The sequence below is a fragment of the Burkholderia sp. Leaf177 genome (assembly GCF_001424345.1).
In the GTDB taxonomy this organism is placed as follows: domain Bacteria; phylum Pseudomonadota; class Gammaproteobacteria; order Burkholderiales; family Burkholderiaceae; genus Caballeronia.
In genome coordinates, this window is record NZ_LMPF01000012.1 from 229866 (window position 1) to 287536 (window position 57671).

General features: G+C 58.1%; 54 protein-coding genes (2 of these 54 cut by a window edge). 23 read left to right on the forward strand and 31 right to left on the reverse strand.

Going from position 1 to position 57671, the window contains the following annotated elements; translation table 11 throughout:
- From ASG35_RS11895 to ASG35_RS11910, 4 genes are all read right to left on the reverse strand, one after another.
- Positions 1–626, reverse strand: partial view of an SDR family NAD(P)-dependent oxidoreductase gene (locus ASG35_RS11895; protein WP_056356812.1) — the 5' portion only. It extends 124 nt beyond the left edge of the window; the window shows 626 of its 750 coding nt (coding positions 1–626); the start codon lies at positions 624–626; the stop codon falls past the left edge of the window.
- 174 nt (positions 627–800) lie between these two features.
- Positions 801–1697, reverse strand: a complete 897-nt coding sequence (locus tag ASG35_RS11900) for a LysR substrate-binding domain-containing protein (protein WP_056356814.1) — start codon at positions 1695–1697, stop codon at positions 801–803.
- 219 nt (positions 1698–1916) lie between these two features.
- On the reverse strand, positions 1917–2912 hold the full coding sequence (locus ASG35_RS11905; protein WP_082508332.1) for a transporter: 996 nt from the start codon (positions 2910–2912) through the stop codon (positions 1917–1919).
- A gap of 269 nt (positions 2913–3181) precedes the next feature.
- On the reverse strand, positions 3182–4063 hold the full coding sequence (locus ASG35_RS11910; RefSeq protein ID WP_056356817.1) for a LysR family transcriptional regulator: 882 nt from the start codon (positions 4061–4063) through the stop codon (positions 3182–3184).
- 148 nt (positions 4064–4211) lie between these two features.
- Here ASG35_RS11910 and ASG35_RS11915 point away from each other — a divergent pair, with 148 nt between their 5' ends.
- Together ASG35_RS11915 and ASG35_RS11920 are read left to right on the forward strand one after the other, a co-directional pair.
- Positions 4212–4856, forward strand: a complete 645-nt coding sequence (locus ASG35_RS11915; protein ID WP_056356820.1) for a hydrolase — start codon at positions 4212–4214, stop codon at positions 4854–4856.
- A gap of 309 nt (positions 4857–5165) precedes the next feature.
- Positions 5166–5912: an SDR family NAD(P)-dependent oxidoreductase gene (locus ASG35_RS11920; protein WP_056356823.1), complete on the forward strand. Its 747-nt coding sequence runs from the start codon at positions 5166–5168 to the stop codon at positions 5910–5912.
- Positions 5913–6032: 120 nt separating this feature from the next.
- On the opposite strand, the gene ASG35_RS11925 is transcribed toward ASG35_RS11920, so the two are convergent.
- From ASG35_RS11925 to ASG35_RS11960, 8 genes are all read right to left on the reverse strand, one after another.
- Entirely contained in the window at positions 6033–6872 is an 840-nt protein-coding gene (locus ASG35_RS11925; RefSeq protein WP_056357464.1) for an IclR family transcriptional regulator, read from the reverse strand.
- 109 nt (positions 6873–6981) lie between these two features.
- Positions 6982–8514 (reverse strand): AMP-binding protein, encoded by a 1533-nt coding sequence (locus tag ASG35_RS11930; RefSeq protein ID WP_056356826.1) that lies wholly within the window; start codon positions 8512–8514, stop codon positions 6982–6984.
- 28 nt (positions 8515–8542) lie between these two features.
- Positions 8543–10324 (reverse strand): ABC transporter permease subunit, encoded by a 1782-nt coding sequence (locus tag ASG35_RS11935; RefSeq protein ID WP_056356829.1) that lies wholly within the window; start codon positions 10322–10324, stop codon positions 8543–8545.
- A 24-nt stretch (positions 10325–10348) separates the two neighbouring features.
- Positions 10349–11410, reverse strand: coding sequence for an ABC transporter ATP-binding protein (locus ASG35_RS11940; RefSeq protein ID WP_056356831.1), 1062 nt, complete (start codon positions 11408–11410; stop codon positions 10349–10351).
- Between the two features lie 10 nt (positions 11411–11420).
- Positions 11421–12482 carry an ABC transporter substrate-binding protein gene (locus ASG35_RS11945; protein ID WP_056356833.1) on the reverse strand — a complete coding sequence of 354 codons (1062 nt, stop codon included), beginning with the start codon at positions 12480–12482 and terminating at the stop codon, positions 11421–11423.
- A 47-nt stretch (positions 12483–12529) separates the two neighbouring features.
- A complete protein-coding gene (locus ASG35_RS11950) occupies positions 12530–13291 on the reverse strand; it encodes an enoyl-CoA hydratase/isomerase family protein (RefSeq protein WP_056356834.1) in 762 nt (253 codons plus the stop codon).
- Between the two features lie 349 nt (positions 13292–13640).
- The gene (locus ASG35_RS11955; RefSeq protein WP_056357467.1) at positions 13641–13982 is read right to left on the reverse strand and encodes a DoxX family protein; all 342 of its coding nucleotides are present in this window, start codon (positions 13980–13982) and stop codon (positions 13641–13643) included.
- Between the two features lie 5 nt (positions 13983–13987).
- On the reverse strand, positions 13988–14911 hold the full coding sequence (locus ASG35_RS11960; RefSeq protein ID WP_056356835.1) for an NAD-dependent epimerase/dehydratase family protein: 924 nt from the start codon (positions 14909–14911) through the stop codon (positions 13988–13990).
- Between the two features lie 129 nt (positions 14912–15040).
- Between ASG35_RS11960 and ASG35_RS11965 the strand changes: the two genes are divergently transcribed.
- Positions 15041–15646, forward strand: coding sequence for a TetR/AcrR family transcriptional regulator (locus ASG35_RS11965; RefSeq protein ID WP_056356836.1), 606 nt, complete (start codon positions 15041–15043; stop codon positions 15644–15646).
- Positions 15647–15695: 49 nt separating this feature from the next.
- Here the strand turns inward: ASG35_RS11965 and ASG35_RS11970 are convergent, their stop codons facing one another.
- On the reverse strand, positions 15696–16451 hold the full coding sequence (locus ASG35_RS11970; RefSeq protein ID WP_056356839.1) for an SDR family NAD(P)-dependent oxidoreductase: 756 nt from the start codon (positions 16449–16451) through the stop codon (positions 15696–15698).
- A 180-nt stretch (positions 16452–16631) separates the two neighbouring features.
- Here ASG35_RS11970 and ASG35_RS11975 point away from each other — a divergent pair, with 180 nt between their 5' ends.
- Positions 16632–17558 (forward strand): helix-turn-helix domain-containing protein, encoded by a 927-nt coding sequence (locus tag ASG35_RS11975; protein WP_056357469.1) that lies wholly within the window; start codon positions 16632–16634, stop codon positions 17556–17558.
- A gap of 108 nt (positions 17559–17666) precedes the next feature.
- On the opposite strand, the gene ASG35_RS11980 is transcribed toward ASG35_RS11975, so the two are convergent.
- On the reverse strand, positions 17667–19511 hold the full coding sequence (locus ASG35_RS11980) for an aspartyl protease family protein (RefSeq protein WP_056356840.1): 1845 nt from the start codon (positions 19509–19511) through the stop codon (positions 17667–17669).
- A 285-nt stretch (positions 19512–19796) separates the two neighbouring features.
- Between ASG35_RS11980 and ASG35_RS11985 the strand changes: the two genes are divergently transcribed.
- Together ASG35_RS11985 and ASG35_RS11990 are read left to right on the forward strand one after the other, a co-directional pair.
- Positions 19797–20231 (forward strand): pyridoxamine 5'-phosphate oxidase family protein, encoded by a 435-nt coding sequence (locus ASG35_RS11985; protein WP_056356841.1) that lies wholly within the window; start codon positions 19797–19799, stop codon positions 20229–20231.
- An 842-nt stretch (positions 20232–21073) separates the two neighbouring features.
- Positions 21074–22006 carry an MBL fold metallo-hydrolase gene (locus ASG35_RS11990; RefSeq protein WP_056356842.1) on the forward strand — a complete coding sequence of 311 codons (933 nt, stop codon included), beginning with the start codon at positions 21074–21076 and terminating at the stop codon, positions 22004–22006.
- A gap of 108 nt (positions 22007–22114) precedes the next feature.
- Here the strand turns inward: ASG35_RS11990 and ASG35_RS11995 are convergent, their stop codons facing one another.
- Positions 22115–22552, reverse strand: a complete 438-nt coding sequence (locus tag ASG35_RS11995; protein ID WP_056357472.1) for a response regulator — start codon at positions 22550–22552, stop codon at positions 22115–22117.
- Positions 22553–22862: 310 nt separating this feature from the next.
- Here ASG35_RS11995 and ASG35_RS12000 point away from each other — a divergent pair, with 310 nt between their 5' ends.
- Positions 22863–26651: a chemotaxis protein CheB gene (locus tag ASG35_RS12000; RefSeq protein ID WP_082508335.1), complete on the forward strand. Its 3789-nt coding sequence runs from the start codon at positions 22863–22865 to the stop codon at positions 26649–26651.
- A 77-nt stretch (positions 26652–26728) separates the two neighbouring features.
- Here the strand turns inward: ASG35_RS12000 and ASG35_RS12005 are convergent, their stop codons facing one another.
- The 6 genes from ASG35_RS12005 to ASG35_RS12030 all read right to left on the reverse strand — a co-directional run bounded on the left by ASG35_RS12005 (position 26729) and on the right by ASG35_RS12030 (position 32271).
- Positions 26729–28420: an ATP-binding response regulator gene (locus ASG35_RS12005; protein WP_056356847.1), complete on the reverse strand. Its 1692-nt coding sequence runs from the start codon at positions 28418–28420 to the stop codon at positions 26729–26731.
- A gap of 1 nt (position 28421) precedes the next feature.
- Complete coding sequence (locus ASG35_RS12010; RefSeq protein WP_056356850.1) at positions 28422–29420, reverse strand: ATP-binding SpoIIE family protein phosphatase; 999 nt, start codon at positions 29418–29420, stop codon at positions 28422–28424.
- A complete protein-coding gene (locus tag ASG35_RS12015) occupies positions 29405–29821 on the reverse strand; it encodes an anti-sigma regulatory factor (protein ID WP_082508336.1) in 417 nt (138 codons plus the stop codon). Before ASG35_RS12015 ends, ASG35_RS12010 begins: the two co-directional genes overlap by 16 nt.
- Complete coding sequence (locus tag ASG35_RS12020; protein ID WP_056356854.1) at positions 29812–30198, reverse strand: STAS domain-containing protein; 387 nt, start codon at positions 30196–30198, stop codon at positions 29812–29814. Before ASG35_RS12020 ends, ASG35_RS12015 begins: the two co-directional genes overlap by 10 nt.
- Positions 30199–30200: 2 nt before the next feature.
- A complete protein-coding gene (locus tag ASG35_RS12025; protein ID WP_056357474.1) occupies positions 30201–31067 on the reverse strand; it encodes an STAS domain-containing protein in 867 nt (288 codons plus the stop codon).
- A gap of 283 nt (positions 31068–31350) precedes the next feature.
- A complete protein-coding gene (locus ASG35_RS12030) occupies positions 31351–32271 on the reverse strand; it encodes a LysR family transcriptional regulator (protein ID WP_056356856.1) in 921 nt (306 codons plus the stop codon).
- Positions 32272–32373: 102 nt separating this feature from the next.
- Between ASG35_RS12030 and ASG35_RS12035 the strand changes: the two genes are divergently transcribed.
- Positions 32374–33186, forward strand: coding sequence for a phytanoyl-CoA dioxygenase family protein (locus tag ASG35_RS12035; protein ID WP_056356859.1), 813 nt, complete (start codon positions 32374–32376; stop codon positions 33184–33186).
- Here ASG35_RS12035 and ASG35_RS12040 read toward each other — a convergent pair.
- A complete protein-coding gene (locus ASG35_RS12040; protein WP_056356862.1) occupies positions 33175–33456 on the reverse strand; it encodes a hypothetical protein in 282 nt (93 codons plus the stop codon). The two genes, ASG35_RS12035 and ASG35_RS12040, sit on opposite strands and share 12 nt — an antisense overlap.
- A 743-nt stretch (positions 33457–34199) precedes the next feature.
- Between ASG35_RS12040 and ASG35_RS12045 the strand changes: the two genes are divergently transcribed.
- Positions 34200–36110, forward strand: a complete 1911-nt coding sequence (locus tag ASG35_RS12045) for a sensor domain-containing protein (protein ID WP_162244400.1) — start codon at positions 34200–34202, stop codon at positions 36108–36110.
- Entirely contained in the window at positions 36082–36636 is a 555-nt protein-coding gene (locus ASG35_RS32440) for an EAL domain-containing protein (protein WP_056356865.1), read from the forward strand. Before ASG35_RS12045 ends, ASG35_RS32440 begins: the two co-directional genes overlap by 29 nt.
- 57 nt (positions 36637–36693) lie before the next feature.
- On the opposite strand, the gene ASG35_RS12055 is transcribed toward ASG35_RS32440, so the two are convergent.
- Together ASG35_RS12055 and ASG35_RS12060 are read right to left on the reverse strand one after the other, a co-directional pair.
- Positions 36694–37359, reverse strand: a complete 666-nt coding sequence (locus ASG35_RS12055) for an O-methyltransferase (protein WP_056356868.1) — start codon at positions 37357–37359, stop codon at positions 36694–36696.
- 176 nt (positions 37360–37535) lie between these two features.
- Positions 37536–38183, reverse strand: a complete 648-nt coding sequence (locus ASG35_RS12060; protein WP_162244401.1) for a helix-turn-helix transcriptional regulator — start codon at positions 38181–38183, stop codon at positions 37536–37538.
- Between the two features lie 285 nt (positions 38184–38468).
- Between ASG35_RS12060 and ASG35_RS12065 the strand changes: the two genes are divergently transcribed.
- The 6 genes from ASG35_RS12065 (at position 38469) to ASG35_RS12090 (ending at position 44844) form a co-directional block, all read left to right on the forward strand.
- The gene (locus ASG35_RS12065) at positions 38469–39161 is read left to right on the forward strand and encodes a CsgE family curli-type amyloid fiber assembly protein (RefSeq protein WP_056356872.1); all 693 of its coding nucleotides are present in this window, start codon (positions 38469–38471) and stop codon (positions 39159–39161) included.
- 59 nt (positions 39162–39220) lie between these two features.
- Positions 39221–39655 carry a curli assembly protein CsgF gene (locus tag ASG35_RS12070; RefSeq protein WP_056356878.1) on the forward strand — a complete coding sequence of 145 codons (435 nt, stop codon included), beginning with the start codon at positions 39221–39223 and terminating at the stop codon, positions 39653–39655.
- Between the two features lie 92 nt (positions 39656–39747).
- The gene (locus tag ASG35_RS12075; RefSeq protein ID WP_056356880.1) at positions 39748–40665 is read left to right on the forward strand and encodes a CsgG/HfaB family protein; all 918 of its coding nucleotides are present in this window, start codon (positions 39748–39750) and stop codon (positions 40663–40665) included.
- 20 nt (positions 40666–40685) lie between these two features.
- Positions 40686–41234: a hypothetical protein gene (locus ASG35_RS12080; protein ID WP_056356884.1), complete on the forward strand. Its 549-nt coding sequence runs from the start codon at positions 40686–40688 to the stop codon at positions 41232–41234.
- Positions 41235–41399: 165 nt separating this feature from the next.
- Complete coding sequence (locus ASG35_RS12085) at positions 41400–42737, forward strand: beta strand repeat-containing protein (protein WP_056356886.1); 1338 nt, start codon at positions 41400–41402, stop codon at positions 42735–42737.
- A gap of 502 nt (positions 42738–43239) precedes the next feature.
- Positions 43240–44844, forward strand: coding sequence for an arylsulfatase (locus ASG35_RS12090; protein WP_056356889.1), 1605 nt, complete (start codon positions 43240–43242; stop codon positions 44842–44844).
- Between the two features lie 355 nt (positions 44845–45199).
- Here ASG35_RS12090 and ASG35_RS12100 read toward each other — a convergent pair whose 3' ends face one another.
- Positions 45200–46252: an alpha/beta hydrolase family protein gene (locus ASG35_RS12100; protein ID WP_056356893.1), complete on the reverse strand. Its 1053-nt coding sequence runs from the start codon at positions 46250–46252 to the stop codon at positions 45200–45202.
- A gap of 153 nt (positions 46253–46405) precedes the next feature.
- On the opposite strand from ASG35_RS12100, the gene ASG35_RS12105 reads away from it, so the two are divergent.
- From ASG35_RS12105 to ASG35_RS12120, 3 genes are all read left to right on the forward strand, one after another.
- A complete protein-coding gene (locus tag ASG35_RS12105) occupies positions 46406–47353 on the forward strand; it encodes a LysR substrate-binding domain-containing protein (protein ID WP_056356894.1) in 948 nt (315 codons plus the stop codon).
- Between the two features lie 158 nt (positions 47354–47511).
- Positions 47512–48741, forward strand: coding sequence for an MFS transporter (locus tag ASG35_RS12110; protein ID WP_056357477.1), 1230 nt, complete (start codon positions 47512–47514; stop codon positions 48739–48741).
- Between the two features lie 209 nt (positions 48742–48950).
- Positions 48951–49835: an NAD(P)-dependent oxidoreductase gene (locus ASG35_RS12120; RefSeq protein ID WP_056356896.1), complete on the forward strand. Its 885-nt coding sequence runs from the start codon at positions 48951–48953 to the stop codon at positions 49833–49835.
- A 56-nt stretch (positions 49836–49891) separates the two neighbouring features.
- Here ASG35_RS12120 and ASG35_RS12125 read toward each other — a convergent pair whose 3' ends face one another.
- The gene (locus ASG35_RS12125) at positions 49892–50713 is read right to left on the reverse strand and encodes a helix-turn-helix transcriptional regulator (RefSeq protein ID WP_056356897.1); all 822 of its coding nucleotides are present in this window, start codon (positions 50711–50713) and stop codon (positions 49892–49894) included.
- A 99-nt stretch (positions 50714–50812) separates the two neighbouring features.
- On the opposite strand from ASG35_RS12125, the gene ASG35_RS12130 reads away from it, so the two are divergent.
- On the forward strand, positions 50813–51700 hold the full coding sequence (locus ASG35_RS12130; protein WP_056356898.1) for an SDR family oxidoreductase: 888 nt from the start codon (positions 50813–50815) through the stop codon (positions 51698–51700).
- A 46-nt stretch (positions 51701–51746) separates the two neighbouring features.
- Here ASG35_RS12130 and hutG read toward each other — a convergent pair whose 3' ends face one another.
- From hutG to ASG35_RS12155, 5 genes are read right to left on the reverse strand one after another with little or no spacing between them, the layout of a single operon-like run.
- Positions 51747–52685, reverse strand: a complete 939-nt coding sequence (gene hutG / locus ASG35_RS12135) for a formimidoylglutamase (protein WP_056356899.1) — start codon at positions 52683–52685, stop codon at positions 51747–51749.
- Positions 52682–53449: an amino acid ABC transporter ATP-binding protein gene (locus ASG35_RS12140; RefSeq protein ID WP_056356900.1), complete on the reverse strand. Its 768-nt coding sequence runs from the start codon at positions 53447–53449 to the stop codon at positions 52682–52684. Before ASG35_RS12140 ends, hutG begins: the two co-directional genes overlap by 4 nt.
- Entirely contained in the window at positions 53446–54114 is a 669-nt protein-coding gene (locus tag ASG35_RS12145; RefSeq protein ID WP_056356914.1) for an amino acid ABC transporter permease, read from the reverse strand. Before ASG35_RS12145 ends, ASG35_RS12140 begins: the two co-directional genes overlap by 4 nt.
- Positions 54115–54129: 15 nt before the next feature.
- Positions 54130–54885 (reverse strand): transporter substrate-binding domain-containing protein, encoded by a 756-nt coding sequence (locus ASG35_RS12150; protein ID WP_056356917.1) that lies wholly within the window; start codon positions 54883–54885, stop codon positions 54130–54132.
- A gap of 44 nt (positions 54886–54929) precedes the next feature.
- Entirely contained in the window at positions 54930–55679 is a 750-nt protein-coding gene (locus tag ASG35_RS12155; RefSeq protein WP_056356919.1) for an IclR family transcriptional regulator, read from the reverse strand.
- A gap of 23 nt (positions 55680–55702) precedes the next feature.
- Here ASG35_RS12155 and ASG35_RS12160 point away from each other — a divergent pair, with 23 nt between their 5' ends.
- The 3 genes from ASG35_RS12160 to ASG35_RS12170 all read left to right on the forward strand — a co-directional run.
- A complete protein-coding gene (locus ASG35_RS12160; protein WP_156393127.1) occupies positions 55703–55876 on the forward strand; it encodes a hypothetical protein in 174 nt (57 codons plus the stop codon).
- Between the two features lie 109 nt (positions 55877–55985).
- A complete protein-coding gene (locus ASG35_RS12165; RefSeq protein ID WP_056356924.1) occupies positions 55986–56681 on the forward strand; it encodes a gluconate 2-dehydrogenase subunit 3 family protein in 696 nt (231 codons plus the stop codon).
- A 76-nt stretch (positions 56682–56757) separates the two neighbouring features.
- Positions 56758–57671, forward strand: partial view of a GMC family oxidoreductase gene (locus tag ASG35_RS12170; RefSeq protein WP_056356926.1) — the 5' portion only. The gene runs 871 nt beyond the window's last position; 914 of the gene's 1785 nt are visible here — the first part of the coding sequence; it begins with the start codon at positions 56758–56760; its stop codon lies beyond the right edge, outside the window.

A 57671-nucleotide genomic window follows, 5' to 3' on the forward strand; every position in this document is an offset into this window, starting at 1 on the left:
ATGCCCTTGATGACGTCGGCACGCATCTCTGTCGTGAGCTTGTCTCCCGTGATGTCGGTCTGGATGAGGCCCGGGGTGATCGAGTTGACACGAATGTTGTCCGGGCCCAGTTCGCGCGCCATCGCGCGGGCGAGACCGAGAACACCGGCTTTCGCGGCGCTGTAGTGCGGACCGCCGAATATGCCGCCGCCGCGTTGCGCGGAAACGGACGACATGCACACGATACTGCCGCTTCGCTGCTCCCTCATTTGCGGAATGACCGCTTGCGACATGTAGAGCGTCCCGCGCAGGTTCACGTCGATAACGGCATCGAAATTGTCCGGCCCGATGTCCATGGTCTTAAGGGGCTGGGTGATTCCGGCGTTGTTGATCAATCCGTCGATACGACCGTACATTTCGACGGCCGATTTGGCAGCGGCAACGCATGCAGCTTTGTTGGTTACATCGCAAGCAAGGCCGAGGTGCCCTGCGCCGAGTTCACCCGCAGCGCTCTCTGCGTCTTCCTTGCGAAGGTCCAGAATGACCACTCGCGCGCCTTGCGCAACCAGCGCTTTTGCAGTCGCCTTGCCGATCCCACGTGCCGATGCCGCACCCGTTACGATTACGACCTTGCTGTCGAGCAACATGTTTGTCTCCATTGATCATGTTTGGTTGGTAGGCGCAGTTTCAGCCGTTGAACCATCTCGATCAATGCAGTTCGGCTCAGCTATTGCTGAGAAATTTTCAGGTATTTACACGATTCGATTTGCTCGACGAACGCGAAAAGCAGGCTCATAGCGCTGGCGCTCCACGGGCCGGGGTCAGCGCGCCATTGCGTCGCGGCTGACTTCTTGTTCCGCCCATGCAAGGAACCGGGCAACGCGTGGCAAATCCGCGTTCTGGGGAGGGTAAACGAGGTGGTGAGCGCTGACCTCGATTGCATGGGTTGGATCGAAGACCGGTACTAACGAACCTCGTCTCAGATGAACCGATGCGAGCATCGTGCTTTCGAGCGCAATGCCGTGTCCCAGCGCCGCCGCTTCGAGCGACATATAGGAACGGTCGAACGCGAAATCATATGCCTTGCGGGACACCGCGACGCCGAACCTTCCGAACCATTGCTTCCACTGGACGAGCGGAGTTTCGGAGAAAATCAGGCGGCGCTCGAGCAGGTCCTCTGGCGTGCGCACTGGAAATTTACTCAGGTATTCATTCGATGCAAGCGGCGCAATGAATTCGTTGCGAAGCGTTTTGATTTCGCCATCGGTCCAGTGCGCATAGCCGTGCCGGATGTCGACATCGTAATGGCCGGAAGTGAATGAAACATCCTCATACGAGCACGCCAGATTCAACTGAATGTCCCCGTTCGCTTCCTGAAATGAAGCGAGGCGCGGCAGTAACCACATCAGTCCGAAACTGGGACTTGAATGAATGCGAAGGATCTCGACGCCCGTCTCGCTCGACGCGCGTTCCGTGGCGCGGCTCAGATCGGCAAGCGATCCCGTGACATCAGCCAGATACTGCTGCCCAGTCGGGGTGAGCACGAGTCCCCGTCCCAGCCTCGTGAACAGGGATCGTCCGATCGTGGATTCAAGGTTGGCAATCTGATGGCTGACTGCCGATGGCGTCAAACCAAGTTCATCGGCTGCCCGATTGACGCTCTTCGTGCGGGCAACACTTTCGAACGCGATGATGGATTTCAGTGGCGGGATGCGCATGGTTCTTTGACGCCGAGGTTGCGGATCTTTTCGGCCCGAGTCGAATGGCTCGAGGCTGGAATGCCTGGAAATGTGGCGTACCTGAAAGATACACGCAAGCCGCGGTTCCGCCGATAGGCGACCGGTTCAAAGAGGCGGGAGTTGTTTTGCGGCATTCTTGTTGGCGCCGACCAGCAGGTAAAACCCGGGCGCGCTCCATACGACGCTAGCTACCAAGGCTTAAAACGCCACAGTCGCCGTTGCCATCACACTTGTCGTGCTCTTCAGCCGATTCACGCTGACAATCGACGGAACCCATCGCAAACTCGCCGACAAGGGTTTGCCGTCTATTTTCGTGCTGTAGGTGATGATCGGGCCCATTGAAAAATCGTGTCCGACAAAGCCGTTCAGCTTGTCCGCAACCGGCCCGGAATCGTTCCCGAGTTGCTGAACCGTACCCAACACCACCCCCACGCCAACTCCGTTCGCAAACTTCTTCAGAGCCAATGCGTCGAGCGTGAAAAGCGGAGCGTTCTGATAGTTTGTCGACGTGTTTTTTGTATAGAACTCAAGGCTGCCGACGACATCGAATTCCAGTCCGTATTTCGGAACGAACTTGGTGAAGGCGACTTGCGGGACGAAGGTCCAGTTGTTGAGACTGGCGTTGGCCAGCGCGTTTGGATCGTAGTGACCAGTGGGCGCCCAGAAGTTGAAGCTCAGTGAAATATGAGCAGTTTGAGAGAAGTGGTAGCCCGCGACGATCGGCGTGAAATACAGGTCGAACAGGTTTGACGCCCTGTCACTGCCCGATGTCCCTAAACGGCCGGCAGCAAACGATGCCGTAACTTCGGTCCAGACGTAGGGAACGGTAATGCCGGATGCAAAATCCCAGCCGCCGGCACCTCCCCACACCCTTAGAACACTGGCAAGCGTGAACGCAACTTGCGCATCGACGCCAAGAGACGCTTTGCCGGCAATCGGCACGGATCTGTTTGCTCCAATCGAACCATCGATATAAATCTGCTCGATGCTCACCAGCGTAACCGGCTCGGGCGGCACGATTCCAATTCCGGACAGTACGCTCATGCCGGCGACCGGGCGGCCCAAAGCGGATTCAGTCGCGTTTGCAGCGGTTATCCACGCGGTTGCTGTGACGGTAGCAATCGCAAGGCGCAGTAGTCGATGGACTCTGCGTGATCGAAGAGCACCCGCGTCTGTTTCGGATTCGATGCTCATCGTCGTTGTCTCAACAAAGGATGATTAAAGACACCTTGGAAATATGGGGCTTACGGTTACGGAGTCGCTATTCAGTCAATACAAGTCCTCGCCCGGCTGCGGGCCCGTCTCATTTGCAAGACGATGTCAGGCTTAGCGGACGGTTGAGCGTTATCGAGACCGATATACGGAATCAAACGTGCGGTCAATTGCGTTTTTGAGTTGTTGCATCCGGCTTCGAAACCAAACGGTGCCGACCTGAGATGCCATGAAGCACCCTTCACCACCGGTCAAGTCGGCTGAGTGTGCTCGTCGAAACACGCGATCAACATGTCGGTCAGGATCCGGACTTTTGCGGAGGGATGTTGACCGGCTGGCCGCACAACGTATATGCCCGCCGTGGGTGGCGGAAAACGGCACATGACCGGCACCAGCGCTCCCGACGCAACGTATTGGTCCGTCACGCCATCCGGGAGCCATGCGAGCCCCAGCCCCGCTACTGCAGCGGCAACCATGGCGACGGCGTTGTCGGCCTTGAAGCGTCCTCGCGGATGGACGGTTATGACCTTGTCGCCATCCATGAACCGCCAGCTTTCCGTGCCCTGCATCAAGGCCTGATGCCCGGAGAGTTCGTCCGGTGATTCAGGCTCGCCGTGCGATTTGACGTAGCCGGGGCTTGCGACGAGTTTTCCGCGGATGGGTCCAACGCACTTCGCGATGAGATTTGAATCCGGAAGGTAGCCGATCCGAATCGCGCAGTCATATCCTTCGCCAACCAGGTCGACCATGCGATCACTGTAGCTGGCGTGAATGTGCAGCAAGGGGTGACGCCGCGCCATGTCGGCCAGAACAGGTGCCAGGTGGGTCGGGCCGAACGTGAGCGGCGCGGCGATTCGCAAGCGGCCGCGCAAGTCGCCATCGGTTGAAATCGTCTCTTTGGCCGCGTCGATTTCGGCTACGACACGCGCGGCGTAGTGGCGAAAAGCGGTGCCCGCTTCCGTCAGCGCCGCGCCGCGTGTTGTTCTGGCGAGCAGCTGGACGCCAAGTTCTGTTTCAAGCCGCAGCAGTCTCCGGCTGACGATGGATTTTGCCACTCCCAACCGGCGTGCGGCGGGAGAAACGCCGCCTGAGTCGGCGACCTCCACAAACGTCTCGAGTTCTTCGATATCCACTTGGTGTTCCTCTTTTCGCGACACAGCGTGGCAGTAATGCAGTCTACCGTCCCGAAAACAGGAATGACAACATGTGTTTCGCCGCCCGCGTGGCGGCACATCTGCCGACGATCCATCCACTATTTTCCATAACCGCAAAGGATTTTTCATGACGTTTCGCAATGGACTCAAATCACTTCTACGCGCCGAAGATTCCGTCCTTGTACTGATCGACCATCAGCCATATCAACTTGCCAACCTGAACAGCCACGATCCTCAGGCCGTGGTCAACGCGTCGACCGCCCTGGCAAAGTCGGCGAAACTCTTTGGCGTTCCGACCATCCTTACGAGCGTGGTTGCCGCACGCGGTGGTTTGCTCTTCCCGCAGATCACCGACGTCTTCCCGGGCCAGGAAGTGATCGACCGCACCTTCATCAACACGTGGGAAGACAAGAAAGTCGTGGACGCCGTCAAGGCGACCGGCCGCAAGCAATTGATCATCGCGGGTCTGTGGACCGAAATCTGTGTGGCGATGCCCGTGATTCAGGCGCTCGGCGAAGGCTGGGATACGACGGTGATCACGGACGCATCGGGCGGTACATCCGTTGAGGCGCACCAGGTCGCCATACAGCGCATGATCGCGGCGGGAGCGAACATGATGACCTGGCTGGCGCTGGCGGCCGAATGGCAACGCGACTGGGCTCGTACCGAAACTGCTGGCGCGATGACCGATGTATTGAGCCAGCACGCTGCCGGCAGCGGCATTGCGTATTTCTGGGAGCAGCAGCTTCTCAACACGCCGGTCACCGCTTAAGTCAAGGCTTCGAGGGAATGACGCAGCACACGCGCTCGGTGATCCACGCAGTCGGTCCGCGTCGGCGAGGTCATTCCCTTCATATGGGTTCGCCGTTCAGCCAGGGAAGCACGCTAACGCCAGGCTAACGCTGCGCTCGATTTGACTGAACATACAGCCCGCCGCTGAATTGGCAGTGTTCGTCATAACCGAATGGTCAATTCGGCCGCAGGGCCTTTTTCGCTCAGATCAATACTTGTACCTTGCACGTTATCGCATGAATGTTTCGGTATCCGGCAATAAAGCCGACCAACAAACACAGGAAAAATCATGAGCAAGCTACAAGGAAAGGTCGCACTGGTCACGGGCGCATCGAAGGGAATCGGTGCCGCAATCGCCAAGGCATTGGCAGCCGAAGGCGCTGCGGTCGTGGTGGCTTATTCGAGCAGCCAGGCGGGCGCACAAGCGGTGGTATCGGACATCGAGGGAAGCGGCGGGCGCGCGGTGGTCGCGGGCGGCGACGTTACCCAGGCAACCGATGCCGCCAGGCTGGTGCAAACGGCAATCGATAAATTCGGGCGCCTCGATATTGTCGTGAACAACTCAGGCGTCTATGCGTTCGCGCCGATCGAGGAAATCACGGCAGAAGAGTTTCATCGCCAGTTCAACACTAACGTGCTCGGCACGCTGCTGGTGACGCAAGCCGCCGTGAAACATCTGGGCGAAGGCGCAAGCGTCATCAACATTGGCTCGGCGATCACTTCGCTGACGCCGGCAGCGACGGCGGTGTACACGGGCACGAAAAGCGCCATCGACGGAATCACCAGCGTGCTTGCCAAAGAACTCGGGCCGAAAGGGATTCGCGTCAACGCAATTCGCCCCGGCTACACGGAAACCGAAGGCACGCATAGCAGCGGCATCACCGGCTCGGATATGGAGAAGGGAATGGTCTCGATGACGCCGCTCGGCCGCGCCGGACAACCAGTAGACATTGCGCGCGTCGCGGTATTTCTGGCATCGGATGAAGCAGCCTGGATCACCGGCGATCATTTGAACGTTGCAGGCGGTCTGCAGTAAAGCAACGTTTTTTATCGCTTGGCAAATGCCCTTCACGTCGCCTTGAAAGCTCGGCCTTCCAAGGCGACGTGACATATATGAGCAACCTTGTATTCCGCAACGCCGGAAAACTTGGGCTTTTTATCGCCGGACAGAAATAGCCGATGCCGTCGACACCACCAGATCCGCGAAACGCTGTTCGTCGCGATCGGCGTGCCAGCGCGAGCGTGCAACCGCGATATTCACAGCGCCGATTCCGCGCCCATGCGCGTTGGTAATGGCCGCGGCAGTCGAGATATCGGCGACGAAATATTCGTCCTCCGTATGCGCGTAGCCCTGCTTGCGAATCTGCACGAGCCGCTCCTTGATCTTGCGCGGCTGATGCACCGTGGACGATGTGTGCTGGACAAGATTGGTGCGCGACAGGATATCGTCGACTTCTCCGTCCGAAAGCGTCGCAAGAATGGCAAGACCCGGCGCCGTGCAATAGGCCGGCAAACGCGAGCCCGTGATGACGTGCGCATTGAACACGTTGCGGCTCACAATACGGAGCACGAAGACGATGTCGGCGTCGTCGAGCACCGTCAGGTTGGTGGCCTCTTCCGTTTCAGACCCGAGTTGCTGAAGATACGGAGTCGCCCGGCTCACCAGTTCGTTCGACGTCAGATAGTGGTAAGTGAAGTCGAGCAGCTTGGGCGACAGTTCGTACTTGCGGCTGTCCGGGTCTTTGAACAGGTAGCCAAGAGCCGACAGCGTGAACGTAAAGCGCTGCGTGGCGCTCATGTCGAAGCCGGTCAGCGCGGATATTTCCGAAAGCGATAATTGCCGCTTGCTGCCGTCGAAAGCGGTCAGCACCCGCATTGCCTTCTCGACCGATTGCACAAAGAGCGACGAATCCGTTGGATCGGTCGCCTTTTCCTCGCCGGAAGTTGCGAGCGATGCGTTGGGCTTGCGGCGGGCTGTAGGCGGTGCGGATCTCACGTTTTTGTTCTCAGCTTCAGTCAGGCGCGGACCGTTATTATCGCATGCCGGTGAATGGCTATCAGATAGAGATAACCCGCCGACGCACTTCTTCCCTTTGAATCCAAGCTTAATGACGCAGCCGATCCCAGGCATTGCCCACATCGCGCGAAAGCAGATGCTTGCGAACACGTTCGCTGGCGGTAAGTTCGAACTGCTCGACCGCCCGGTAATAGCGCGGCAGCTGAAAACTCGCTAAACGCTCGGAGGCCCAGGCATTCAGCGCGTGCCAGTCTATGGCCTCGTCCTTGAATTGCACATCGAGCAAAATATCCTGCTCTCCCACCGAAGTGGCCACGCCAATTGCAGCGCTCGCCTTGACCGCCGGATGCCCGGCAAACACACGCTCGATCTCCCATGCCGATACGTTCTCGCCACGCACCCGCATGCTGTCGGTTCGCCGTCCGACAAAAAACAGGTCGCCATCGGCATCGCGTCGCGCGTGATCGCCGGTGTGCAGCTTGCCGTTGCGCAGCGCCGCCCGGGTCGCCTCCTCGTTCTTGAGATAGGCAGGCAGCAGCGCGCCTTGCACTTTGCTCGTCAACACGATTTCCCCAGGCTCGCCGTCCGCGACAGGCTGTCCATTTTCATCCAGCAATTCGAGATCGAACCAGGGCAGCGCCTTTCCGATCGAACCCGGTTTGCCCGTCGCGTTCAGCGTGGCGAAGCTGGAGCATTCCGTCATGCCGTAGCATTCCCGCAGCTTTACGCCCAGGCGTTCTTGCGTGGCGTGCCACGCGGCAGCGCCGACACCCGCGCCCCACGCCACGCGCAGAGCATGCTCACGCGGCTGTGCATCGATCGGCAATTGCATCAGGATGTCGAGCACGCCGCCCAGATAATGCAATTGCGTAGCGTTCGCGCGTGTCACCTGCGACCAGAACTGCGACGCCGAAAAACGCGGCACCACATGCAGCGCAACGGGCGCAAGAAATGGCAGCAACAGCATTTGCGCGCCGCCGATATGGCACAGCGGCTCCCACATGAATAGGCGATCGCCGGGACGCACATCGGCAACCATCAGGGCCGCTTCGCTGGCAATGCGCATCATCCGGTGCGTGAAGAGCACGCCCTTCGGCGCGCCCGTCGTGCCGGACGTATAAATGACACAAAGCGGATCGTGCACATCGATGGCGGGAGTGCGCAGCGCAGTCGCCTCGACGTGTGCATCGGAATCCGGAATGCGCACGCGTCGTGCGTTGCCGCAATCGATCTGCGCGGCGATTGCATCGAACTCCTGATCAGTTACAAACAAACTCGGCTCGGCATGCTGCAGCAGGTATTCGAGACCTGCTCCGCGAAGCCGGGTATTGACCGGCACCCATACGATTCCGCTCAGCACCAGCGCGTAAATCAGATAGATGTGCTCCGGACTGTTTCCAAGCATCACTGCAACACGATCGCCCTTTTCAAGTCCAGCGTTCGCCAGCCAGATCTGTAGCCGCGCGATTTCCCGCGCGGCTTCGTCGCAGCGGATGGCGCGGTTTTCGTAATGCAGGAAGACGCGCGCGGGATCGGCGGTGACACCCTGCGCCAGCAGCGCAACGCAATCGAGTTCATCTTGCGAATGACGATGTGGAAAATAATCTGGATAGCAATGCATGTGTATTTGAGTCGTCGAATGTGCAGAGTCAGCGCGCGCGGCGCTTGAGCCATGAGGAAACGGAAATCACGATGGCGATCAGAACCACGAGCGTGGTCGATACAGCCGCAAGCGTTGGTGTGATCGCCAGCTGAATGTCGTCCCACATCTGCTTGGGCAGCGTCGTGTTGATTCCGCCGCTCACGAAGATGGCGATGGTCAGGTCGTCGAACGACACGAGGAAAGCAAACAGGAAAGCCGCGCTTACGCTCGCCAGCAGAAGTGGCAGCACCACGGTGCGGATTCGCTGTAAAGAAGAAGCGCCCATGACGCGGGCCGCGTCGTCCAGACGCCAGTCGAAGCGCTGGAAGCCGGCCGCGAGCGTCACGACCACATACGGAATCGCCAGCACGGTATGGCCGATGATCAGACCGGTGTTGGTTCCTGTAAGCCCGAAGCGGCTGAGCAGATACAGCAGCCCGACCGCAACCACAATACGCGGCACGATCAGCGGTGCGACCATCAACGCGAAAATCGGTTTGACTGCGCGCGGTTGCATGCGCGTCATCGCGAGCGTCGCGCTGAATCCGAGCACGACCGAAAGCACGGCTGTACCGAGTCCCACCACGAACGAGCGGATCACCGCGCTTTGCCAGACCGACGATCCGAGGAAAGTGCCAAACCAGCGCAGACTGAAGAGCTTTGGAGGAAACGCGATGAAGTCGCCGCGCGTGAACGCATAGGGAATCACCGAGAGTACAGGCACGACCAGCACGATCAGGACAGCCACGGTAAACAGGCCGAGCGGGCTGAAGAGACGCACGCCCTCGCCTTGCCGGAACGATGCACGCCGCCGCGCGAGCGGCGCAGAGATCCGTCCGGCCCAGATCAGCAGTGCGAGTTTGAACCCTTGCGCACGCGATGCGCGTTGTCGCTCGCGCACTTCACCGGTCAGCGACGTCAGACCGACCACGCGGTCATATAGAAAGAAAATGGCGATCGAACATATCAGCAGCACCGTGGAAAGCGCGCCGGCAAAATGCATGTCGAACAATTCGAGCACGGAGGAAATCACCAGTTGCGCAATCATGGTCTCGCGTGGCGAACCGAGGAGCGCGGGCACGATGAAAAACCCGAGGCTGGAGACAAACACGAGCAATCCGGCAGCGGCCACGCCAGGCGACGAGAGCGGCAGGAACATCGTGAAAAAGCTCGTGCTGCGCTCGGCGCCGAGGGTTTCGGCGGCCTGCGAAAGGCGTTCGTCGATACCGCGCATGACCGGTAGCATCGTCATCACGGCAAGCGGCAGCATGGAATGCACCATGCCGATCAGCACGCCTGTGAGCGAAGGAATCGTGCCGGTCGTCTCATGCACGAGGCCGAGTGCAAGTGCTATTGAAGAAAGAACGCCGGTCTTCGATAACAGCAGCATCCATGCGTAGGTCTTGACAAGGTAACTGGTCCAGAACGGCAGCATGATCCACAGCAGCCAGCGCTCGCGGACGCGGTCCGAGACGCGGCTCAGCAAATATGCAACGGGGTATCCGAGCACGACGGAGAACGCCGCCGTGAGAAGCGAAATCCCGAACGTGATCCAGAGCACCTTGGCGTAGACCGGCGTGCGGGCAATCCGCTCGAACTGTCCGATGCCGTACGTGCCGTCGCTGTTGACGAGTCCGCCTTGCAGGATCTCGCCGACAGGTACGATAAAAAACACGAGCAGGAACAGCAGGGTCGGCACGACCGGACCAAAACGCAACGAAGCGGCGAGCCACGCGCTTCGCCGCCGCGGGGTATCGGTGGAACGCGGCACACGGATGGCGATAGTCATGAAAGTCCTTTGCGGCGCTAAGCCTCACGCATGAAGCAGCGTGGTACGGTATGGGTCCCACGTCAGACCAACGGTGTCGCCAATACGCGGGCTGAGCGTGCGTGAGCAGCGCGCGGTAAGTTCGCTGCCATCGGGGAGCGACAGTTGCACATGCGTGTCGCTACCAAAGAACACAATGTCCTCTATACGGCCATCGACAAAACCGCGCTTCGGCTCCACGAATTGCAGCGCCTCGGGCCGCAGCAGCAAGGTATGGCGCGCTGCCTGGCCGGCATTCACGGTGCGCGGCAGCGGAATGCGGCCGCCGGCTGCGAGCAGGATGGGCTCGCCACCGGCATTGGGCGCGGCATCCAGGGCACCTTCGAGCAGGTTCGAATGGCCGATGAAAGCAGCCGCGAAGCGTGTAGCGGGCCGATCGTACAAATCGGCGGGCGTGCCGATCTGCTCGATGCGCGCGTCGTTCATCAGGCAGATCCGGTCTGACAGCGTGAGCGCTTCGTCCTGATCGTGCGTCACGTAAACAAACGTCGCACCCAGCTCCTTGTGCAGGCGACGTATCTCTGCCTGCATATGCTCACGCAGCTTCTTGTCCAGCGCGCCGAGCGGTTCGTCGAGCAGAATCACCGAAGGACGGTAAGCAAAGCAACGCGCCAGCGCAATGCGTTGTTGCTGGCCGCCGGACAGCTCTTTCGGAAACCGGTCTTTGAACTCGCTCATGCGTACCATCGCGAGAGCGCCCTGCACCGCCTCGTTCACTTCCTCGCGTGGCTTGCGCCGCATCCGCAAACCGTAGGCGACGTTGTCCCACACGCTCATATGCGGAAACAGCGCATAACTCTGGAACACCATGCCAATGCCGCGCTTGCCCGGTTCGACGTGCGTCACATCGCGCCCGTCAATTTCGATGCGACCGCCGGTCGGCGCAACGAGACCCGAGATCATTTGCAGCAGCGTGGTCTTGCCCGACCCGGAAGGACCGAGCAGCGTCAGGAACTCGCCGGCCTGCACGGTCAGGCTGGTCGGCTCGAGTGCCACGGTATCGCCGTAACGCTTGGACAGTCCGATCGCTTCCAGTTTTGCGCTCATCGCCGCACCTTTACGAAATGATCCACGAATTGAAGCGCTCGGTGACCTTTTGTCGATTCTCTTGCCACCATTGCGGACTCGGCAGCTTCATGTCGCGGATGTTGTCCGGCGCGGTCGGCAGCAAAGCGGTGCGCTGCGGCGGGATGGCCTCGAACGACTTGCGATTAGTCGGTCCGTAAGCCAAGGTCTGGGTAAGAACGGCCTGACGTTTTGCGTCAGCACAGAAGCGCACGAACTGCTTCGCCATCTCGGCACGCGGCGTGCCTTTGGGAATACCCCATCCTTCGATTGAATAAAGGCCTTGATTCCATACGATCTTGACGGGCGCACCGCCGTCGATTGCCGACTGCGCGCGGCCGTTCCACAGCGAGATCAAATCGACGTCGCCACTCTGAATGGCTTGCATGGACTGAGCGCCCGAAGTCCACCAGATCGCCACATGCGGCTTGATCTTGTCGAGACTCTTGAATGCGCGGTCGACGTCGAGCGGATAGAGTTTGTCGAGCGGAACACCGTCGGCGAGAAGCGCCTGCTCCAGTGTGTCGAGCGGGCTGCGCCGCAGGCAGCGGCGACCGGGAAAACGCTTGACGTCCCAGAAGTCCGCCCACGATTTCGGACCGTTTGCCTGGAATTTATCGGTGCGATAAGCGAGCACGGTCGAATACACGTCCACGCCCAGCCAGTTGGGCGTGATCGCTTCGGGCATCACATCTGGGAAGTCCGACGGCTTGAGGCCGATCGGTTCCATCAGGCCTTTCGCTTCGAGGTACGGAATGTCAGCGGAGAGCGTGAGGGTCGTCACATCCCACACGTAGTTCTTCGTCTTCACCATTGCTTCGAACTGCGCGACCGGTTGCGACTCGCGTGCGACGCTTACCACCTTGATGCCCGTCGCTTTTTCGAACGGATCGTAAAACGCTTGCCGATACGCCGTGGTGTATGGGCCGCCCGGATCCGACACCACGATCTGCTTGTCGTCCGCGCGAACCAGCACGGGCATGGCACCCGCGAGCGCGAGCGCTCCTGCACCCTGCAATATCCTGCGCCGCTTTTCATTGAAGTGTTGCGTCATTGCGATGGTCTCCCGCTCGATGGTTCAGTGGATGAAACGCAGCCGGCTCACTTCGCGCGCTTGCGGAAGAACTCTTCCATCATGCGGGCGGGTTCGCCCGAGTCGTAGGCTTCGCGCTGAATGCGGGCGCCCGCTTCAATGCAGTCCTGGAAGCCCGGCTCGGTCATCTCACGGAAACGCTGTTTATCCAGACGCATTGCAACCGGGGGTTTATTTCCCAGTTCGATCGCGATCTCGAGCGCTTTTTCCAGCACTTTTTCTTCAGCAACAATGTGATGAATGAGGCCGATCTGCTTGCACTCTTCGGCGTCCATCAGGCGGCCCGTGAGCGTCAGTTCGATCGTGCGTGACATGCCGAGCATCGAATTCATGATCCAGGGACCGGTCGTACTCGCAATGCCCGCGTTGATTTCCGGCTGGCCCATGCGCACGCCCGGATGGCCTACGCGGATATCGCCAAGCAGCGCCACCTGGAATGCCGAGCCCGCTGCCGTGCCGTTCAACGCCATCACCAGCGGCTTCTTCAGGCCGCGCAACGCGGCGTAGTAGCGCTGCCATTCCTTGACCCAGGCGACCGCACGTTCCCCGTCGAAATCATGTGCTTCCGAGAGATCCTGCCCTGCCGAGAAGGCACGATTGCCCGCGCCCGTCATGATGATTGCGGCGACTTCTTCGTCGGCGTCAAAACGCTCCAATGCCTCGATGATTGCTTCGCGCATCGGCGTGGTCCAGGCGTTGAGCTTGTCCGGGCGATTGAGCGTGATGATCGCAACCCGGTCATGGCGGGATACCAGAATGTCTTCGGTCATTTTTTATCGCATCGCAATAGTTGTTGGGTGACATTCAATATACGTTGAGTAAAAAACGAGCGCAAGGGAGAGTTTTCATCGATGCGGAAAAACCGTCGTTACAGCAGCGACCGGTCGCGTCGATGCCTTTTCGCACCTGACGTCCGTGCAAAAACAGGTATCTGACGGCAGATACTTTCTTAATGTTTAGATGGATACCGGCGCAAAACCTCAACTTGCGGGAGTTAAGGTGCGGGCCACGGCTGGCCTGTGTTTGAATGCCGGATTAGCTGATGGGCTTAGTTCGAAACCCCGTGGATTGCTCGCGGGGCTCGCCTGCTGGGACTGATTTGCTCGGTGGCAAAAGCGTTCAAATGTGAACCGCTGCGGTAATCACAACGAGCGCGGTGAAAACCAGCGCCGGGGCAAGATGCTTGAACGGTTCCCGATTCCGCAGCAATGTGAAAAGCGTCCCAATCATGATTGCGCTGGCTAGCGTGAGGCCTAAAGGTCTCGTGTGCAGTCCGAAAATAAGCGCTGCACTGAGCAACTCCAGAGCGCCACAGAACAATCGAAACCATGCCGGAAAACCCCAGCGCGCAAAGTCGCGCTTCACCGCGCCGAGTCCCGCGAGGTTGACCATTCCGGCAATCACGAACAACGCCGCTACGATCATGGCGAGAGCCGATTCGAAGGGTTGAGTGCTGAACATCGTCGTCACGCTTCGTTGCCCGGTTGGAAGTGCTCCCGCGCGGAAAGGTCCGCGATCAAGCCGGGACCTTTGGGTTTCCACACGAGGGCTTCCCGAGCACGCTCGCCGCTGATGGTTTGATCTAGCGCCAGTGCGTCTGCGAAAGGTCCCAGCGATTTACGAGCATCGTCGAGTGGCCAAAGATCGACGCGCTCGGCGCCGACCGAAGCCCGAATCGCTTCACCGATTTCGGCGATGGCAACAGCCTCTTCCGCGACGACGTTAAATATCTGTCCCGCGACTCGGCTGTCCCCGCTTGTCGCCCGCTCGACCGCGCTCAGGTAGGCCATGGCGAGATCATCGACGTGAACAGCAGGCCAGTGGTTGCGACCATGACCGATAATCCTCACCGTGCCCGTCTGACGGACCATGCCCGCATGCATGCCGAAGACGCCGCCGCCGTAGCCGTGCACCATCGCCGGCCTGAGGACCACTGCGGCAATCGAACGGCGTGCTGCCAGCGCCATAACCTGTTGCTCCACTGCGGGCCGCCAGGCGACAAGCGGCGTGGGGTTCAGCGCCGACGCTTCAGTTGCAGGCTGCCCTTTTGTATTGCCGTAGACCCAGGTCCCCGATGTATAGACAAACGCCGCGCCCGGATGCAAATGCGAAAGCATGCCAACGATCGCAGCCTCATCGACAGCCCCGGCGGAAGCATCGTTGGTCGATGCGGTGTGCACCACACCATCGGCGGCACCGGCCGCGCCCGTAAATGACTGCGGCTCACGCAAGTCGCCGACATGCAGGTTCACACCGAGACGAGCCAGCGTGGCCGCGGCCATCGACTTCTCGTCGCGCACGAGCGCAGTCACGCGATGACCCAGACCGATCGCCTTGCGCGCGACTGCTTGCCCGACAAAGCCCGTACCACCTGTAATAAATAGTTCCATGGAATGCCCCTTGATAACTGCTTGAAAAGATGACGATTCATTCGACGAGACTAATCAGTCTCGTTTGCGTAAATCTAAACGAGACTGACCAGTCTTGTCAACCATGCGACGATCTGTTATCTATCTGAAATGACCACACCCACTCTCCCCGACTTGAGCCCGCTGCAACGCCGTAAGCGGTCCGCCATCATCGAAGGCGCAAAAGCCGTTTTCTTGAGCCAGGGTTTTGGCCTGGCGACAATGGACGATGTCGCCGCTGCCGCGGGCGTCGGCAAGCAGACGGTCTATCGGCACTTCAAGTCGAAGGAGGCGCTTTTTGTAGGTTTGGTGAGCGAGATGTGCGCGCAGGTGGGCGCAATGCTTGCCGGCGCTCAAGGCGAGCAAACGGACGACGCGCCCGAAGTCGCGTTGCGTGAGTTGGGATGGTTGCTGGCACGCAGCCTTATTACGCTGGACATGCTGCGGCTATATCGCGCGATCGTAGCTGAGGCCGAGCGTCTTCCGGAACTCGGCCAGGTGTTCTACGAAAATGGCGCGAAGGTCGTGCGTTCGTTTGCTGCAAACATCTTGCGAGCGCGAATGAACGAGTCGGCTGCTGTCATACGCGCCGCGACATTTGTTCAATTGGTGTTAGGCGACGCGTATCTGGAATTGTCGATCGGCTTCGCGGTGCCCAATGTTGAAGCGCGGTTTGCGGCGCAAATTGACGAGGCCGTGGCGGCCGCGCTTCGCTAAGAAAGGATGACTTGACGGGAACCGATAGCTTCGGATTCGCAGTCCTCGGTTATCCGATTTGCACGCTTGCACCGCCGTCAGCCATGACGACAGAGCCGACCATAAAGCTTGCTCTATCCGAAGCCAGGAACGCGACGATTTCCGCTATCTCTTCGGGGTTCGCCGCCCGGCCTATCGGCGCAGTTTTGCCGTGCTCGGCCAGGAATTCGCGTCCATCTTCGCGAAAGTGGTTAAGCAAGTTAGTCACGACGTCACCCACCCCGATCGCATTCACGCGAATACCATGACCAATGGCTTCCAATGCCTGCGTTCTCGTTAGTTGCGCCAATGCGCCCTTGGACGCGGTGTAAGCGGCAATACCGGGAAACGCGAAATAAGAAGCGTACGAAGCGATGTTGACAATGGCACCTGATTTCCTGACCATCATCGCTTTCATTGCCTCGCGCGAATGCAAAAATGCTCCAGTGACATTGGTTTCCATCTGCCACTCCCAGTCCTTTCGCGTCATGTCGACAATGTTCTTATACAAGATACGTCCGGCATTGTTGACCAGGACGTCCAGCTTGCCGAATCGGGAAATTGCCAATTCAACTACGCTTTCTGCAACACCATCTTGCGTGATGTCCGCCACGAACGGCACCATTCCTTCACGCGTCAGGTCTTTGACTGCCGGGTCAATATCTTCGGCAATTACCAAGGCACCGCGTGCGTGGAGGAGCTCGGCGATGGCGCGGCCAATGCCGCTGGCCGCACCCGTTACGATGACCGCTTTCCCTTCAACCTCGTTGATTAAAGGCGTGTTCATAGTGTCTTCCTTTACGATGTATAGAGATGCTGATTGATCCGGCGCCCTCTTCCATAAGGCATTTGAACGCTGGCCGATCAGTGAGACCAGATTGCCTTCGTTATCGATCGGGGTCGCTCGGCGCTTTGCTATTACTATCGCAATCTTGCTATCGGACTGGACATGCCTTTGGAGGCGTTAATGACTGACCCGATCCGATCATCCGCGGTCGCTTTCCAGGAGCGAATACCTGGCGGCCTTATCAAAGAGCATTACGCGCAGTCCTCTAACGATGTTTTCGTGCAGTTATTGTCACGACGACGCCATCAGGAAAGCATCGTGATTCCAGCGGTTCCCGAGCCTTTGCTGGTGTGGGTGACTTCAGGCATTGCGATGGTCGAAGAGAGGCAAGCCGGCGGTGAATGGCAAGCCAATCGTGTTGAAGCAGGCGACTTTTTTCTCACGACGGCCGAGGCGCCGACTGAGTTGCGTTGGAAGGCGGAAGGAAAGCAAGCCTTCGAGGTAATGCATATTTATATTGGCTTGGCACTGCTCAAAAGAGCGATCCGCGCGACGCTCGGCCGTCAAGATCCCGGGTTTGGGCTTCGCGAGATATCGGGCGAGCGCGATGCAAACCTGTCTTCATTGCTTGAACACATCAAGCGGGAATTGATAGAACAGGCCAAGCCAAGCAGGGAATACATTTACGGTCTGGCCCAAGCCATGACGATTCATTTGGTTCGAAGCTACCAAAACACGACATCGAAAAAGAAGGTGTTTCAAGGCGGCCTGCAAGCGTACAAACTGCACCGCGTATTCGACGCCATGAAGAAAGGCTTGCAACAACCGTTCATGCTGAACGAGTATTCTCAGATTGCGGGCCTTAGCGAATTTCACTTCAGCCGCGTTTTCAAACAATCGACTGGTGAATCGCCATCCAGCTATTTCATTCGTCTTCGGATCGAAACTGCCAAGGACCTTTTGATTGGCAGCGAGTGCAAGATTGTCGATGTGAGTCTTTCCGTCGGCTACACCAGTCCTAGCCATTTTGCGGCATTGTTTCGCGCCGAAACGGGTGTTTCCCCTGGCGAATATCGCCGGTTATATTCTGAAAAGCTTGTGCGCTAGCATTTCGTTGCTCGTCTATGTAAAAATGCCCGAGACCCGTGGAAAGCTTCTTTGAGCGCGGTTCGTGTCAAGCGAGCTTTGATCGCCGTCGGCCCTCATTCGTTCGTCTCACTGAATATAATCGCGCGGTTGGATAGTCAGATCGAGTACCGCACCGCGTCGAAGAACAGTAAGCCTAGTCAATGCATTGCTGCGCGTAAAAAGTGTCGCTCGCGCAGCTAAGACCAAGGGCGCGGAGATCTCCTTCCCGTTAATCTCTATCACATGGTCGCCTACGTGTAGTCCCGTTTCGTCGGCGGGAGAATCCTTTGCCACGCGGCTCACAATCGCAACATTACCGTCGGCGATGGCGATATCGAAACCTGATCTGTTATAGGGCGCAACGTCGGGACGGGCCTGCAGATCAAGCTGCTTGATCCTTACCCGACGCGCCTTATAGTCGAACGTTACGACGCAGGAACCAAGGAGTGCGTCGCCCACATCGGCTGCAAATTCCGAATCCGTATTTGGTCCCTTATCGAAGCTTGAAAATATGCCGATGGCATCGGAGAAAGTCGTTCCGCCAATCGTCACTGTGGGAATCCGGCCTAGCTTGACCGATCCTCCGCCACCGGCGCCATTTAGCGATCCGCCCGTGTCGAACAGCCGCTTTGGCACGGCTGCGGGATGAGCGACACTGAACGTGCGATTGACGATCAACGCGCCGTTAAACCCCGTATCGATCCAGAAAAAATCGGCGACGCCACCCATCGTGCCGCTGACTACGGGAATGCTGTGGTCGAGTGTCATCGGCGATGCGGGTGGATCGTCCGGCGTTGCTTTATACGGCGCGACGGACAAGCTCACCGTGCGCTTGGGGAAATCGAATGTGGTCGTGAAACGCGAAAGAACTTCGTAGCCGATAACTCCTGCATTCTTTGGATCGGCTCCTCCTGCAGCCGAGTCGCTGACAGCAACATACTGGTTCCGCAAATGCGCGGCCCCTAAACGCAGATCTTCGATCCTGGAAAATTGCGTCGCGATTGCAAAACCAGCTATGCCCGTGTCGTGTCCCGCACCGGATAGATTCAGTCCAGCGGCTTCGGCGGCGGCGCGCGTCATCGTTAATGTTCCGCCGGTATCGAGCAGGAAGCTGAATGGACCTTTCCCGTTGATGAAAACGTCGATCCGTGACTGGCCGGTTGCGGCCATCGGAACGGTTGTGGTGTCGCCTTGATCGATCCAATAATCGCTCAGCGTGGCATCAGGTGTTTTGGCCTTTTCAGCGACCATTGCCGAGGTGACGTTTGTGTTTACTCGAATGTTGCTTAGATCCCATTGATTGCCATCGCGATCGACCAGGCTTTGCTTGAACGGGATGACCCGGGATCCAACGTGACGATAATCTGAATAAGTAGTCGATGCAGTGTCAGGCTCGTCCCTCCGAGTCCAGCGCAGCGGGAGATGCGTCACGCGAGAAACCCAAACTCTCGTCGGCTTGCCACCTTGCGGCAGGACGTCTAGCACATCCGTTGTCACACCTCGTATTTGCTCGGTTCTTACCAAGCTGATGTCTGCCGGCCAGCAGGTGTTTGCTATCCCACCGCTCAACCAATATGCATCGCTGACAATGCCTTTGCGAAAGCCTTCGAAATCCGCTTCGCTGACAACACCATTTGCGTCCTTGGTCCAAACCCGTGAGTCCGATACCCCGAACCCGAAGTTTGCCGGGCCGGCATCGGCTATCTGGATGGTCGCCGCCCGCTTCAAAGGATCGGTGGCAATAAGAAACTTTCCAACGAATCCCTTTGAACGAACCGTTCCTTCGATGATCAGGGGACGGCCGCAGGTCCGCTCGTTTAGCGGCTTTCTGGCTTGCTGATCGCGCACGTCCTGGCCCGCATTCAGAGCGTCCTGCGCGGGATCCGCTCGCACGTTGAAGGCCAGTAAAGCGGTCAATACCAATACGATCAAAGATGGATATCGGCAAAAGGAATAAACACAGTACCGGCGGCGCAAGGCAGGGACAAGCATGGGCAAGTAATGCAAAACAGGTCGAGGGACTTAAATTCTATGGTGCACAAAAATACGCGTCCTGTGAACCGCACCTAAAAACGTTGACCAAGGTTCTGCTTTAACCAACGCCCTCTCAAGTGAAACAAGCCTAAATTCACGAATCACCTGCAACCGACCTATGACGTGCCACCTGCTAGGAACGCTCTTTGCGTACAACAGCTAATCTAACTTCAAGGAGCACGCATGACTACGATGACTCTGGCCGACATCGCTAAAACCATGGCAAAAATCGACTTTGCGATGATGTCGACGCGTTCCGCAGATGGTGAAATCGCCAGCCGCCCAATGAGTAACAATGGCGACGTGGAATACGATGGTGACAGCTACTTCTTCACTTCCGAAGATTCGCACACGGTCGCCGATATCCAGCGCGACGCCGTAGTCGGTCTTACATTCACGGGGCAAAAGCATCTGCTTGGAAAGCCTGGTTTGTTTCTCGCGATAGAGGGCCGCGCGGAACTCATTCGCGAAAAGCCGGCAATCAAGGCGCATTGGTCGAAGGAGATTGACCGTTGGTTCGAGGAAGGCTTTAATACACCGGGCGTCGTCTTAATCAGGGTAACGGCAAAACGCCTGCATTACTGGGATGGTGAGGAAGACGGCGAAGTGGCCCTCTGACACTAGACTAGGAATGCAAGGCAACATTAGCGGCGTCAGCATCTTTGACGCCGCTATGACTCTCTTACGTCACTTCCTCAGCGCGTCTTTTGTTCGGCATGTGGTCGCAGTTTCCCGTTACTCACACGACGATTCGTTCGTTGTGCCGATGATCTTAAAACGCCTTGTCTATCAGTCATGCTCAAGGCTTAAGCTGCCAACGCAAAATAGGAAGAGTCGCTCCAATCGGCATCGCCCAGGCACCATTCGGTGAGAAGTCCCAGCCGACAAAACTGCTGAGCCATGCGAGGAAATCCCCGCTAACTGGCCCGGTCGGATATGAGCCGACCGGACATGCGTGAAGTGCTGCACCTGGAGATTAGCAGTTCGCGTCACCGTGGCACGTCCATAACCTCAGCGCTTTACGCCAACTTGCGGGGCTTTTAGGCCACATGCTCGGTTGGATCCGTGGACGCGATCCGACGGCAAATCGCAGCCGTTGCGACCATAAATCGGCGGACATCGCTCGATGGTACCTGGCGACATACTTCGCCTGAGCGAGCACTTTTCCATGCATCTGGTGAGCGACTACCGCACGGCTCGCCGTTAGCGCCACGTATCAGGCCACATTCACGAACCACGGTGTTGCCTTAGCCGCGACATCTTTGTCCTTCGATGATTGTTGCTCTTCAAACAACACGATGTATGCATTCGCGACGCTTCTGGCGCGCGCTATTCCTGAATAAGATTTCTCACATGGCCGCCCGATATGCGAGCACAACGAAGCGCGCAAATTTCGTGGTCGTACTCATGAACTGCGCCACGCGGAGCGGTTCCAATTAATCCACACAGGACTATTGCAAATGAACCAGACAACCCGCAATGTGCAGCCGGTGATCACCCGACTCGGCAAGGACGGTTCAGGCGAACTCGTATCGTCCCGCTACGCCGTGCGCGTGGGCGACGTCGATGTCGTGCTGATCAGCGATGGCGTTCTGCCACTCCCGACCTCTACCATGTCCACCAACGTGAGCGAAGCAGATCGCAATGAATGGTTCGATGGTCGTTTCCTGCAACGAGACACGTTCGACTGGGCGCTGAACATTGCGCTCGTGCGCAGTGGCGATCGCCTGATACTAATCGATTCGGGCGTGGGTGACGGCTTCGAATACTTCTCGCGTGCGGGTCGGTCGGTGATGCGGCTGGAATCGGCTGGCATTGATCTGGCTGCCATCACCGACATTGTGATTACACACATGCACATGGACCACGTCGGCGGTCTGAACGTTGACGGCGTCAAGGCGAAACTGCGTCCGGATGTGCGCATTCACGTGTCGGCAAGAGAGGTTGAATTCTGGAAAAATCCCGACTTCAGCAAGACCGTAATGCCGGAAACGGTTCCTCCCGCGCTTCGCAAGGCTGCTGCGACGTTCGCGGAAATCTATAGCAAGAATATCGTGCTATTTGACGAGACCGTGGAAGTTGCAGCGGGTGTGACGGCGCGCGTGACCGGTGGGCATACGCCGGGACATTGCGTTGTGGATATCGAATCGAAAGGCGAGAAACTCACGTTCGTCGGCGACGCCATCTTCGAAGTCAACTTCGACAATCCCGACTGGCAAAATGGCTTCGAGCATGATCCTGAAGGAGCGGTGGAGGTACGCATCGCCCTGTTCAACGAAGCTGCTGAAACTGGTGCACTGCTGGCGGCAGCGCATGTTGCGTTTCCTTCCATCGGTCACGTTGCAAAGGATGGTGAACGCTTTCGTTTCGTGCCCGTCGTGTGGGATTACTGATTAATGCAGGAAGTCGCCACAAGTCTGCAAGATTTGTGGCGACTTTTAGTCAGGGAACATTTTGTTGCGCTGCATCGATCGCAGGGTCGGCACTCCTTGCCCATTGCTTTATCGAGTGAGAAGCGCGACCAGACTTGCGGGAGATTGACCCTTCTGGCAATAACCGTCGAACTCGTCGTCAACGACATGCCGGAGGACTTCGGATTCATCAAGCGCGGTGAACGCGAATATTGAAACATGGTTCGTTCGCCGATCGTGGCGTAGCGCCAGCGCTGCGTCGAAACCACTGCAGCCAGGCATTGAGATGTCCATGATGATCGCGTGCGGTATCCAGGCGACGCCTATGGCAATAGCATCGAGCCCACCAAACGCAGTACGGCACACCATGTCTTCGAGCGTCAATACCATCGCCAATGCCTCGGCCGCGAGCATATGGTCGTCGACGACCAGGACCCGCATCTTCTCGCCTTGAACGTCGATCCGCCTGTCGGTCCATTCCCGAACCCGCACATTGCGATCTAGTCCCGCTAGTCCCTCAAGACCCATTACCCACTCCGTTATTCTCATACTCGAGCACTGCACAAGCTTAACCGTAGCGGTGCCATTTCGTTGCGAAGATCTCATACGCTAAAGCGGCATAATTTTCCTGTCGCTTGCCTGCGATAATCCGTTAATTTCCGGCACTGCGGATTCGTCGGATCGTTCCGGCTATCCTCGCAAACGCATGCATGCGGAGTCAATACATCTGTCATTGGCAGGCTGCCATTTTTTATGGCCGGATTCCGCATGACGGCTTTATCTTCTAGACTCAATATGGTCGGAATGCGACGATAGCGTTCTACCAAAAGGTTTCTTAATGACTAAACTTGCGGTCGTTCCGGTCAAGGCCCAATCCCGGTCTTTTCCGATTGTCGGGATTGGGGCTTCGGCTGGCGGTCTGCAAGCGGTCTCAGAGCTGATAGCAGAGTTTTCGCCGGACTGCGCCCTTGCGTGTATGGTCGTCATTCATCTCGATCCGGACCACGCGAGCTCGCTGCCTGAAATTCTGGCGCGCCATACGTCGTTACGCGTCGCCCAGGCGGTCGATGCAATGGCAATCGAGACGGGTTATGTTTATGTAATCCCGCCGGGCGTCTCCATGACAGTGCGGGATCGTCGTGTCCGGCTACGTCCGCGTGACACGACCATGGGCCCGCCCATGCCCGTCGACGATCTTCTTGATTCGCTTGCAAAGGATCAGGGAACCAACGCGATAGGCGTCATTCTTTCCGGCACGGGGTCCGACGGCGTACTAGGGTTGCAGTCTATCCATAGCGAAGGCGGGATCACGCTCGCACAAGACGAAGCGACGGCCGCGTTTACCAGCATGCCACGCCTGGCGGTCGCTCAAGGGTGCGTCGATCTGGTTCTGCCGCCGGTACGCATTGGCCAGGAAATCTGCAGGATGGGTATGCATCCTCACCTCGCAATTTTCCGACTGGAGCAGACGCCTCGGGTGGCCGACCCGACCGAGGAAAGCTTGAGGCCCGTGTTTCGAATCCTGAACAGCGCATGCAAGGTCGATTTCAGTCATTACAAGCGCGGCACCATCTATCGCCGCTTGTCACGACGCATGGCGTTGCACCGGGTTGCAGACATCGACGACTACGTCGCGTTGCTTCGGTCCGACCCCTCGGAGCCGCTCGCGCTCGGCCGCGATCTACTTATTCGCGTGACCGAATTCTTCAGAGACCCGGAGGCATTCAATGCGCTGACACAACGCGTGTTTCCGCGATTCTTCGACGAACCGTCAAGGACTGAACCAATCCGCGTCTGGGTTCCCGGCTGTGCGAGCGGTGAGGAAGTGTATTCAATCGCGATATGCCTGTTCGAGTATTTCGGTGAGCACGGCATTACCACCAAGTTTCAGATTTTCGGCACGGATATTAGTGAAGAAGCCCTGCACACAGCCCGTTCAGGACGATATATCGAGAACATCGCTCGTAATGTCTCGCCAGAACGCCTCGAAAGATTCTTTGTGCGCGACGGCGAATATTACAAGGTCGAAAAGTACGTGCGCGACGTCTGTACGTTTGCTCGCCACAATGTGGCGGTTGATCCGCCGTTCTCGCGCATGGACCTGATCAGCTGCCGAAATCTTCTGATTTACCTCGATCCTGTATTACAGCGCAGCGTAATGCCGCTTTTTCACTATGCTCTCAGGCCAACCGGCATTTTGATGCTGGGACCATCTGAGAGTGTCGGCTCGTTCTCCGGCCTTTTTGGAGTGCTCGAAAGCAAGCGCACGAAGCTCTATAACAAGAGAGAAGGCACCGGCCACACCGCCGCCAGACTGCTTTCACTGACGTCACCATCGCAAATAATGGCCTTGCCAGGACGCGCAGTGGCTAACAAAACGACACCTAGCCACGCCCAGCGGCTCGTGGCGAAAGCCGAAGCACGAGTATTGGCACGTTATGCGCCGGCATTTGTTATTTGCGACGGGGAATTCAACATCGTCGAATTTCGCGGGGACACGACTCCGTTCCTCGTCAATCCCAGCGGTCCGCCGAGTACCAGTCTGCAACGCCTTGCGAAGCCCGAGATCTTTCTGCCACTCAGCCGAGCAGTCAGGGAAGCCGACACGAGCGGCACTGTAGTGCGCAAATCGGCAATCCGGTTGGCGTCTTCCGACGGTCCACGCGAAGCCAACCTTGAAGTGCATCCCATCCAGTCGGATGAACTCGATGGCCGCTGGTTTCTCATCTTCTTCGAAGATGCAACGTCGCGGACGACACTTTTACCCACGTTCGCGCGTGGATCGATTGTGGACTCGGTTTCGCGCGCATCGCACCGCTGGATTGGCCGTCTTGGGACGCGCGGTCATACGCAAAAAGACGCGGAAATCGCGCGGCTGACCGCGGAGCTTACGGCCTCACGCGAACAGATCCGCAGCATGCTGGAAGATCACGAAAGTGCCCGGGAAGAACTCAAGTCGAGCGAAGAAGAGCTCATGTCGAGCAACGAGGAGTTTCAAAGCACCAACGAGGAACTCGAGACGACAAGAGCGGAGCTGCAGTCGATCAACGAGGAGCTATCGACATCGAACGAGGAGCTTCGTTATCGGAACGATGAATTGAAGTCGCTTCACGACCTGGCGAGCGGTGAGCGCGATTACGCTGATTCGCTGCTCGAGACAATCTTCGATCCCTTGCTGGTGCTTGACGCAAACCTACGGATCGTCCGGGCGAATCGCGCCTTCTACGAGACGTTTCGAACTGAACCGGAAGCCACGATTGGCGCAAGGCTGTTTGCATTAGGTAACGGTCAGTGGAATAGCGAAGCGCTCAAGGCGTTGCTGGAAGAGGTCCTGCCAGAGGAACAGTCGGTTCGAAATTTTTCCCTCACCCACGATTTCCCGGGGTTGAGTCTGCGAACCATGCGTTTGAACGCAACACGCGTGGATTTCCCGGCACGTGCGCTTGTTCTGCTCACCATCAATGACGTGACCGAACAAAACGAAACGCTCAGTCAACTCCAGGCGGCGGATCGTACAAAGGACGAATTTTTAGCCATGCTCGCCCACGAGCTCCGCAATCCCCTGGCTGCGATTCGAAATGGCCTGGACATCTGGGAGCGAGGTACTGCGGAACCCGCCATTGAACACAAGGCGCGGACGATTGCACAGCGCCAGCTCGAGCACGAGATCGGTTTGGTCGACGATCTCCTCGACGTGTCTCGAATCACGCGCGGAGTAATCAAGCTCAAGAAGACGCGGATCAATATTATCGATCTTGCACGACACGCAATGGACGCGATGCAGCCGGAGATTCATCGGCATCAACACACCGTTGTTATTTCTTTGCCTGAAGAGCCATTGTGGATTGAAGGTGACCCGCTGCGCATTGAACAAATAGTCATGAACCTCGTGGGCAATGCAGTCAAGTACACGCCGCCCCATGGCCGCATTGAGGTAACGTTGTGCAGAGAAGACCAGGAGGTAGTGCTAAAAGTTTCGGACAACGGAATTGGCATGCACTCTGCGCTGCTTCCGACCATCTTTACGATCTTCGTTCAGGCCGACTCTTCGCTTGATCGAAAAGCTTCAGGTCTTGGCATAGGACTGGCGTTAGTGAGTCGTCTTACCGAATTGCACGGCGGGAGCGTGCAGGCGTTCAGCGAAGGGATCGACAAGGGCAGTGAGTTCGTCGTACGCTTCCCGGCCGTCCAGCCAGACATGCAGTCAGCGCCCGAAGACGCCGCTGTGCAGGCGACTGCCGTCGTCAAAACGCCCAAAAGGATCTTGGTGGTCGATGACAACGTCGATGCTGCAGACAGCACGGCAATGTTCTTGCGACTGGATCAGCACGACGTGCGCCTGGCGACAGATGGTTTGTCCGCGTTGGCAACTGCGCAGGAATTCCATCCGGAAGTCGTACTCCTGGACATCGGGTTGCCCGACATGGACGGCTATGAAGTAGCGCAGCGGCTTCGCGCCTTGCAAGAACATTCCGACACTGTGTTGATTGCACTAAGCGGGTATGGACAAGATGAGCACGTTGAGCGCTCCCGACTTGCAGGGTTCGACCATCACCTGGTTAAACCGGCCGATCTCAAGGAGCTAGGCGCCTTGATTGCGATGCCACGTGGCGATGTTGCCCGCTGACATGCTTGATAAGGAGATCGATGCAACCTGGTGACGGTACGTTCGAACTAAGGATGCTCAACCCATTCACATGTCACCTAGTTAGCGACCGCTTTTGGTTCGGGTAAGCCTTTTAACAAGTCGAAGATCTTGTCGATAGGCATCGGCTTCGCGAAGTAATAATCGAATCCGGCTTCTATCGCTTCCTTGTGAAATTCCGCGGTCGCATAACCACTGAGCGCAATTAAAGTGAGCGGACTCGAGGCAAAGCGCTCGCGCAGATTTGCTGCAACGTCAAATCCCGACATGTCGGGTAATCCGATATCGATGACCGCCACCGTCGGGCTGAACGCCAACTCGGGAGATAGCGCCGTTTTCCCATCGACCGCTATATGGCACGCGTGGCCGTCCATCACAAGCAAGGCCTCGAGTGCTTGCAGCGAGTCTTGGTTGTCATCCACGAGCAGAATTCTTTGCGCGTAACCGTTCGACTCGTCGACGACCGTCTCCAGCACTTCCGGTGCGGCGTTGTGAACGCGCGGCAATTCGACCACGAACGTGCTGCCTCGCCCAATCCCAAGGCTTTCGACTGTCACGGACCCACCGTGATCGCGCACGAGCCTTTGCACCACCGTCAAGCCGATACCCAGTCCGGAATCCTCCCGTCCGAGTCCCATCGATGCTTGAGCAAACAGATCGAAGACGCGCGGCAACATGCTTGCGTCAATGCCAATGCCGCGGTCGGATATGCTCACTCGTACATTGCTGTCGTCAGCCGATACAGAAACACGGATCTCGTCCGGTTGTGACGTGTAACGCGCGGCGTTATGAATGATGTTGCTGAATACCTGTTTGAGCCTGCCTGGATCGACCCGGACCAGGATAGATTCGCTCGGGCAATCGACCAATACCCGGTGTCCGTGGCGCGTCGTCTCGGCTGCGGTCATTTCCACCGCGCCGTCTATGAGCGTGTCAATACAAACAATTTCCGTCTTCAGTTCGACTTTCCCGCGAGTCACGCGCGAGACATCGAGCAAGTCATTGACCATGTGCGAAAGATGCTGCGCCTGGCGGCCGATTACCGCGAAGGTTCTCGCTTGAATGTCGCTCATTGGTTCGGCGCTGCGCTGCATTAATTCAAGCGACAAAGAGATCGCCGAAAGTGGATTACGAAGTTCATGCGCAAGCATCGCAAGAAACTCGTTCTTGCGCGCGTCGGCGTCTTCGAGCTCCGCTTTGTTCCGGCGCAACGCTTCGAGTGCCAGCAACATGTCGCGATTCTGACGCTCCAGTTCCTCGACTGGCGTCTGCGCTTTCCTGCGCGTGAGTTGCTCGACCAGGCCGCCCAACTGCGCTGTGGTCAGGCGCGGGGTATCGCGCGGCAGGAACATTTCCAACGATACGGTCGTACCCTGCCCAGCTTGCGAGGTGATGAAAAAGCCATCGACCATTCTCCGGCTTCCGGGAATGCCTATATTCGTGGACCTTCCGCCAAGAGATACGTCGGCCAGCAGTTCGTCCAGATTTTCGATGCCCGGGCCTTTGTCCGAGATCTGCGCGACGACACATTGCATGTTGATTGCCGCGCTGGCATCGCCGACGAGAAACGTCAGCGTTCCTCCGCCGGCGAATTGCACTGCATTGCGCGCAATTTCAGAAATACCGGTAATGAATCGGGTGCGCTGCAGATTGTCGAGGCCGAACAACTCACCGACCTGACGGGACCGGTCGCGGATCGCGACGAGACTGAGGTTGCTGCTGATCGGAGTCGAGAGAATTCGATGAAGCATGTCACACCGCCTTGACGACGACCACCGTTGCATCGTCGGAGTCGCGCGCAAAATCCCGATGCAAGACCGCGGCAATCAGGCTCGGATGATGTTGAACCAGGCCCGGATGCCGGTTCAGGTTCCAGCGCGTCGACAAGCCGTCGGTGGTCAGGATCATCACGCTGCGGCCAGTCCATTCAACCGACACTTCCCGGACCAGACGCATGTTGTAGCCGACCGTGCCATCTGTGGAAAGCAGGTGCTGATTGGTGTCGCCGGACACCACGATCCCGACGATATTGCCGACCCCGGCAAACTGAGCGGAGCCTGCGGCTGTATCGATCTGCGCTACCGCCATCACCGCTCCCCGCGTTCCCTTGAGACCTTCGTGCGCATGACGAAGGATGCTGGCGGGTGAATCGACGGCATCGGCTTTGCGAAAGATCTGCACCGCGCGTTGGGATGCGTCGGACGCAAGCGGGCCGTGTCCAAGGCCGTCGAGCAGCACCGTGCGCATCTGCCCGGCGCGTTCGCTGATACCCCACGCGTCGCCGCACACCTCCTGATTGGCCTTCGGCGTTGATCGCGCCCCGACCATGAAGCGTGATGGATCGGCTGCTTGTGATTTGCCGTTCTGGATACGCGCGAGCACCGCGGTGCCCAGCCCCGCGACCGAATAAATGTCGAATAGATGCGAGCGGCGCGACATGGTGCCCAAACCAGCGCCAAGACTGCCGCCCGTTGAAAAGCCATCGCGTTGGGCTGCATCGAGATTCGCGATTCCCGGGCCGCGATCGAGCGCCAGCATTTCGATGCCGGGACCACCTTCGCTTGTGTATTGACGCAGCAGCATCTCGCCGCGACCGGCGTACTTGATGATGTTGGTCGCGGCTTCGCTCGCAACCAAAGCCGCGTCGGCCTGATAACGTTCGGAAAACCCCAGGCTTTGCGCTAATTTAATGGCGGTTCGCCGTGCTTCTGCTACGCCGCTTTGATCTGAAAGACTCAGCGCCTCTTCCATTGGGTAATGCTCACTGTAGTCCCTACATTCACTGTCGACGTAATTTCGAATTCGTTCACCAGACGGCGTGCGCCGCCTAGTCCCAGTCCCATGCTTTTAGCCGTGCTGAAGCCGTCTTCCAGCGCCCGATCGATATCCGGAATGCCCGGTCCCTGATCTTCAAACACAAGTTTGATGCCAATGCGGCCGTTGTATTCAACCTCGTTGACCGTAACCGTCCCCCCTTTACCGTGCACTAGCGTATTTCGCGCAAGCTCACTCGCGGCCGTCACGAACTTGGTGCGTTCCAGCGTGCCAAAAGCCATTCTTGTCGCGAGTTCCTGGATGAATTTACGTGCGCCATTGACTTGATCGGACGTGCGTATTTCAAGGACCGCAGGGCTCAGAGTGACTATGAGGATTCTCCGGTTTCGTCCGAGGGCTCGTCGAGCGACTGACGCAACAGCGCCATGCCTTTGTCGATATCGAGTGCGGTGCGGATTCCTTTGAGCGACATCCCGAGTTCAACCAACGTGATCGCGACTGCAGGGCGCATTCCGACGAGGACCGTGGTGGCATCGAGCACCCGGGCCATGGCGGCTATGTGTCCCAAGGTACGACCTATGAACGAGTCAACAATCTCCAGCGCCGAGATGTCAATCAACACACCGCGTGCGCGTGTTTTCTCGATACGCGACGTCAGATCGTCCTGAAGATTAAGCACCAGTTCGTCGTGAAGCTCGACCTGGATAGATACCAATAGAAAGTCGCCCAGCTTGAGAACCGGAATTTGTTCCATGCTTATTCGCCTGCTTTAACGCTACCAAGCTTGCCTACCGTTAACCCGACGCGGCGCAGCGCAATCTTGAGCGCTTCAGCAAGCGTCGCCTTGGTGACCACGTCGCCCAAGTCGACACCCAGGTGCACGATGGTCTGTGCAATCTGTGGGCGAATGCCGCTGATGATGCACTCGGCGCCCATCAAGCGTGCGGCTGCCACGGTCTTGAGCAAATGTTGCGCGACCAGCGTATCTACCGTGGGAACACCCGTGATATCGATAATCGCGATTGCCGCTTCATTTTCCACGATGGAATCAAGCAGGCTTTCCATGACGACCTGGGTACGTTCGCTGTCTAGGGTGCCGATCAAAGGCAACGCTACGATCGAATCCCATAGCTTGACCACGGGAGTCGTCAAATCGAGGAGTTCCTGCTGCTGCCGCTCGATAATTTGCTGGCGGCTCTTTTGATACTCGGAGACGGTAACCAGACCGAGCTTGTCCAGAACTTGAGTCAGCTTCCAGAATTCTTCGTTCAAGAGATCGGCGTCGCCGCCATTTTCCCGGAGGCTGTCGAACAACGGCTTCTTTAGCGAGAAAACAAAGGTCGCAGTGTCTTCGGATGAAAATCCCTGGACCACGCGTTCGCGCGACAGCTTCGCGAGATGGGCCCTGACGTCGTCCCATTCGGCGCCGCTGATTTGCTCCGAATAGTCATTTTTTACGGCAGACGCAAACACTGAAAGAAAGGCACGCGAGCTTTCCCTGACTTCGGCCTCGGACAATCCACCTTGACTCGTCGCACCAGAAAGTTGCTCGTTTATCCATGCGTTGAGAATTTTTGCTTCGTCTTTTTGTAAAATGTCGGCTAAACCAGCGCGCTTGCTCAAGTCTTTCTCCAAGTTTTAAAGGCGATATTCGCCTAAGCAATTATATGTGACAACCATCGAACGGCCCGTAAGAGCCAAGTTTAATGCCCGGTGACAAAGTATAGACATTCCAGACCCTAAAAGACCTTGGACAACGACCCCGCGCGTAGCCTTAAATGCACTAGCGAGAACGCGGTTTGACAAAAGAATTGCTGGAAACGGCCGGCATTTTTATTTTGGACTTAGCGATTTGACCGCTATGCATCGGGCTAAGGAAACAACCCTGAAGAGATTCCGGATTCTCCTAAGGCGGGGTTGATACGCTTCTTTTGCGCTTGCCCGAGCGCCCGGCAATCTCGCCCGCTAGCTGGACGAACGCGCTCAACACTGCGGGCGGCGATGGATTCGTCCAGGCGAGCAGCAATTCACTCACCGCATGCCGTTCGCGAAGCGGCCGATACACCACGTTATCCATATGCACATGCTGGACCGAGGCGGGAACCAGCGCTATGCCGAACCCCGAACTCACGAGTCCGAGCGAAGCGTAGATCTGGCCCATTTCGAATAACGGCGATGGCGTAAAACCGCCCAACGCGCAGAGCTGATTGATGATCGCGTGATAATCGGGCGCCACGTCCTTGCGATAGTTGATCACGCGCATGTCCGCGCATTCGCCAATAGAAATCGTGCGTTTTGCGGCAAGCGGATTGTCCTTGGCGATCGCAACAACGAACGGCTCGCGCAGGATCATCGTGGATGTCAGGTTTGAATCGGGCGGCACGGTGCGCACGAATGCAACATCGACTTCGCCACGCGCGAGCGCGTTGATTTGCTCGGCCGCGGTGAACCAGCGCAACTCGATGGAAACATCGGGGAAGCGTTGTTGAAACTCGCGAATAAGCGCGGGCAATAACGTGTATGCAATATGTTCGAAGAAGCCGACCGCCAGATGGCCAATCTCGCCGCGTGCCGCACGCTGTGAGTCGACCACGGCAGCATCCGCCGATGCCAGAATGCCCCGGGCGCGATCAGCGAACACCATTCCAGCCGACGACAACGCCAGGCGCTTGCCGCGGCGATCGAATAATTCCACGCCCAATTCCGCTTCGAGATCGCGAATCTGGCGGCTTAGTGGCGGCTGCGCCATATGCAAACGTTCGGCGGCTTTGGTGAAGTTCAGTGTTTGCGCCACGGTCAGAAAATAGCGCAAATGACGAAGTTCCATGTCATACCTTTAAGGTACTGAAAGCGAACTTATTATATCTTTTACATCGCTTATGGATGTCATTACGATCCACCTCTAGGAGATCGACAGGAGACATCCACAATGAAACTCAACGACGCTCAACAGGCCGCTTACGCGCGCGATGGATTTATCGTGCTGCCTTCTTTGCTAACTGGTGAGGAAGTGCAGGAAATGAAGCGCGACCTAAAGCGCATCCAGCAGATCGAAACGGATCATCTGGTGCGCGAGAAAACCGGTGGCATTGCAAAGACGATCTACAAGGTTCACGAAACAAAAAGCCCGACGGCGTCGCCCGTGTTTCACGCGGCATCGCGCGCGCCACGGCTGCTCGAACCGGCTCGGCAATTGTTAGGCGATCCGGCGCTCTACATCCATCACACGAAGTGCAACCTGAAGACGGCTATCGACGGTTCGGTGTGGCAATGGCATCAGGACTTTGGCACGTGGCATAAAGACGGCATTAAGAACCCTTCAATGACCACGGCGCTCATCATGCTCGACGAGCCGACCGAAATGGGCGGCTGCCTGTACTTCATTCCGGGAAGCCATAAACTCGGCTCGCTGCAACCTGCATTCGACGACGCGACCGGTTACCGTTTTTACGTGGTGCCGAAAACGACGATGCTCGAAGTTCTATCCACTCATCCGAAAGCCGTGCCGATCATGGGCACGCCAGGAACGGTCGTGTTCTTCGATGCGAATATTGTGCACGCGTCAGGCCACAACCTTTCCGGCGATGACCGGTGGCAGGCGTATATCGTGTACAACACCGTCGTTAATCAGCCCGCCAATGTGGAAAACCCGCGCCCCGATTATGTGCGTTCGACCAACTTCGCGCCTTTGCAGCTGGGTAGCGACACCATTGTCGAGCGTGTCCCGGCTTTAAACCGATAAAGGTAAAAGCCGATAAACGTTATTCCTGCCTTGCAACTCGGTTGTCACCAGATCGTTTTTCCTGAGGATGTCCAGTGCTGATCGAGTTGTCTCGACGCTTTTACCCATGAGTTCGGCAATCTTTTCAATAGGCATTCGCACGGGCCCCCCAGTATCCGACTCCGCTGCCGCGATGATGGACAGTACCGCGTATGCCGGTAAGCCGATCTTGGCTATCAATCCTTGAAGTATTTCTTCCGAGAAGTACTCACCGCATGGATCGCTTTGCATCGTTCTCTCTCGATTTTTTATGGTTTTAAGACTGCCAACAGGATAGCACTCGTGCTTGGCAGCACACACGCATCACCTCAATGTCTACCACTCGAAATGTACTAGCCGCATCGCGGCTGTGTCGCCTGGTGCATAAAACGTTCCGGCTCTGTCGCCGCTAGAAACTGCGTCTTGCCTTTCGCACTATGTGTTGTCCGAACTGTTGTTATAACGCCGCGCTGCTGCGTTATGAAATCAGGGTGCTACGGCGGCATGTTACGTTACACCATCGCCCAAACCAACTGAATTCCATGCCGCGCCAGTTTCTCCGCCGCTCCAAAGGACCGTAATTACCTACTTGGCACGGCACGAAACTCGCTTAAGGCAATCCACTCGATTCCGCTGGAAGTGCTCGCCTCACGGACATGGTGCAAGTTGAATTGAGCGTTTGAAGCATTGGGTATTAGCGTCAAATCTATAAACATAAAAGTATCTGAGAGGTTGTACGCATGGTCAGCAGCACTTGGTCGCCAATGAGGCGATGGCTTCGCACGTCCCGACGCCGCATTTTCGCGGCCGCGACGGCGCTCCTTGGTATCCTGCTCGCCCTTGAAATTTTCTTTAATAGACACTTACTCAGTCCGATCGAGCAATCGGCGTCTATTCCAGGCCGCGACACCTTACTGTTGCTTGTGTTGGGCGGCTTGATTGGCTGCACGATCTACCAATTGATCTCGGTCTTTCCACGCGATCTGCCCAAAATAATGTTCAGGCGCTACTTCGTCGGTCATCCGCTCCCAATGCTTGTGTACGACGTAGACACCACGCGCATCCTCGCTGCGAACCGCGCCGCGTGCAATCTCTACGGGTACACCCGCACAGAGCTCAAGCGATTGTCGATGGATAACCTGCGCCTTGCCCGGGACATCGAGCCATTCAGACGCAAGTTGCGCGAAATCGCGACCGCGCACGCGGCTGCCGGTTCTGCCGGTGACTGGACGCATCTGAGAAAGGACGGCACTGAACTGACGGTCAATGTCTCATACCACGTCACTGAATTTCAGCGGAAGACGTCGTGCTACATCATCTGTCTGGACGTATCGAATCGCAGGCAAGCCGAACTTGAAGTCGCGACCGCGAAGTCCATGCTTGAAACCGTCCTCAACAGCGTCCCGCAACGCATTTACTGGAAAAACGGCAATTCCGAATACCTGGGGTGCAACGCGTCTTTCGCTAAGGAAGCCGGTTTGGCGCACGCGAAGGACGTTGAAGGCCTGACGGATTTCGACTTGCCGTGGCGCCTGGATGCAACCGACGCGCGCCGGCGTGACAACCAGGCGATGTTCTCGAAGAACGGCCATATTGCATACGAGCATCCGGCTTACTTCGAGCACGCCCGAGAAGTCCGCTGGTATGCCAAAACAAAAGTGCCTTTGCTCGGCCCCAAGGGCGAAGTCATGGGCGTGCTGGCCTTGCACGAAGACATCACCACGCGCAAGGCCGCGGAACTAGCGCTGCGCCTGCGAAGCCGCGCCCTCGATGCGTGTGTCAACGCAGTAGTCATGACGCGAGCCCATGGCAAGCAATACCTGATCGATTATGTGAATCCAGCGTTCGAGCGCATCACCGGTTATTCGGCGGCGCAAGTCATCGGTCGCGACTGCCGGTTTCTGCAAGGCGATGACCGGGAACAAGATGGCTTGCGGGAAATCAGGAATGCTTTGAAAACGGACGCGGAAGTGAGCACCATCTTGCGGAACTATCGCGCGGACGGCGAGATGTTCTGGAATCAGTTGTTCATTGCCCCCGTGCTCGACGACGCCGGCGTTGCCACGCATCACATTGCAATCGTGAATGACGTGAGCGAGCTGATCGAGTCGCGCAACCGGCTCGCGCATCAGGCGAGTTATGACTCGCTGACGCGTTTGCCTAACCGCGTTTTATTAAACGAGCGACTCCGGCAAGCGATCAGTGCTTCCATTCTCACGGGGACTCAGGTTGCTGTCGTATTCCTCGACATGGACCACTTCAAGGATGTAAATGATTCCCTGGGCCACAGCGTGGGCGACCGGCTCTTGCAGCAAGTCGCTGCCCGCCTTGTCAGCGCGTCTCCCGTAACCACGACGGTTGCCCGATACGGCGGCGACGAGTTCGTCATTCTCTTGCCCAACATTGTCGGTTACGGGTCGGTCGATGTATTGATAGGCGGGCTCAAGGCTGCTCTTGCGGCATCGATAAAAATCGACGAGCACGAGTTCATTATTGATTGCAGCATGGGTGTGAGCCTTTTCCCTCGCGATGGCCACGACGTGGAGACGTTGATCAAACGCGCGGATGCCGCCATGTATGAAGCGAAGGCGCTTGGCCGTAACACGGTCCGGCATTACGACTACGCGACAGGCTCACGCGCGGAAGAGCGTCTCTCTATAGCGCAGAATCTGCGACGCGCCATTCGCGATCGCGAATTCTGTCTGTATTTCCAGCCTCAGGTCAACGTCCTGACGGGTCACGTCGCGGCGGTGGAAGCGTTGATTCGCTGGTTCGATCCGGCGCTCGGCCCAATCTCTCCGGCAGAGTTCATCCCGCTCGCTGAAGAGTCCGGTTTGATCGTTCCTATCGGCGAATGGGTGATTACAGAGGTCTGCCGTGCCGCCGTGGATCTGCCGGCGTTATGACGGATTGCGCGTTGCGTTCAACCTTTCGCCGCGGCAATTCACGCAGGGTAATGTCGTCGACTTCCTGTCCCGGACAATGTCGGCGACCGGCGCCAATCCGTCGATGCTCGAGCTTGAGATTACGGAAAGCACGCTTGCGGCACCTTGCACGGGCGTTGAACTGAAGATGCTGGCGACGCGCGGTGCGATCATCGCCATCGACGATTTCGGGACCGGCTATTCCAATCTTTCATCGTTGAAATCACTCGGACCGGACCGCCTGAAAATCGATAAATCGTTGGTCAGCGGCATTGGCGCTTCGGTCCAGGACGAAGCGCTGGTGCTGGCGGTGCTGGCGCTGGGCGTCGCATTTGGCGCGCAGGTGATTGCAGAAGGTGTCGAGACAATCGAGCAGCGCGATTTCTTGTCGGAGAATGGATGCTGCGACATGCAGGGTTTTCTGTTCGCAAGGCCAATGCCTATTGAGCAATTGCATGCCTACTTGCGCCGGAACCAACGCCATATGAACGAGAACAAGGCCGTGTAGGATTCATGGCGGTGCTCGGCTTAAAGGCTCTAAAGAAACAACGCTTTTCCAAGTAAGTCACGAAACGAGCGTGATCGAAAACCCGTCCCAACCTTTCGATCCGACCGTTTGTATTGCGGTCGAATCGAGTCTCGGGTTCTTTGCAAGAAGGTCGAAATACTGCCGCAATCCAATGACGTCGGGGTCGGTGCTCGCAGCATCGGCCATCTTTCCCCGCCGGATGATGTTGTCTCCCACGATAATTGCGCCCGCGCTGCACAGTTCGAGCGAAAGCGTCAGGTATTCCGGATAGGTTTTCTTGTCAGCGTCGATAAACACGAAATCGAACGGTTCGGCGCGTTCTTCGATCAAGCGTCTAAGGCTTTCCACGGCTGCACCGACCATCACCGAAACTTTCTCCGACAAACCCGCCGACTCGATATTCTTTTTGGCCACCGCCGCGTGTTCAGGGCTGAACTCGAGCGTCACGAGCGTGCCGTCCGAAGGTAAAGCGCGAGCGAGCCAGATCGTGCTGTAGCCGCCCAGCGTGCCGATCTCGAGAATGCGTTTAGCGCCGCGCACGCGCGCGAGCATCTGCAGGAACTTGCCCTGATTAGGCGCGACGTTGATAGGACGAAGGCCCGCTTGCGCGCTTGATCGTAGCGCCCCGTCGAGGGCTTGATCGGGTGCGACTAGCTGACTGCAAAGATAGTCGTCGAGGAGATCCCATTGCGTCTGGTCCATGCGAAGTTTCCTGGTTGGCTTATCAAACTCATTCTAAGCCGATACGGAACTGCGTTTCGTCTTGATCGTTTGAATCGAATGTTACGACCATATTCTTCGTATTAGGGAACAGACAAGAGTGACAGGAACACGACTTCCGATAACCGATGCCGCATGCAATCGGCGGTATCGCGCTGTCAAGTAATGATGCTCGCAAGCCGCATCAACTCGGACTGGCGCGTGCAGCACGTCTTGCGCAAGGTTGCGGCAAGGTGCTTGCGTACGGTCGCGACAGACACGCCAAGAATCTCGGCGCATTCGCTCACGCAATGACCGCTGATCAGTTCACATAGCATGCGCGCCTCGGCCTGTGAGAGGCCAAGCACCGACTCCAGTGACTGCGGGTCGGGACGACGAAAGATGTGCCGGCGCTCGATGCGCAATACCGCGTGCGGCTGCACGAATGCGGCGCCAGCGGTTTGCGGCATCACCGCCATGTGCCATGCATGGCCCCATGTCCCGGGCACCACGACGGTCCTCCGGACGCCCCTGGCTATGGTGTCGGTCAGCGTTGCCTGCAAGGCGCGCTGCACTTTGACATCGGCGTGAACGAGTCGATTGTCGCTCAGACTCAAGCCTGTCTTTTCGCTCAGCAGCCCTGCCGCATTCGCCATCGAGCACATGATGGTCAAGTCCGCGCTGACGGCGATCACGGTCGTGTCATCGTTGAGGAGATAGCTGGTCAGAGACGCTTCTGCGCTTTCCGGCGTCCTGCTTTGAGCCATGGCGACGTCGAAGCTGAAACCACTTTCAACGTGCCGCGCTTCTTCAATACATTCCAGCATGATTCCCCCCGAAGCATTTTCTTTTGTAGGCACGGACTTCAAATTGCATCCGATGTGCCTGTCTTTTTGGACCCGCATTCCTATGCACGATGTGTGCCATTCATGCAATGTCGATTTCCCTTCGAAAGATCGCCAGCGCGCACATAACATCAACCGTACTCGATGCGTATCTATTTCGAGGTGTTCATTTGAACCATCGACGGTGATCTGCAAGATGGCCAGAATGACTTCATGGATCGGCAGGAAGCAATCCCGACGATTCGATAACGCAAAGAAGGAACCGATATGTGTCATGCACGAATGGGCAGTTTGCCGGCATGCCCGCCGCGCGGCATCAACTCAACGGCAGCCCGTTGTACGGTCGCCCTCTGCGTTGCTGGCACATTGGCTGTCGCGAGCCTCGCCTTGCCGATCGTGGCGACTGCCCAAGACATCGACCCGGCGAGCGCGCACGGTTCGGCATCGGGCGACACGGCGCGTGATCTGGTGACGCTTCCGAGCCCGCCTGCGCCGAGCCCGCTGGTGAAGGTGCGTCCGGTGCAGACATCGCCCGCGCTCACTGAAAGCGCCACCGTTTCCCGCCAGCGCACGCTGACCAACAACGCGACGTTGCCACGTAGCCCCGATGTTGGCGGTCATCTGTCGGTCGTCGAAGAAATCGGCGGCATAGTCACGAACGACGCGGTCACGCTGGTAGGTCAGGATTTCTACGCATCGTTTTCGCAGTCGTGGACCCAGATGCCGATGAGCGAGCGATATGTGGTCTCCGTTCACGAACGGCCATCGGCACGCTATGGAAGCCTGGTCTGGGTTGAATATGGACAGCGTCGCGTGTTTCAAGCGTTCTTGCCGATCGCGCGGGCCAACATTCGGCCCATTGCGGAGAGTGCGGCGGCAAGCGCGCTGCAGACCGTGATGCAGGCGGACATTGCACGCCTGCTGTTTCACGATACCGACCTCGGGTCGGATGAAATGTAAAGCCACAACAGCCGTTCCAGGTCACGCAATACACAGCGCCTACAAAACAAGGAGAATTCATGCATCCCGCCAACATCGCTAGCCGCCTCGCCGCAATCGCCGCATTGCTGATTACCCATGCAACCGCGAACGCTTCACCGCTTGTGTACGAACCGGTTAATCCCACGTTCGGTGGCAACCCGCTCAATGGTGCGGTGCTGATGGACCAGGCGAATGCGCAAAACAAGCACACGGACCCGAGTCTGTCCGATTCGCTCACGCAGCAGTCAACGCTCGATCAATTCAACAGTCAGCTTCAACAAGCCATCCTTTCTCGGGTGGCGACTTCGGTGACGAGTTCGATTGTTGGCAACGACGGCACGCTCAAACCTGGAACCATCAACACAGGAAATTTCTCCATTGCGATTTCGCAGGTCTCAGGTGGCAATCTACAGGTGACGACAACCGACAAGACAACGGGCGCAACGACCACGTTCGTCGTAAGCGGTCAATAAGTTAGCCGACGATAAATATCGGTGCCTGGAAAATACTAAAGATAACTAAGCAGATTGATTGAATCAACCTGCGGACATGAACGGGGAATGAAATGAGCCGAATAATCGTCAGAGCGTCGCTTGTGCTTGCTTGCTCCACCGTACTCCTGCTGGCGGGGTGCGCCGCGCCGCCTCAGAATGTGGCGGGCAACGCAACCCTTACCCCGCCGACACGCGTCACGCGAGACCTCGTACGTCTGCCGCCGCCCAAGGGCCGGGTTCTCGCAGCGGTTTATGGTTTCCGCGATCTGACCGGCCAGTACAAACCTTCGCCCGACAGTTCGTTCTCGTCGCAAGTAACGCAAGGAGGCGCGTCGTTTCTCGTGGCGGCAATGCGCGACTCGGGTTGGTTCACGCCGGTCGAACGGGAGAATCTCCAGGACTTGCTGACTGAACGCAAGATCATGCGAGCGCTCGAAACACCCGACGACAAGAATCGCGTCGTTGCGCAGATCGGCGCGCTGGCGCCGGCGAACGTCATTCTGGAGGGCGGCATTGTCGCCTTCGACTCCAACGTGAAGACGGGCGGCGCAGGCGTGGCGTATCTCGGCATTAGCGCATCGCAGCAGTATCGCGTGGACCAGGTAACCGTCAATCTGCGCACAGTCGATATCCGCAACGGCCAGATTCTCAACAGCGTCTCCACCACGAAGACCATCTATTCATATCAGGTGGATGTAGGCGTCTACAAGTTCGTCGGCTTCAAAGATCTCTTGCAGGCCGAAGTGGGCATGACGCGCAATGAGCCGCAACAGCTCTGCGTGAAAGAAGCTATCGAGTCTGCTGTCGTGCATTTGATCGTCCAGGGGCTGAAAAACCAGACCTGGGCGCTGAAGGACGACAAGGATTGGTACGACCCCACCGTGCAGCGCTATTTGCAAGAGAACCAGAGCTATGTCGCCGATATGGACCAGCTCGATCCGCCCCAGGCATCCGACCCGATCAACCCTGACAAGAGCGCGGGCATTTGAGCGCTTACATGGAGTGTGCAATGAAACCTGAATACATCGTGCGTGGCGTAGCCCGGACCCAGACTCACCTGATGATCGCGATGGTCGTCGCGATCACGACGACGGCGGCATTCGCGGGGGATTTATCGTCGGTGTCCGACTTCGGCGCGGGCGAACCGGCTTTCATGACCACACGACTAAGGCAAAGCGCGACTGTCGATCAGCGCGGAGCCGATAACCAGTTCCAGGGAAGGCAACTTGGCAGCAACGGACTGCTCTCGATCCAGACAGGTGCTGCGAACACGGCGAATCTGGTTCAAACAGGCGCGCGCAACTGGCAAGCGTTGTCGCAGGCGGGCAATGGCAACCAGTACGCGGGAAATCAGGCGGGCGCCTACAACACCGCGAGCGTGATCCAGCAAGGCAGCAATAACTACGGGTTGATCGATCAGGCGGGAACGGCCAATCGGGCGTCGATCACGCAAAGAGGCAATGACAATCGCGCGACGGTCGTGCAAGTCCGCTCGTATAGCGGCGTGGAAGTTCTACAGAACGGTAACGGCGCACGAGCGCTGGTGTTGGCGCGGTAGAAGCAAAGCAGCAGCGGTATCGGAAGGCAAGCGGCATCGGCGTGCAAGCGCAGATGGCGAACGGGTGAACAGCGCGTCGATCGATTGCAACGACTGAACCCCGCAAGCGGGACATTTTCAATGAGACGTTTCACCACCACTATCTCTACAAGAGGGTTATCAATCATGAAGATCAAGGCATCCGTCATCGCAATGGGGTTTATCGCGCTCGCATCGACAAGCGTGTATGCCAGTACAGGCAATCAGGATTCGATCACGATGATCGGTTCCGGCAACACCGCGGCCATCGATCAGAATGTCACTCAGGGCGATCGTGTGTCGATCGATCAGCGCGCGGGATCGGGAGCCGTTGCAAACAACCTGGCGACCGTCAGCGAAGCCGCATCGATTGGCAACAGCGTGGCGGTCAACCAGTCGAGCGGAGGCAATACGACTTCCATTTCGACCAGCGGCGGCGGCCAGAACATCACCAATGTCCTGCAAAATGGCGCGAGCACATCGGAGGCGACCGTCAGTCAACGAGACGAGATTGCCAACGGCGTATCGATCACGCAGTCGCTTGGCGGTGGCGGCGTAGCGTCCGTCACGTCGAACTACGGCGCTGGCGACTACACGACGATTGTGCAGACCGGTCCCAACGCCGCCCATGTTTCGCAGAGCACGGCATCGAATGACTTCACCGCGATATCCCAAAGCGGCGCCGGCGCGTCCGCGACCGTCGGCCAGACGTTCTCGTCCGGCAACACCACGGTCATCAATCAGGGAGGTCTGCTGAACGCCGCCACCGTCACGCAATCGGGCTCCAACAGCAACTCGACGACCGTGAGCCAGTACGGTTTGATCGGCAACAACGCTACGGTCAGCCAGGCGGGCAGCTCGCTGAACTCGACCGGGATTGTCCAGGCCGGGATCCTCAATACGGCGTCGGTATCGCAGACGGGTTCCTTCGGCAACTCCACGTCCATTTACCAGGAGGCCGCCGGCGATGTAGCGACGGTATCGGATTTCAACGCCAGCAACGGCCGAGTGGATATCAGACAGTCCGGAACGCGAGAACGCGTCGCGGTCGCGCAGGCTTCGGAAAACGGCTCTTCCACAACGGTCGCGCAAAGCGGTATTGGTCAGGGAAGCGTCACCACCATGCAGGAGAACGGCGGTGCCAACAGCATCAGCGTGACGCAGTCGAACACTTCGCTTTTCGGCGCTGCAAACGTGGCCAGCCTTACGCAAGATGGCGCGGTTGGCTCGTCGCAAATACTCACGCAAACTGGTTCGGCTAACCGGACTACCGCTTTCCAGGCGGGTTTCGAGGATACGCTGCTGGCATCGCAGTCGGGCAGCGCTAACGTGCTGTATGCGTCGCAGTCCGGCGATGGCAATTACGCGCAGACATCGCAAATCGGCACTGGCAACAGTGCTTCGATCACGCAGGTCGGCGGCGGCAACGCGGCGAACATCACCCAAAACGGCTCGCATAACGTTGCAACCATCGCCAGCCACTGAGATGTAAGGACGCGAAACTCCTGGCTTGTCGGACCCTTCGGCTCTTGCGCGCCGGTCCTGTCGCTCGACGGCGGGACTGGCGCGTTTTTTTCGTTGGGACGTAACATGAACGCGGATCACTTTGCCTATTTCGCTATCCTGTACGTTATGCGACTGCAACGTAGTTTGGCCGGAAGCCATCGTGCGTTTATTAGCTTCCGACCATTGACTAAAACGATTTCCAACGCATTCTGATGGTCACAAACGGACGGGCGGAATCCGAAGTTCGTGTCGCAGACCAAAACAGCGGATGCCCTTTACAAGCCGCTTCCTACACGAAGCTAACGTAGCCGCTGCGAAAGCACGTGTCTGCGTCTCACATAGAAGCAGACATACATTTCGGCACGCCGACCTGCCAGACACAGCAATATATCGGCCGAAATAAACCGCTTGACGCGAATGTCCATTTTCAATATCGGTCGAAGAGTCAATGCTCGACGTACCGAATTGAATAGGGGTGCCCATGTTCGCCAACGTGTCATTTCGTCGGGTGTTAGCTCGCCTGTTGCCTGCTATAGCGGTTTTTTTCATCGCAGGGTCCCCTGGCATCGCTCAGACCGGCAACCAGAAGCCGAACATCATACTGCTGGTGTCCGATGACACAGGATGGGGCGATCTAGGTGTTTACGGCGGCGGTCAAGGGCGTGGCGCGGCGACGCCGAACCTTGATCGCATGGCACGCGAAGGCATCCAATTCTGGGATTTCTACGGCCAGCCAAGCTGTACGCCGGGACGTGCGGCAATGCAAACGGGGCGGCTTCCCAATCGAAGCGGCATGACTACCGTAGCGGCTCCGGGGCAAGGCGGCGGCCTGCCGAAGAATGAAGTGACAATCGCCGACGTGCTGAAAAAGGCGGGATATTCGACCTTCTTCACCGGCAAGTGGCATCTGGGCGAAGCCGACTACGCAATGCCGACCGCTCATGGGTACGACGAGATGAAGAACGTGTACCTATACCATCTCAATGCGTACACCTACATCGACCCAAAATGGAACCCCGACTGGCCGGCCGATGTGCCGAAGGTCAATCCGCTCGGAGAAATTGAGGGTAAGGCGGGTGAGAAATTCCGGGAAGTTCGTAAGTTAGGCGGTGACGACATTCCGATGCTCGACCAGAGCATCGAAACGACTTCGGTCGACTACATCAATGCGCATGCGAATGATGGCAAGCCGTTCTTCATGAGTATCAACTTCACAAAAAACCATCAACCGAATTTGCCCGCGCCGGAATTCGTCGGGAAGTCCGACGTCAAGACGAAATATGGTGATGCAGTCGTGGAGCTCGATACACGGGTAGGCCGCATTTTCGACGCACTACGCGCCGCCGGGCTCGACAAGAACACGCTGGTGTTCTACACGGTCGACAACGGTGCATGGCAGGATGTCTTCCCTGACTCTGGCTATACACCCTTTCGCGGCACGAAAGGCACCGACATGGAAGCGGGCAGTCGCGTTCCGGCGCTGGCCTGGTGGCCCGGCCACATCAAACCGGGCAGCACGTCATGGGATATCTGCGGTGGCCTCGATCTCATGGCCACGTTCGCGGATGTCGCGGGGACATCGTTGCCAACCGTCGATCGAACAGATAAGCCGACTATCTTCGATAGCTACGACATGACTCCCATTCTGTTGGGAACAGGCAAATCCAAGCGCAACTTCTGGTTGTATCAAACAGAGGACGAGCTGGCTCCCGGCGCAATCCGGGTGGGCAAATTTAAAGCGGTATTCAACTTACGAGGCGACTATCCGCCATTCAGCGACGAGAACCATACCGGGTGGAAAGGGCCGGACAAATATGTCGCTACCGCACCTCGGCTATACGACTTGCAGTCGGACCCGGGCGAGCACTACGACGTGTTCATGACGAACTGGACGGAAAAGAGCTGGACGTTCCCGATCTTCAACGAGGTGATGAAGCAAGTGGTCGCGAGTTACGTGAAATATCCGCCCGCGCCGCCGCAAAGTGTCACGTACACGGGTCCAATCAAAAATTCCCAGTTCCAGATGGTCGAGCAATTGAAGGCGCGCCTTGCTGCACTTCAAAAGTCTGGCGGTCTAGGTGATTGATGAAGCTGTGCGGCATGGGAACATGCATGCCGCTGCGGCAAGACATATCGCATCGAGATGCCAAACGCAGCCAGCTTGGCGAGTCGCGCTACATGCAGTCGTATAACTTACGCGATCTCGTCTTGTCCTAACGACTTTGTTTGAGACGATGGAAAAAAGGTAGGTTATACGGAATCGTCGTCGAAGATATTCAAATGGCGACCGTATAAGGTGTGGCCTGAATTCGAAGTAAAGCTGAAGGTCCCGTTTGCAGAAGCCTGTGCGCTCTTGATAAATTCCAGAAATCCCGCGTCGGTTGTCGGATCCTGTGCAAGATTCATTGTCGCGCCGTCAGACGTGTTATACGTACCATCTTTCATTCGGCGTTCGTTGATAAGTCGATAGTCATGCTATCCAATGCACGCCGGAAAACATGTGCTGGCTCGTGCCGCGCTATCGCTGGCATGCGCTGCGATACGACGTTGCCCGGCACATCGTCCGGAAGCGCCCCCGACTTCAGCCACGCAAGCGGAATACGCCACATGCTGTCTTCAAAGCGGCTATGGAAAAATGCAAAATGCCCGATCGCCGTGTGGCCAATCTGCTCTGGAGCAACGCGCAAATGCGTGAGCGCGCTGCCGGTGAAATAGCCGAGCAGACGTTCGATGGCAGCGACCGTTCCGAACTCATCGTCGGTTACGCTGATCGCAAGGAGCGCTGCTCGCACCGCCGAACATTGCTCGACAAGACGCGCACGTTCATCGTCACTGCGGGCAAATTCACCGTGCCGATAGGTCTCTTCGAAGCGCGCCTTGCTGCCGCTCCACGAAAGCGCCACGCCCTTGGGCGTGTCCTCCATCCAGCCAAGCCGCTTGGCTGGCACATAGCCGATCACCACCGCCAGCAATGGCATCAGCACATGCCAGCGCCATAACATTGAACGCTTGCGCTCGGGTGCGTAGTCGCGCCAAAACGCGTACTGCGCGCCCATCGTGACAATGCGCCGGATAATCCCGTTCGATGGTGCAAGCCCGATGACAAAACCGCCTATGCTGTGCGCGACGACATCGACGGGCTGGCCTGCAAATTCCCGCGCCGCGTATTGCAACAGCGCTTCGAAATCGAGTTGCCCCCAGTCGAGCCACGACGCACGAAACCCACGCAGCGTGGAAGGCCGCGATTCGCCGATGCCGCGGTAGTCGTAGACGATCGCATCGTAGCCATGCGAATGGAGAAAAGCGGCAAACCGAAAGTAGTATCGGCAACGCACCGAAGTCGCCGCGTTGACGATCACCACAGGCCGCGCGCTTGCGCTCTCGCACTCTTCACTTTTCCGATGACGCCAGACAAAGCCGTTGATCGCGCAGCCATCGGCCGCGACGAGTGCGATCGCTTCCGGCACGGCAACGCTCGCTTTAATGTCCCTCACTGCATCCCCCTGCGTTACCTTAAGGTTGGCATCGATTCATCCTTAAGGCGATGTCCACTCATAGACGCCGCCCAGCTTCACAAATCGACATTTCACTTGACTCGCGCGTTCGGCTCAACCAATCTTTTTGCATCTTTCGCATAAGGAACACGCATGCCAACGCCCCTGGTGCGGCTTGCATCGCTCGACTTGATCCGCGGCTTCGTTGCCGTGGGCCGGCGCATGAGCATCACGCTCGCGGCCGAGGACCTCTGTCTCACGCAATCCGCATTGAGCCGCCAAGTGCATGCGCTCGAGGACTTGCTTGGCATCGCGCTCTTCAAACGCGGTTATCGGTCGATATCATTCACGCCCGAAGGCGAACGCCTCTTTCGCATCGCCGATACCGCCGTCCAGCAGTTGCAGGATGTATTCGAGACCCTGAATCAGCCACAAGGGCGGTTGCCGGTGACGATCACAGCGAGCATCGGCGTGACCGGTCTCTGGCTGTTGCCGCGCCTCAACCGCTTCCAGCAACGTCATCCCGAGCTTGATCTGCGCGTCGCGGCCATCGATAAAAACCTCGACTTGCGCGCGGAAGGAATCGATCTCGGCATCCGCTACTGCACCGCGGCCACAGCGCCGCCTGGCGCCGTGCGTCTGTTCGAGGAGGCGGTGGTGCCGGTGGCCCATCCTTCGCTCGGCCTGACCCGTCTCGACGACAACGCCCTGCTTCGCCAGAAGGTGTTGCTCGAATTCGAGGGTCCGCGCCGGCCGCTTTTGCGCTGGGCCGACCAGCTCGCGGCGATGGGGCTCGATGACGCGCATCCATCGGGAATGTTGCGCTTTAATCAATACGATCAGGTGATTCAGGCAGCGCTCGCCGGACAAGGGATTGCGCTCGGTCGAATTGCGCTGATCGAGCCCTTGCTCGCCGATGGACGCCTCATCGCGCTCGCCGACGGCACGGCGGGCCGCACGACCGCCTACGGATACTGGCTCTATCAAGCCGATGAAAAGCCGCGTCAGGACGTACTCGATGTTGTCGAGTGGATCCGATCGGAGGCACGCGAAGTCGAGGCCGTCGTGGAACGCATGCTGTCCGCGCAGGCCGCGCGCTAGCTTTTTCCGCATGCGCGCCATGCATGCGAACCATCCCAAAGTATTGATTGAAGCGCGCGATTCTCCAGCATCTAATGGCTGGCAGCGCCGCGTCGTGCTCATGTGCTCGCGATCGACATAGCGGCGAACACACCTCGACCAAGCGCGAAGGAGATCACGTGAGCGAACAAGACGATGCCTGGAACAAGCGCTGGCAATGGGTGATTGCAGGCGGCGTGGTGATGGGCGCCGCGTTGGGCGTGCGGCATGTGCAAGGGCTCTTCGTGATGCCGGTGACGCTCGATCACGGCTGGTCGCGCGAAACGGCCGGTTTCGCGCTCGCGTTGCAGAACCTGCTTTGGGGTATCGCGCAGCCGTTTACCGGCATGATCGCCGACCGCTTCGGTTCGGCGAAGGTGATATTCGCAGGTTTGCTCGTCTATGCGCTCGGCCTCTTCATGATGGCGTATGCGGGCACGCCGGGCGTCTACACGCTCGGCACGGGCGTGCTGGTTGGCATCGCGCTTTCGGGCTCGGCGTTCGGCGCCGTCTATGGCGCGCTCTCCCGGCTCTTTCCCGCCGAGCGACGCAGCTGGGCGCTGGGTGTCGCGGGCGCAATTGGCGGCCTCGGCCAGTTCTGCACCGTGCCGATAGTGCAAAGCCTGATGAGCCGCTTCGGCTGGGTATCGACACTCGTTGTGATGGCTACCGTGCTGATCATGCTTGCGCCGCTTTCGGCGTGGCTACGCGATCGACCCTCACGCCGCATGCCCGGCGACGCTCCGGCGCAATCCATGAGCGCGGCCGTGCGCGAAGCGCTCTCGCATCGCGGTTTCTGGCTCCTCAACATCGGCTTTTTTGCATGCGGTTTCCAACTTGCGTTCATTGCGGTCCACATGCCGGCCTACTTGCTGGATAAAGGCTTGAGCGCGATCAACGCAAGCACGGCGCTTGCGTTGATCGCCCTTGCCAACGTGTTCGGCACGTACCTGTGCGGTTACGCGGGCGGTTTCATGCGCCGAAAATACGTGCTATCGGCGATCTACTTCATCCGTTCCGCCGCCATGGCGGTGTTCTTTCTCGCACCGCTTTCGCCCGCCAGCCTTTACGTATTTTCGTTTTCGATGGGCCTCCTCTGGCTCGGCACGGTGCCGTTGACGAACGGACTCGTGTCGCAAGTGTTCGGTGTGCGTTATATCGCGACGTTGTTCGGCTTCGTATTTTTCGGGCATCAACTGGGCAGCTTTCTCGGCGTGTGGCTCGGCGGTTTGGTATACGAAGCGACTCACGCGTACGACTTGCTCTGGTATGGCGCCGTCGCACTTGGCGTTATTGCAGGACTGTTGCACTTGCCGATCGATGACAAAAGCGTCGAGCAACTTCCCGGCTCGGTGGTACGGCCCGCATGAAAAACGTGCTGCACGCGCGGAGCACGGGAGTCGCGATAAACCCTGCGATGCTGCGTCGATTTCTGATCGCAGCCGCAACAGCGCTTTTTGCACTTCCGATCATCGCGTTGTGTTTTGCGGGTTACCTCACGTCCGCGGCGATGTTCTCCGTTCTATCGGGAATCGCGTTTTGCGGATGAGCAAAGCCAGTCAAGACAAAAGGCCTTTAGATGAATACGAAAATCGGGTTTATCGGCATTGGCGCGATGGGCCAGCCTATGGCGTTGAACATGGCGCGATCGGGAATGTCGCTCGTGGTATGGAACCGTACGCCGGGAAAAACGAGTGCACTGGTCGCGGCTGGCGCGCATGCCGTCGATGATCCCGGCGATGTCTTCGAACACGCACTCACCGTGGTGCTGATGCTTGCCAATGACAAAGCGATCGACGCCGTTCTCCAGCGAGGCACGTCTGCGTTTGCGACGCTAGTCAGGGGACGGACCATCGTGCAGATGGGAACGGTGGCGCCCGAGTATTCGACCGTGCTGGAACGAGACATCAAAGCCGCTCAGGGACGTTATGTAGAGGCGCCGGTATCGGGATCGAAAAAACCGGCTGAAGACGGTCAGCTTGTTGCCATGCTGGCCGGTGACCAGGAAGCTATCGACGCTGCCCGGCCTTTGCTCGAACCGGTGTGCCGTCAAAGCATTGAATGTGGCCCGGTTCCGAATGCATTGCTGATGAAGCTTTCGGTCAATCTATTTTTGATCACCATGGTGACGGGGCTCGTCGAGGCGTTCCATTTCGCCGAGCGGCACGCGTTGGACCTCGAGAAATTTGCCCGGATACTGGATGCCGGACCCATGGCGAGCAGCGTTTCGCGAGTGAAAATATCGAAGCTCGTTGGCAACGACTTCACGCTGCAAGCAGGGATAACCGACGTATTGATGAACAATAAACTGGTCGCCGATGAAGCGAGAAGATCGAGACTTGCGTCGCCGCTCCTGGACGTGTGCCACGCGCTATACGGCGAAACGCAGGCACTCGGCTTTGGTTATGCCGACATGATTGCCGTCATCCGGGCAATCGAAGCGCGCAGCGACACACTTGGCTAAGCGACCCGGGCCAAAAAATTGCCCTTCATTTGCACGACGCGCGAAGCAACGACAACTCAACCCCGCGCGGCCAGCGCCCGGATGCGGTCCGCGGTCGCGGCGTCTATCGCGGTGTAGACGATCAACCCGAGATCCGGCCGGCCATCGACTGAAAACGACGAATATTCCAGCTCGATTGCTCCCAGTTCCGGGTGTCGCAAGCTCTTGGTTCCGGCTCCGTGACCATTCACCTCGTTTTCTCCCCACAGCGCTTCGAACTCCGGGCTGACCCGGCAAAGCTCATCCACGAGTTCATTGATCTCGGACACTGCACCCGCTCGCGCGGCGTCTGCCCTGAACGCGCCGACCACGAAGCGCGCGATGGTTTCCCAATCGTGCTGTTTTGCCCGGATGGCAGGATTGCAGAACAGGAACCGCAGAATATTGCGCTCGTGTGCAGGCATTACGCTGTAGTCGGTGAACACAACGGTGGCGGCACGATTCCAGGCAATGATGTCCCACGTGGCGGTCTTGATCAGGGCCGGGCTTGCATCGAGCGAATCGAGCAGGCGCTGCAACCGCGGACTGACGCCGGCAACCGATTTGTAGCGGACCTCGGGCGGCCGCCCCAAACCTAGCACGAAAAGATGTTCGCGCTCGGCCTCGTTCAACATCAATGCGCTGGCGATCCGGTTCAATACTTCCGGCGATGGCGCGCCGCCACGTCCCTGCTCGAGCCACGTGTACCAGGCCGGACTTATATTTGCCCGCTGGGCAACCTCTTCGCGGCGAAGCCCCGGCGTCCGCCTGCGACCCGAAAATCCAAGTTCGGACGGGTCAAGACGTCCACGACGGTTTCTTAAAAAGACGCCCAAAGAACTGGGTGTGCTGATCGGCATGAGAACCCTGTTAGTCATCTTAATATGATGATCTCACTACTTTAATGGAATGAGAATTCGCCAGATAGTAGGCTCCTTACCATCCACGGAGTCATCCATATGCGTATTTTTCTAACTGGCGCGACAGGTTTTATCGGATCGGCTCTTGTTCCCGAACTCATCGGGGCGGGTCACCAGGTGATCGGCGTGACGCGTTCGGACGAAGGCGCCCGGGCGCTCGATGCCGCCGGAGCGGAAGTGCATCGCGGAACTCTGGAAGATCCCGAAAGCTTGCGCCGTGGCGCAGAACAGGCAGACGCGGTCATCCACACTGCTTTCGACCACGATTTTTCGAAATTCGTCGAAAATTGCGAGAAGGACAGGCGAGTCATCGCCGCGCTCGGTTCGGCGCTCGCGGGCTCCGACCGGCCGTTGATCATTACGTCGGGAACCGGAATTGGCGCGGGCCCGAACGGCGAACCGGCGACCGAAGACGTCTTCAACAGCAGCCACCCTAATCCGCGTATTGCGTCCGAACTGGCCGGAAATGCGCTGCTGGACGCCGGTATCAACGTGTCCGTCATGCGGCTGCCTCAGGTTCACAACCCGTTCAGGCAAGGACTGATTTCGCCCATCGTCGAGATCGCTCGCGAAAAAGGCGTCGTGGCCTACGTGGGCAAGGGCGAAAACCGCTGGCCGGCGGGTCATCTTTCCGATGTCGCGCAACTCTACCGGCTCGCCGTGGAAGCCGGTGAACGAGGCGCCCGGTATAACGCGGTTGGCGAGGAAGGCGTGAGCAGCCGCGCCATTGCCGAATCGCTCGGCAGAGGCATGAAATTACCGGTTGTTTCGATCGCCCCGGAGGAAGCGGCGGCACATTTCGGATGGCTGGCAATGTTCGTCGGACTCGATATGCCGGCTTCCAGCGCTCTTACGCGCGCGCGTTTGAACTGGCATCCGACGGGACCGACGCTTATCGAAGATCTCGACGAAGGGCGTTTCGTCTGATCGTTGCATCGTCGCACCGTTGCACGTGTCGTTTTGATCAAGCAGGTCAAAGCAACCGGTAGGCCAACCGCGCTGCCGCGCGCGCCGTGCGTCTGTCCTGGTCGAGCGACGGATTGTATTCGGCAATATCACTTGCACGCAGTTTGCCCGATGCATGTATCCGCCGAATCATCGCCTCGACCACCGACAACGGCACGCCCAACACCGCGGGCGCCGACACGCCCGGCGCCGTGGAACCCGGCAGCACGTCGAGGTCGATAGTCAAATAGATATCGTCGGTTGCATCGATCAACTCGTCCAGCTGGCCTAGGCGTTGCGCCAGTTGCGCTTCCTGCATGTGGATATCGAGTACGTATTGAACGTTGAGCTGCCGTGCGCGTACGAACAACGCGGCGGTGTTCGCAAGATCGCTGATGCCAAAACACACATAGTCGAACGGCACGCCCCGTTCGGCGCAATCGCAGGCGATCTGATCGAACGGCGTGCCCGAGTTGGCAGGCCGCGTCTGCCGCAAATCAAAGTGTGCGTCGAAGTTGATTATCAAAAGTCGACGCTCGCTCGCGCTGCCCAGATGCGCTCGCAGACCACAATATGTGCCCCACGCGACTTCATGGCCCCCGCCAAAAACCAGCGGCCGGCCGCCGCGTGTGAGCACCGTGTTCACCACATGGCTCAGTTCGGCTTGTGCGCTTTCAAGATCGCCGTCGTTGCAAACTACATCGCCTGCATCGCATATGGTCTCGATCGCCTTCGCCGGCAAACCGGCCAGCGCACGCCGCAATTCCCTGGGCGCATGCGCCGCGCCGCTGCGTCCCTGATTCCGCGATACACCTTCGTCCGAACCAAAGCCGATGATCACCGGCGTGTTCTTTCCAACCGTCCGCTCGTGAAACGGCGCGACCTGGTTGAAAACGCGTCGCGTGTCGCCGGGTTCACCGTCGTCGGTACGGCCGCGCCATGCTTTTTCGTCGAACGGAAATCTCATGCGCGCGACAGCACCGCTTGCAGGAAAGCACGTGTGCGCGGTTGCGACGGTGCCGAAAATATTTCCGATGGCGGCCCGGCTTCGACAATCACTCCGCCGTCCATCACGACAACCACGTCCGCGACTTCCTTGGCGAAGCTCATTTCGTGCGTGACGACGACCATCGTCATGCCTTCGCTGGCAAGCAGCTTCATGACCTGCAGCACCTCGCCGACGAGTTCGGGATCCAGCGCGGACGTGGGTTCATCGAATAGCATGACGCGCGGCTGCATTGCCAGCGCACGGGCAATCGCGACACGCTGCTTCTGACCGCCCGACAAACTCGCGGGCATCACATTCGCCTTGTGCGCCAGGCCGACCTTTTCCAGCAACGCGAGCGCAGCCGCTTCGGCGTCGGCCTTGCTCGCCCCGCGCAGCATCCGGGTGCCGACAGTAATGTTATGCAACACCGACAGATGAGGAAACAGATTGAACGACTGGAACACCATGCCGACTTCCGTGCGCAACTCGTTGAGCGAACGCTCTTTGAGCATGACGCCCTGGTCGACCAGACGATGACCGCAGATATCGATGGTGCCGCCTTCCGCTTTTTCCAGGCCATTGCAGCAGCGCAGAAAAGTACTCTTGCCGGAACCGCTAGGCCCGATGACCACGACGACTTGTTGCGGCTGAATGTCGAAGTCGATGCCGTTGAGCACGACGTGCGAGCCGAACGATTTGGTCAGCCCGCGAATCTGGACAATGGGTTGAGTTGAAGTGTTCATTGCACCATTCCTCCTGCACGCAAGCGATGTTCGACGCGGTGAAGCGCGTAGTTCGTCGCCTGGGTCAACACGAGATAAACCAGCGCAATGGCCAGATAAACTTCGAGTGAACGATACGACACGCTGATGATTTTTTGCCCTTCATGCATCAGGTCGTTAATGGTCAGCAAAGACACGAGCGCTGAGTTCTTGATCAACGCAATGAACTCGTTCCCGAGCGGCGGAATCATGCGCACGACTGCTTGCGGCAGAATGATTGCGCGCATGGCCTGCCCTGAAGACATGCCTATGGAGCGCGCCGCTTCCATTTGGCCACGATCGACCGACTGAATCGCCCCGCGCACGATCTCGGACACATACGCCGCCGAATAAAGCCCGAGTCCCAAAACGCCGCACAAAAACGCCGGCAACATGATGTTGAACTGCGGCAAGCCGAAGAACAGCAAGAACAACTGCACGAGCAACGGCGTGCCGCGGAAGAACGTCAGATACGCGGTGCACAAGCCGTACACAATGCGGCGTTGCGGCGCGAGCCGTCCTATGCCGATAAGCAATCCGAGCACGCAGCTCAGCAAAAGCGCGGCTGCCGTCACTTCCACCGTGGTCGCGGCACCGTGCGCGATGTCCGCCCAGCCGGCGATAACCGGCGAGAAATCGAGTTCCATTTTGATGACTCGCGGTTATTGCGCGGTCGCGCCGAACCACTTCTTGACGATCGCCGCATAGGTTCCATCCGCCTTGATCTTCGCCAACGCGGTGTTGAACGCGGTCTTCAATTCGGGCTCGTCCTTGCGCACGGCAATCCCGTACTCTTCGGTCGTCAGTTGCTTGTCGAGCACTCTGAAACCAGGGCGCGTCTTGGCGAGTTGCAGCGCGGCCGGCTTGCCGGTCACCGCGCCATCGGCCCGGCCGATTCCGACCAGGTCGAACATTTCCTGGTTCTTTTCAACTTCGACACGCGTAATTTGCGGGTAGTTGTCACGCAGGAAGTTGACCGACTTCGTGCCGACTTGCACCGAAACCTTCTTGCCGTTGAGATCGGCCACGGTTTTTATCGGCGAGCTGCTTTTCACCAGCGCCACCAGTCCGCCCGCGTAGTACGGCTCGACGAAATCGATCACCTTGCTACGCTCGTCGGTGATGTAGATAGCGGAGATGGCGGCATCGAAACGATGTGCGATCAGCCCCGGAATCAACCCCTTGAAGTCGATGTCGGTCCATTCCACGCGCGTGCCCATTGTCTTTGCAAGAGCGTTCATCAGGTCGACGTCGAAACCGGTTCGCGCGCCATTCTCGCTGAACTCCATGGGCGGGAACGTGGCGTCGGTGGCAACGCGGATGACCGCCGGGGTTTGCGCCGAAGCGGTGCCCGGCAACGCAGACAATGTCGCGGCCAGCGTGAGGCACGTGAGAGCGAGCAGTCGTTGAAGCTTCATAATCAGAACTCCTTGAGGATTGGGACAGCGGTGGCTAAATTGGGTCAGTCGGTTTGCATGTGTGCGGAAATTGCACGCGCCGTTCGCAACGTGGCGTCGATAAACTGGTTTTCGCGGCCGGCCGCGCGCGTGGACGGCGCCATCAACGTAATCGACGCGCTGCTGCTGGCGGCACGTCCGGCGCGATGGTAAATGGGCACGCTCACGCCCCACACGCCTGGATCGATCTCACTGTCGCTGACGGCAAATCCTTGAGCGCGAATCTGTTCAAGCTCGGCTTCGATTGCGGCGCGCTCGGCATCGTTGTTGTGAAACATGCTGTCCAGGACCTCCGTGCGCGCCTTGTCGGCCATGAACGCCAAAAGTGATTTCGCCGATGCACCCGCCTTCAACGCCACGGCGCGGCCCTTTTCAAACGAGCAACGCAGCGAATGCCTGCTGTCGATCATCTCGAGACACATCACCTGGTTGTTCACCGCGACGACCAGCCCGATGCTCTCCTGCGACAAGTGCGCGAGCTGCTGCATTTCGCTGCGGCTCGCCTCGACCAGCAGCGAGTTGACGTCGAACCCGAGCGCCAGTTGCAGACTGATTGGCCCCGGCGCGTAATAGCCCGCGTTTTCCGCAACGAAGCCCCAGCGCTTGAGCAACGCAATTTGGCGATATAGGGTGCTTTGCGCGAGGCCGGTCATGCCCAGCAGATCTTTCACGGACATTGCCTTGCCATGACTTGCGAGCGCGGACAGCACGAGCAGAACGCGTTCTGCGCCGGTGACACTCTTTTCCGGGTCCATGAGCAGTTAGCAACGAAATGGCGATGAAGAAGAATGCCGCAGAATTCCCAAATTTCAAAAATACGATTCCCAATGGATGGGAATTTATTGAAGGGGTTTTCCCGATCGATGAAATAAAAATCGCCGGGAGCGCCAGCGACCAGGAACGCGATCCCGCGTCGGCCCGAAACATTACGCCTACCTTTCTTAAATCTTAATATTCTCAATTTCCGTAAAAGTGTTTATCGGAGGCCCGCGGCGCGCCTGTCAAAGTGGACGGTCATAATCCCACCCCTCAAAGACCGATCGCCATTTGGACACTCGATAATGAAAACCATCGGCATCTCCCCTGCCCGGCGTGCGTTTCTTCGCGATGCACTTGCCATGGCGCCCGCAGCCGTCGCCGTCACAACCGGCGTGGCCGGTTCTACGCTCGTGAATGCGGCCAAGCCGGAACCTTACAAGCCCGCCTATTTCAGCGCCGCGGAATGGATCACGCTCAATGCGCTGGTCGACCGGCTGATTCCCGCCGACGCACAAGGCCCGGGCGCGATCGAAGCCGGCGTGGCCGAGTTCATCGACTTGCAAATGAACCAGCCGTATGGATTCGGCGCGCTCTGGTACATGCGCGGCCCGTTCGCAAAGGACGCGTCGCCGCTCATGGGATATCAGCTCGAATTTTCGCCACGCACGCTGTATCGATCGGCGCTCGCGGGTTTCGAAAAAGCCGTCGCCGCCAGCCACAACAAGTCGTTCAACGATCTCGACGATGCCGCCAAAGATGCGCTCGTTAGCGAACTCGAACACGGCAAGCTGATGATCGGCGACGTCCCGCCGGCCGACTTCTTCGCGCAGTTGCTGCAGAACACGCACGAAGGCTATTTCTGCGATCCGAAACACGGCGGCAACAAGCACATGGACGCGTGGCGAATGATCAACTTCCCCGGCGCCCGAGCGGATTACGCGGACTGGGTGGAACAGTACGGCAAGCGTTATCCGTTGCCGCCGGTTTCCATCGGCTGATCCGTTCGCTGATTTTTCGCGTGATTCTGGAACCGGTTCCAAGCCGTGCTTCCCGACGATACAAGGACAAAACCGCATGGCCGATTTAAAGATGAAGCCCGTCGACGCAGTGATCGTCGGCTTCGGCTGGACCGGCGCCATCATGGCGAAGGAGTTGACGGAAGCCGGCCTGCACGTGGTGGCGCTCGAACGCGGCGCGTATCGCGACACGTACCCCGACGGCGCGTACCCGAAGACGCTCGACGAACTCACGTATCTGCAACGCTGGAAGCTGTTCCAGGACATGTCGAAGACGAGCTTCACGTTCCGCCATTCCCTGAACGACACCGCGTTGCCGTATCGGCAGATCGGCGCATTCAAGCCGGGCGAAGGCGTGGGCGGCGCGGGTCTGCACTGGTCGGGGCAGCACTGGCGCGTGTATCCCGAAGAACTCAGGCTCAAGTCGCATTACGAGGAAAAATACGGCCGCAAGTTCGTGCCCAACGGCATGACGCTGCAAGACTTCGGCGTGACGTACGAAGAGCTGGAACCGCACTTCGATTTCGTCGAAAAGATGATGGGGACTTCGGGCCAGGCGTATCGGGTGAAAGGTCAGATCGTAGCGAACGGCGTGGGCAACCCGTTCGAGGCAAACCGGTCGGACAACTTTCCGCTGCCGCCGCAAAAGACGCCTTACACCGCGCACTTGTTCGAACTCGCGGCGCGTGAAGTGGGCTTTCATCCGTTCCAGGAACCTTCGGCGAATGTTTCGCAACCCTACACGAATCAGTATGGCTGCCAGATGGGACCGTGCAACTTCTGCGGCTTTTGCTCGGGTTTCGCTTGCTACAACTATTCGAAGGCTTCGCCGAACGTCAATATCCTGCCCGCGCTGAAACAGGTGCCGCTGTTCGAATTGCGATCGAACTGCAACGTGCTGCGCATCAATCTCGACAGCAGCAAGAAGAAAGCGACAGGCGTGACGTACGTCGACATCAAGGGCAATACCGT

Coding starts and splice junctions, on each gene's coding strand:
- ASG35_RS12055 (WP_056356868.1), bottom strand. CDS start 37,359: ATGGACCAGACGCAATGGGATCTCCTCGACGACTATCTTTGCAGTCAG.
- ASG35_RS12045 (WP_162244400.1), top strand. CDS start 34,200: ATGTTCAGGCGCTACTTCGTCGGTCATCCGCTCCCAATGCTTGTGTAC.
- ASG35_RS12070 (WP_056356878.1), top strand. CDS start 39,221: ATGCATCCCGCCAACATCGCTAGCCGCCTCGCCGCAATCGCCGCATTG.
- ASG35_RS12075 (WP_056356880.1), top strand. CDS start 39,748: ATGAGCCGAATAATCGTCAGAGCGTCGCTTGTGCTTGCTTGCTCCACC.
- ASG35_RS11960 (WP_056356835.1), bottom strand. CDS start 14,911: ATGGAACTATTTATTACAGGTGGTACGGGCTTTGTCGGGCAAGCAGTC.
- ASG35_RS11970 (WP_056356839.1), bottom strand. CDS start 16,451: ATGAACACGCCTTTAATCAACGAGGTTGAAGGGAAAGCGGTCATCGTA.
- ASG35_RS11955 (WP_056357467.1), bottom strand. CDS start 13,982: ATGTTCAGCACTCAACCCTTCGAATCGGCTCTCGCCATGATCGTAGCG.
- ASG35_RS11905 (WP_082508332.1), bottom strand. CDS start 2,912: ATGAGCATCGAATCCGAAACAGACGCGGGTGCTCTTCGATCACGCAGA.
- ASG35_RS12090 (WP_056356889.1), top strand. CDS start 43,240: ATGTTCGCCAACGTGTCATTTCGTCGGGTGTTAGCTCGCCTGTTGCCT.
- ASG35_RS12000 (WP_082508335.1), top strand. CDS start 22,863: ATGACTAAACTTGCGGTCGTTCCGGTCAAGGCCCAATCCCGGTCTTTT.
- ASG35_RS11930 (WP_056356826.1), bottom strand. CDS start 8,514: ATGCATTGCTATCCAGATTATTTTCCACATCGTCATTCGCAAGATGAA.
- ASG35_RS12150 (WP_056356917.1), bottom strand. CDS start 54,885: ATGAAGCTTCAACGACTGCTCGCTCTCACGTGCCTCACGCTGGCCGCG.
- ASG35_RS12020 (WP_056356854.1), bottom strand. CDS start 30,198: ATGGAACAAATTCCGGTTCTCAAGCTGGGCGACTTTCTATTGGTATCT.
- ASG35_RS11950 (WP_056356834.1), bottom strand. CDS start 13,291: ATGACCGAAGACATTCTGGTATCCCGCCATGACCGGGTTGCGATCATC.
- ASG35_RS11915 (WP_056356820.1), top strand. CDS start 4,212: ATGACGTTTCGCAATGGACTCAAATCACTTCTACGCGCCGAAGATTCC.
- ASG35_RS12120 (WP_056356896.1), top strand. CDS start 48,951: ATGAATACGAAAATCGGGTTTATCGGCATTGGCGCGATGGGCCAGCCT.
- ASG35_RS11945 (WP_056356833.1), bottom strand. CDS start 12,482: ATGACGCAACACTTCAATGAAAAGCGGCGCAGGATATTGCAGGGTGCA.
- ASG35_RS12165 (WP_056356924.1), top strand. CDS start 55,986: ATGAAAACCATCGGCATCTCCCCTGCCCGGCGTGCGTTTCTTCGCGAT.
- ASG35_RS12035 (WP_056356859.1), top strand. CDS start 32,374: ATGAAACTCAACGACGCTCAACAGGCCGCTTACGCGCGCGATGGATTT.
- ASG35_RS12030 (WP_056356856.1), bottom strand. CDS start 32,271: ATGGAACTTCGTCATTTGCGCTATTTTCTGACCGTGGCGCAAACACTG.
- ASG35_RS11990 (WP_056356842.1), top strand. CDS start 21,074: ATGAACCAGACAACCCGCAATGTGCAGCCGGTGATCACCCGACTCGGC.
- ASG35_RS11985 (WP_056356841.1), top strand. CDS start 19,797: ATGACTACGATGACTCTGGCCGACATCGCTAAAACCATGGCAAAAATC.
- ASG35_RS12125 (WP_056356897.1), bottom strand. CDS start 50,713: ATGCCGATCAGCACACCCAGTTCTTTGGGCGTCTTTTTAAGAAACCGT.
- ASG35_RS12140 (WP_056356900.1), bottom strand. CDS start 53,449: ATGAACACTTCAACTCAACCCATTGTCCAGATTCGCGGGCTGACCAAA.
- ASG35_RS12160 (WP_156393127.1), top strand. CDS start 55,703: ATGAAGAAGAATGCCGCAGAATTCCCAAATTTCAAAAATACGATTCCC.
- ASG35_RS12130 (WP_056356898.1), top strand. CDS start 50,813: ATGCGTATTTTTCTAACTGGCGCGACAGGTTTTATCGGATCGGCTCTT.
- ASG35_RS11965 (WP_056356836.1), top strand. CDS start 15,041: ATGACCACACCCACTCTCCCCGACTTGAGCCCGCTGCAACGCCGTAAG.
- ASG35_RS11940 (WP_056356831.1), bottom strand. CDS start 11,410: ATGAGCGCAAAACTGGAAGCGATCGGACTGTCCAAGCGTTACGGCGAT.
- ASG35_RS12065 (WP_056356872.1), top strand. CDS start 38,469: ATGTGTCATGCACGAATGGGCAGTTTGCCGGCATGCCCGCCGCGCGGC.
- ASG35_RS11935 (WP_056356829.1), bottom strand. CDS start 10,324: ATGACTATCGCCATCCGTGTGCCGCGTTCCACCGATACCCCGCGGCGG.
- ASG35_RS12080 (WP_056356884.1), top strand. CDS start 40,686: ATGAAACCTGAATACATCGTGCGTGGCGTAGCCCGGACCCAGACTCAC.
- ASG35_RS12040 (WP_056356862.1), bottom strand. CDS start 33,456: ATGCAAAGCGATCCATGCGGTGAGTACTTCTCGGAAGAAATACTTCAA.
- ASG35_RS12155 (WP_056356919.1), bottom strand. CDS start 55,679: ATGGACCCGGAAAAGAGTGTCACCGGCGCAGAACGCGTTCTGCTCGTG.
- ASG35_RS11995 (WP_056357472.1), bottom strand. CDS start 22,552: ATGGGTCTTGAGGGACTAGCGGGACTAGATCGCAATGTGCGGGTTCGG.
- ASG35_RS11975 (WP_056357469.1), top strand. CDS start 16,632: ATGACTGACCCGATCCGATCATCCGCGGTCGCTTTCCAGGAGCGAATA.
- ASG35_RS11920 (WP_056356823.1), top strand. CDS start 5,166: ATGAGCAAGCTACAAGGAAAGGTCGCACTGGTCACGGGCGCATCGAAG.
- ASG35_RS11900 (WP_056356814.1), bottom strand. CDS start 1,697: ATGCGCATCCCGCCACTGAAATCCATCATCGCGTTCGAAAGTGTTGCC.
- ASG35_RS12085 (WP_056356886.1), top strand. CDS start 41,400: ATGAAGATCAAGGCATCCGTCATCGCAATGGGGTTTATCGCGCTCGCA.
- ASG35_RS12060 (WP_162244401.1), bottom strand. CDS start 38,183: ATGCTGGAATGTATTGAAGAAGCGCGGCACGTTGAAAGTGGTTTCAGC.
- ASG35_RS12005 (WP_056356847.1), bottom strand. CDS start 28,420: ATGCTTCATCGAATTCTCTCGACTCCGATCAGCAGCAACCTCAGTCTC.
- ASG35_RS12145 (WP_056356914.1), bottom strand. CDS start 54,114: ATGGAACTCGATTTCTCGCCGGTTATCGCCGGCTGGGCGGACATCGCG.
- ASG35_RS12105 (WP_056356894.1), top strand. CDS start 46,406: ATGCCAACGCCCCTGGTGCGGCTTGCATCGCTCGACTTGATCCGCGGC.
- ASG35_RS12010 (WP_056356850.1), bottom strand. CDS start 29,420: ATGGAAGAGGCGCTGAGTCTTTCAGATCAAAGCGGCGTAGCAGAAGCA.
- hutG (WP_056356899.1), bottom strand. CDS start 52,685: ATGAGATTTCCGTTCGACGAAAAAGCATGGCGCGGCCGTACCGACGAC.